Consider the following 55631-nt stretch of genomic DNA (forward strand, 5'->3'; position numbering starts at 1 on the left):
CCTTACATATATAGAATAAAAGCCCCCACTACTCAACAGCTCAGAAAGCCAAATATAAAAACCGCAAACATGCGGTTTTTATAGATTCATCAAGAACAGACCAAGCTCCGCCCATCAAAAATTCGCCGGCGTATTCGCACTAATAATCTCCGCCTCATCCGCCCCGATATTCCGGAATTTATGCGGCAGCGTCGTCGGAAAATAATACCCGTCCCCCGCACTCAACACGCTCACCTGCCCGTCCACCGTTAATTCCACGGTGCCGCGCGTCACCAACCCACACTCTTCGCCTTCTGCGTGAACGATCGGCTCTTCCCCGGAACTCGCACCCGGCGCGTATTGCTCGCGCAGCAAGCGCATCTGGCGGCTGGGGACCGAGGCGCCGATGAGCAGCAGGCGCAGGCCGTGGCGGCCGAGGTCGGGCTGTTCGTTGGCGCGGAAGACGTATTGGTGTTCGCGGGGCGGCTGGTCGAAGGTGAAGAAGTCGGCCAGGGACATCGGGATGCCTTCGAGCAGCTTTTTCAGTGAGCTGACGGAAGGACTGACACGATTCTGTTCGATCAGGGAGATGGTGGCATTGGTCACGCCGCTACGCCGGGCCAGCTCGCGCTGGGAGAGTTTGTAGCTTTCGCGTACTAGTTTGAGTCGAGAACCCGTATCCATGACAGCCTTATGTGAGAACGACTTAAGGGTAATGGGGGTGGGTGGCGGGTGCCGCGCAAGGCGCGCGGATCACGTTGCTCCCGTGTCCCGGAACCGTGAAAGGCGGCTATTAAATCACGTTTGTCGGTGTTGCTCAGCAGGTTCGATGGACGGCACATGAAAAAGCCGGCAGCGCCCTTTTCGGGGCCACCGCCGGGGAGGTAAATCAGATGCCGAAACGGTCGCGCAGCGAGTAATACACTGCACCAAGGGCAGTTAGTGGCGCAGAGAAGGTACGGCCACCGATCATCGGCATGTGTGGCAGCGAGGCGAAAGCGTCGAAGCGTTCGGCGTCGCCACGGATCATTTCCGAGATCAGTTTGCCGGCCAGGTGCGAGCAGGTGACGCCGTGGCCGCTGTAGCCCTGCATGTAGTAGGCGTTTTTCTCGATGCGACCGAATTGCGGCATGCGCGACATGGTCAGCAGGAAGTTGCCGGTCCAGCGGTAGTCGATTTTCACGTCCTTGAGTTGCGGGAAGGTTTTGAGGATCTTCGGGCGGATCAGGGTTTCGATGTCGTCCGGTTCACGGGCGCCGTAGACCACGCCGCCGCCGTAGAGCAGACGGTTGTCGGCGGTGAGGCGGTAGTAGTCGAGCAGGTAGTTGCAGTCTTCGACGCAGTAGTTGTTGGTGATCAGGCTGCGGGCCTGTTTTTCGGTCAACGGTTCGGTGACGCAGATCTGCGAGCCGCACGGCATGCTTTTGGCCGTCACGCGGTTGTCGAGGCCTTGCGGCAGGTAGGCGTTGCCGGCGATCAGCAGGTACTTGGCGCGGACCTGACCTTTGGCGGTGCGCACGACGTTGGGCTCGCCGTACTTGATTTCCACCGCTGCGGATTGCTCGTAGATCTTGCCACCCAGACGCACGATGGCCGCGGCTTCACCGAGGGCCAGGTTCAGCGGGTGAATGTGGCCGCCCTGCATGTCCAGCAGGCCGCCGACGTAGGCGTCGGAGCCGACTTCGCGGCGGATGTCCGCAGCGTCGAGCATCTTCAGGTTTTTATTGCCGTAACGTTCCCAGCTGCGTTTCTGTTCGGCGAGCCCCTTGAGCTGCTTGTTGTTCATCGCCGCGAAAATGCCGCCCGGGCGGTAGTCGCACTTGATGTCGTATTCCTTGATGCGCGAACGGATGATGTCGGCGCCTTCGAAGATCATGCTGCCGAGGATTTCCGCGGTCTTGTCGCCGTAGCGCTCTTCGATCACGTCGACGTCGCGGCTGTAGGAGTTGACCAGTTGACCGCCGTTGCGACCGCTGGCGCCGTAGCCGACTTTCGCCGCTTCCAGCACCGTCACCTTGTAGCCGGCTTCACTCAGGAACAGCGCCGAAGACAGGCCGGTGTAGCCGGCGCCGATGATGCAGACTTCGCACTCCACCGACTCTTCGAGGACCGGAAAATCGATCACTTCGTTGCGGGTGGCGGCGTAGTAGCTGTTCACGTGTTGTTGTTTCATTTTTTTATTCTCCGAGGGTCGCCGGTTGCAGGCGACCACCGCTGTAAAAGAGTCAGAGCTTGATCCAGGTCGCTTTCAGCTCGGTGTACTTGTCGAACGCGTGCAGCGATTTGTCGCGACCGTTGCCCGACTGCTTGAAGCCACCGAACGGTGCGGTCATGTCGCCGCCGTCGTACTGGTTGACCCACACGCTGCCGGCGCGCAGGCCACGGGCGAAGGTGTGGGCCTTGCTCAGGTTGCTGGTCCAGACCCCGGCGGCGAGGCCGAAGATGCTGTCGTTGGCAATCTGCAGCGCTTCTTCAACGGTGTCGAAGGTGATCAGCGACAGCACCGGGCCGAAGATTTCTTCCTTGGCGATGGTCATCGCGTTGGTCACGCCGTCGAAAATCGTCGGCTCGATGTAGGTGCCGCCGGTTTCTTCGAGGGTGCGGCGGCCGCCGGCGATCAGCTCGGCGCCCTGCTCCCGGCCGATGCTGATGTAGCGCAGCACGTTGTCCAGTTGACGCTGATCGACCACGGCGCCGACGGTGGTGGCCGGATCCAGGGCGTGACCCGGTTTCCACGCTTGCAGCGCTTCCACCAGCAGCGGGATGAATTGCTCACGGATCGAACGCTCCACCAGCAGGCGCGAGCCGGCGGTGCAGACTTCGCCCTGGTTGAATGCAATGGCGCCGGCCGCCGCTTGTGCTGCCGCGCGCAAGTCCGGTGCGTCGGCAAACACCACGTTCGGGCTCTTGCCCCCTGCTTCGAGCCAGACGCGTTTCATGTTGCTTTGGCCGGCATAAATCATCAGTTGCTTGGCAATCGCCGTGGAGCCGGTGAAGGCCAGCACGTCGACGTCCATGTGCAGCGCCAGCGCCTTGCCGACGGTGTGGCCGAAGCCTGGCAGGACGTTGAACACGCCTTTCGGAATACCCGCATCCAGCGCCAGTTGGGCGATGCGGATCGCGGTCAGCGGGGATTTTTCCGAAGGCTTGAGGATGAACGAGTTACCCGCCGCCAGCGCCGGGGCGAATTTCCAGCTGGCCATGATCAGCGGGAAGTTCCACGGCACGATGGCTGCGACTACGCCCGCTGGCTCGCGAGTGACCAGACCCAGTTGATCGTGCGGAGTGGCGGCGACTTCGTCGTAGATCTTGTCGATGGCCTCGGCGCTCCAGCGGATCGCGTTGGCGGTCGCCGGGATATCGATGCTCATCGAATCGCTGATCGGTTTGCCCATGTCGAGGGTTTCGAGCAGCGCCAGTTCTTCCTGGTGCTGCAGGATCAGGTCGGCGAAGCGAATCAGAATGCGCTTGCGCTCGGCCGGGGCTTTGTTCGCCCACACGCCGGAGTTGAAGGATTGGCGCGCGACTTCGACGGCGAGGTTGGCGTCGGCTTCATCGGTGCTGGCGACGGAGGCCAGGAAACGGCCGTCGACGGGGCTCAGGCATTCAAAGGTGTCGCCGCTGATGGCCGGGCGGTATTCGCCGTTGATGAAGGCACGGGATTCGAGGGTCAGGGACTGGAAGCGTTGTTCCCAGTCGTTGCGGGTCGTTGTCATGGTGGTGGCTCGACGCGGGGGAATTTGGGGGTGTCTGGGTCTGTGTTTGGCTTGAGATGGCTGCCCTCACCCTAGCCCTCTCCCGGGGGGAGAGGGGACCGACCGAAGTGCCTCGGGAGATGCACCGACCTGAACGACCGAGTCGAATATGGATTCGGTAAAAATCGTTCAGGTCGGAGGATTTCCCGAGCATCCCCGGATCAGTCCCCTCTCCCCCCGGGAGAGGGTTAGGGTGAGGGGCTTTTCAGAATCACACCGTATGCAGATACCAGTTGTACTCAAGGTCAGAGATCGAGTTTTCGAACTCGGCCAGCTCGCTTTCCTTGCACGCGACGAACACGTCGATGTACATCGGGTCGATGTAGCGGGCCATGACTTCGCTGTCGTCCAGCTCACGCAGGGCGTCGCGCAGGTTGTTCGGCAGGCTCTGTTCGTTCTGCTCGTAGCTGTTGCCTTCGACCGGGGCGCCCGGCTCGATCTGGTTGGTCAGGCCGTGGTGAATACCGGCCAGCACCGAAGCCATCAGCAGATACGGGTTAGCGTCGGCACCGGCGACACGGTGCTCGATGCGCACGGCGTCGGCCGAACCGGTCGGCACACGGACGGCCACGGTGCGGTTGTCGATGCCCCAGCTCGGCGAGTTCGGCACGTAGAACTGCGCGCCGAAGCGGCGGTACGAGTTGACGTTCGGGCACAGGAAAGCCATTTGCGCAGGCAGGGTCTCCAGCACACCGCCGATCGCGTGGCGCAGCGCGGCGTTCTGCTCGGGATCCTCGCTGGCGAAGATGTTGTTGCCTTCTTTGTCCAGAATCGAAATGTGTACGTGCAGACCGTTGCCCGCCTGGCCCGGATACGGCTTGGCCATGAAGGTGGTGTCCATCTCGTGGTCGTAGGCGATGTTTTTCACCAGACGCTTGAGCAGGACGGCGTAGTCGCACGCTTTAACAGGATCGGAAACATGGTGCAGGTTGACTTCGAACTGCGCCGGGGCGCTTTCCTTGACGATGGCGTCGGCCGGGATGCCCTGCTCTTTCGCGCCTTCGAGGATGTCTTGCAGGCAGTCGACGTATTCGTCGAGATCGTCGATCAGGTAAACCTGAGTCGATACCGGACGCTTGCCCGATACCGGCGAACGCGGCGATTGCGGACGGCCGTTCACGTTGTCCTGGTCGATCAGGTAGAACTCGAGTTCGAACGCGGCGCAGATGGTCAGGCCCAGTTCGTCGAATTTGCGTACCACGTTGGCCAGCACTTCACGCGGGTCGGCGAAGAACGGCTCGCCTTCCAGCTCGTGCATGGTCATCAGCAGTTGAGCGGTCGGACGCTTCTGCCAAGGTTCGATGCTCAGGGTACCCGGGATCGGGTAGCAGATACGGTCGGCGTCGCCGATGTCCAGGCCCAGGCCGGTGCTTTCCACCGTGGAGCCATTGATGTCGAGGGCGAAAAGCGAGGCCGGCAGGTTGATGCCTTTTTCGTACACCTTATGAAGACTGGTGCGCTCGATGCGCTTGCCGCGCACCACACCGTTCATGTCTGCAATCAGAAGGTCGACGTACAAAACCTCAGGATGTTTCTTAAGGAATGCGTTTGCTTCGTTGAGTTGAACGGCACGCAGAGGGACCGACATGATGCACCTATTTAGCTGTTAATTATTATGTTCACTGCTGTTTCGCGGAGCCAGTCAACCCGAACGACAAAGTGAAGTCAATAGCGAACACATCGCCGTTCAGCGTTTATTTTTCGGGCTTTTTTTAACACTCTCGTGCCAACGCAGGCGCCAGAGCCCCGGTCTTGATGACGATTTGATGAACGGCGTTTAGAATTTTTTACATGGGAGTTGTTAATTAAAATCAACGAGGCTAAGCTCCGGAAAAGCTCGTTCAAGTGTCAAACTTCGAGGTGAATAAAAATGGCATTCAAGCCATTGATCGGCGTTACTGCGTGCGTCAAACAGATTGGCCTGCACCCCTATCACATCAGCGGCGACAAGTACGTTCGCGCTGTCAGCGTTGCGGCGCTGGGGTTGCCCGTCGTCATTCCTTCCCTTGGCAAACTGACTGAAATCGAAGACCTGCTGGGTCAACTCGACGGTCTGTTGCTGACCGGCTCGCCGTCCAATGTGGAACCCTTCCACTATCAGGGCCCGGACAGCGCTCCCGGCACGGATCACGATCCGGCGCGGGATGCCACTACCCTTCCTTTATTGCGTGCAGCCATCGCGGCGGGCGTTCCGGTACTCGGCATTTGCCGGGGTTTCCAGGAAATGAACGTGGCGTTCGGCGGCAGCCTGCACCAGAAGGTGCATGAGCTGCCGGGCATGCTCGATCACCGCGAAGCCGACAGCCCGGATGTCGCCGTGCAGTACGCCCCGGCCCACGCCGTGACGGTGCTGGCCGGTGGCGTGTTCGAAGCGCTGGAGCTGCCGGGTGAATTCCAGGTCAACTCGATTCACAGTCAGGGCATCGACCGCCTCGCTCCCGGCCTCCGTGCCGAAGCCGTGGCGCCGGACGGCCTGATCGAGGCGGTCTCGGTGGAGCACAGCCCGACCTTTGCCCTCGGCGTCCAATGGCACCCTGAATGGCAGGTGCTGGACAACCCGAACTACCTGCGGATTTTCCAGGCGTTCGGCGAGGCCTGCCGCCAGCGTGCGGCGCGACGCAACCAGCGCTGACACAACCCAACGATTGCAAAACCATTTACTGCCCCCGCGGGGTCGGCGGCTGCGCGCTTGCGCATCCGTCATCCGCGATCAGCAACACACCGCGAAAACAAAAAGCACCACCCGGCAGCCAGGACGGCGGCGCCGAACAACCCGCACGGTGCGGGTCTGCAATCCACTCTTAAGCCAGGCCGCGTTGGCCCGGCGACTGAAACCTGTTGGGAGTTTCACATGGCAAACGCCTCCAGCACTTACAGGAAGGCTCTTGAAGGTCATCAGCAACCGAAAAAGGTTCTGGTGAAAGTCGATCGAGTCACCAAGAAGTTCGACGAAACCACTGCGGTGGACGATGTGTCCCTGGAGATCCATCAGGGCGAAATCTTCGCCCTGCTCGGCGGCTCCGGCTCGGGCAAATCGACCCTGCTGCGCATGCTCGCCGGTTTCGAGCGGCCGACTGAAGGACGCATTCTGCTCGACGGTGTCGACATCACCGACATGCCGCCGTACGAGCGGCCGATCAACATGATGTTCCAGTCCTACGCCCTGTTCCCGCACATGACTGTTGCGCAGAACATCGCCTTCGGCCTCAAGCAGGACCGTTTGCCGGCCAGCGAAATCGACGCCCGTGTTGAAGAAATGCTGCGCCTCGTCCACATGACCCAATACGCCAAGCGCCGCCCGCATCAACTGTCCGGCGGCCAGCGTCAGCGCGTGGCCCTCGCCCGCTCCCTGGCCAAGCGGCCGAAGCTGTTGCTGCTCGACGAACCGATGGGCGCACTGGATAAAAAGCTGCGCTCGCAAATGCAGCTTGAGCTGGTGGAAATCATCGAACGCGTCGGCGTGACCTGCGTGATGGTGACCCACGACCAGGAAGAGGCCATGACCATGGCCGAACGCATCGCGATCATGCACCTGGGCTGGATCGCCCAGATCGGCAGCCCGGTCGACATCTATGAAGCACCGGTCAGCCGCATGGTCTGCGAATTCATCGGCAACGTGAACGCCTTCGACGGCACCGTGGTCGAGGACCTCGAAGGTCACGCGATCATTCACAGCCCGGACTTGCAGCAAAAGATCTACGTCGGTCATGGCGTCAGCACTTCAGTGCAGGACAAGTCGATCACCTACGCGATCCGCCCGGAAAAAATGCTGGTCAGCACGATCAAGCCGGAGACCCGCTACAACTGGTCCGAAGGCAAGGTGCATGACATCGCCTACCTCGGCGGCCATTCGGTGTTCTACGTTGAATTGCCGAGCGGCAAGATCGTCCAGTCGTTCATGGCCAACGCCGAACGCCGTGGCGCGCGGCCGACCTGGGACGACAAAGTCTACGTCTGGTGGGAAGACGACAGCGGCGTGGTACTGCGCTCATGAGAACCTTCAATCAGCAATTCCTGCGCCTGGTGCCCAGCGGGCGAAAGTTCGTCATCGGCATCCCGTTCATCTGGCTGTTCCTGTTCTTCATGCTGCCGTTCTTTCTGGTGATGAAGATCAGCTTCTCGGAAGCCGCGCTGTCGATCCCGCCGTACTCGGAGATCTACACCTACGCCGAACAGAAATTCCAGCTGTTCCTGAACATCGGCAACTACACCATGCTCGGCGAAGACGAGCTGTACCTCTCGGCCTACCTCGGTTCGCTGAAAGTCGCGGCACTGAGCACGATGATGTGCCTGGTGATCGGTTTCCCGATGGCCTACGCGATCACCAAGGCCAGCAAGGAAGCGCAAAACGTCCTGCTGCTGTTGATCATGATGCCGACCTGGACCGCGATCCTGATCCGCGTTTACGCGTGGATGGGCATCCTCAGCAACAACGGTCTGCTCAACGCATTTTTGATGTGGACCGGGCTCACCGATCACCCGATCGAGATCCTCAACACCAACACGGCCGTGTATATCGGCGTGGTTTACGCCTATCTGCCATTCATGGTGCTGCCGCTCTACGCCAACCTGGTGAAGCACGATGGCAGCTTGCTGGAAGCCGCGCAGGATCTGGGCTCGAGCAACTTCAACAACTTCTGGAAAATCACCGTGCCGCTGGCCAAGAACGGCATCATCGCCGGCTGCATGCTGGTGTTCATTCCGGTGGTGGGCGAGTTCGTGATTCCGGAACTGCTGGGTGGCCCGGAGACCCTGATGATCGGTCGTGTGCTGTGGCAAGAGTTCTTCAATAACCGCGACTGGCCAGTGGCGTCTGCTCTGGCGGTGGTGATGCTGTTGATCCTGATTGTGCCGATCCTGCTGTTCAACCGCAGCCAGGCCAAAGAGATGGAGGGACGGGGATGAAACGCTTCGGATTTTCAAAGTTCATGCTGATCTTCGGCCTGATGTTCATCTATCTGCCGATGCTGATTCTGGTGATCTACTCGTTCAACGCCTCGAAACTGGTGACGGTCTGGGGCGGCTGGTCGGTGAAGTGGTATGTCGGCCTGCTCGACAACACGCAACTGATGGGCTCGGTGGTGCGCTCGCTGGAAATCGCCTGCTACACCGCTGTCGCGGCGGTAGCGCTGGGCACACTCGCCGCGTTCGTGCTGACCCGCGTGACGCGCTTCAAGGGCCGTACGCTGTTCGGTGGTCTGGTGACCGCGCCGCTGGTAATGCCTGAGGTGATCACCGGTCTGTCGCTGTTGCTGCTGTTCGTGGCGATGGCGCAACTGATCGGCTGGCCGCAAGAGCGTGGCATCGTCACGATCTGGATCGCCCACACCACGTTTTGTGCCGCTTATGTGGCGGTGGTAGTCTCCGCCCGCTTGCGTGAGCTGGATCTGTCGATCGAAGAAGCAGCGATGGATCTGGGCGCGAAACCGTTCAAGGTGTTTTTCCTGATCACCATCCCGATGATCGCGCCGTCGCTGGCAGCGGGCGGCATGATGTCGTTCGCCCTGTCGCTGGATGACCTGGTGCTGGCGAGCTTCGTGTCGGGGCCGGGTTCCACCACCCTGCCGATGGAAGTGTTCTCGGCCGTGCGTCTGGGTGTGAAGCCCGAGATCAACGCCGTGGCCAGTCTGATTCTGCTGGCGGTGTCACTGGTGACCTTCCTCGTCTGGTACTTCGGCCGCAAGGCAGAAGCCAACCGCAAGCGGGCGATTCAGGAAGCGATGGATCAGACCGCCAACGAATCGTGGCAGCAGCCGCAACCTCAACGAGTGGCAGCGACAGCCTGAGTACCGGGTGGCGAGGGAGGCTCTCCCCCGCCACCGATTCACTGAAATTCCGCTTTGTGTTTTTGAATAAAGCTTTTGAATAAAAAGAATGGAGTTGTACCGATGAAAATGTTTGGCAGGACTCTGCTGACACTGTCCTTATTGGGCGCAATCGCCACGGGCGCCCAGGCCAACGACAAGGTGCTGCGCGTTTACAACTGGTCGGACTACATCGCCCCGGACACCGTCAAGAAGTTCGAAGACGAGACCGGCATCCGCGTGACCTACGATGTGTTCGACAGCAATGAAACCCTCGAAGCGCGTCTGCTCGCGGGCAAGTCCGGCTACGACATCGTGGTGCCGTCCAACAGTTTCCTGGCCAAGCAGATCAAGGCCGGGGTCTATCAGACCCTGGACAAATCGAAGCTGCCGAACTGGAAGAATCTCAACCCGGTGCTGCTAAAAAACGCCTCCGCCAGTGATCCGGGCAACGCTCACGCGTTCCCGTACATGTGGGGCTCGATCGGCATCGGTTTCAACCCGGCCAAGGTCAAGGAAGTGCTCGGCAAGAATGCGCCGACCAACTCCTGGGACCTGCTGTTCAAACCGGAGAACGCCGAGAAGCTCAAGGCTTGCGGCATCAGTTTCCTCGACTCGCCGACCGAAATGATCCCGGCGGCCCTGCACTATCTGGGCTATCCGGTGAACGACAAGGACACCGCGCACATCAAGGAAGCCGAGGCGCTGTTCATGAAGATTCGCCCGAACGTGGCGTACTTCCACTCGTCGAAATACATCTCGGACCTGGCCAACGGCAACATCTGCGTGGCGGTCGGTTACTCCGGTGACGTGCTGCAGGCCAAGGCCCGCGCGGTGGAGTCGGGCAACAACGTGGTGATCGACTACAGCATTCCGAAGGAAGGTGCCGGCAGCTTCTACGACATGGTCGCCATCCCGCGCGATGCGGCGAATGTCGAGAACGCTTACCTGTTCATGGACTTCCTGATGCGTCCGGACATCATCGCCGAGATCACCAACAGCAACGGCTACAGCAACGCCAACGCCGCCGCCACGCCACTGGTGGACGAAGCGATCCGCAACGACCCGGGCTCGTACCCGTCGCAGGAAGTGATGGCCACGCTGTATGCGGTGCCAGATCAGCCGATTGCCACGCAACGGATCATGACCCGGGGCTGGACTCGCGTAAAACTCGGCAAGTAATTGAAGTTCTGTGGGAGCGAGCCTGCTCGCGATAGCGGAGTTTCAGGCGACATTGGTTTTGAATCCGCCAACGTCATCGCGAGCAGGCTCGCTCCCACAGGGGCTGTGTTTCTAACTCAAGAATCAATCGATTTCCGTTCACGCAGCGCCTTACCACCGCTGCACCCTCGCTCTGAACGGCCTCACCTGGCCTCCCTCGGTTCAGGTGAATTCAGGCGCCCTCGGGCGCCTTTTTTTGTGGGCTCAGGTCAACGGCCAATCCTGAACAATTCGATAACGACCCTTGTGGGATTCGAACAACGCAAAGCGTTCAGCCCTCAGGAAGAACTCTGGCGGCGTGGCGGATTCCGGCTCCGGAGCGCGATAGTCCCGGGCCAGCGTCAGGTGCGGGCGATACTCACGCGTCGCCTCTTCAAATCCGAACGGCAGCATCGCCTGCTCCAGTCCGTAAACCAGCCGCAATAAACCCGCTGGTGCCTGCTCCGGTGCCAGCGACAACACCCCGGCGCGATGCCAGACCTGCAACCGGTCCAGCGAAATCCTCATCGCCTCGCCCGGTGTCCGCACCTTGGACGCCGCCTCACAGACCTCGCCGATCTGCGCCAACGGCACCGCACCGAGAAACAGCAACGTCAGATGAAAGTTGTCCGCCGGCACCGGTTTGCCGGTACGCAAGCCCAGTTCGCTGCGCCACTGGGCAATCGCCTTGCGCTGCGTCGGCGGGCAGTCCAGGGCAAAGAACAGCCGCTTGAACGGTTGATCCCCGCGCGTTTCGTCCGTCATGGCCACGCTCCTTCGTTCGTCGAGATCCCTGGATTCTACACGCCCGTTTCTGGCGACTCTCGGCCTGGGGTTTATAGTTCAACGATTGCCATCAACCGGAGGACGTCATGCGCGAGATCCTCAGCAAAGAACCCTGGTGGGCTCGGCCACCGAATCCCGGACAGGATGAAAACGAGCTGGAATGGGGCTGGCTGGTGCATTACAGCGAGGGAGAACCGCGTTTCGAATTCGTGCGCGAGCGGCCGACGGATGAGGGAATCCGTCAGCGCAAAAGTTGCCGGATCACTCCATCAGCAGAGTGAACACAAACCTGTGGGAGCCAGCCTGCTGGCGATAGCGGTAGGCCAGTCATTACAGACTTACCGGTACAGCCACCATCGCCAGCAGGCTGGCTCCCACATGGGATTTGCTTTGAATTCAAGACTCGAGAATGTTCTTGAAGCCGCCGAAAATCATCCGCATTCCATCGAACGGCATCGGATTGACGTCCGGCTGCATGCGCGGGTCTTCCATCATTTTGCCCATGCCGGCGTCGCGGGTGGCCTTGTCCGGCCAGACCAGCCAGCCGGCCGACACGGTTTCGCCTTCCTTGAGTTTCACCGCCATCGGAAACGAGGTGACCTTGCCGTCCGGCACGTCATCACCCCAGCCTTGAACCACCTCCAGGGCGCCGTATTCCCTGAACAACTTCTCGGCGATTTCGCAGTGTTTTTTGTACTGTTCGCGATTGGCGTTCGGAACGGGTGCGACAAAAACATCGATGTAAGCCATGGTCGTGCTCCTGCGGGTTTAGGGATCGATCTGCTGAGTAGTCGAGTCAGGCGGGCGCCATTCGACAGGTGTGGCGCCCAATCCGACCGACGGTTCCTCTCCTCCCCCGAGATTACCCTCGACCTGCGCCGCCATGTGCAGCGTACCGGCCATCACGCCGGTCGTCGGGTTCTGCACCAGTTTCAGCCAGGCCTTGTCGAACGTGTTGCCCAGGCTGCTGCGGATCAGCGCTTCGCTGTCCGGGCGATCATTGGCCTGAAGGATGGCGCGGATGCCCGCCACGCCGACCGAGATCACCCCACCAACAAGTTTGCCGGCCGCCGCCGCCACCGCACTGGCCGCGCCCCGGGGTGCCATCTCTGCCTCCATGCGCTGGCTGGCGCGTTTGGCCACCGGGGCCATGCCGGCATCGGTCGAGGCGATGCCCTTGGCCCCGCCTTCGGTGTGGATCTTGTCGATCAACGCGGCATAGGCCGGCAAGGTGTTCAGCGGCTCGGTGCTGACAACCTGATACAGCGAGGCATCCCGGGCCGGCGGCGGCCCGAGGGCGATGGCGGGAATTTTCTGCAAGTGCCCGTTGAGCTGGGCGACGGGCACGCCGTAGCGCTGGGCGATGACCGGCATCTGCTGCGCCATCAGTTGCGCGTAGAACGCGGTGGACTGGGCGAGGATCGCGTCCGGGTCGATCTCCTGAGCCACCGGCACCAGCACCCGCTCCTGATATTGCTCCAGTAAATACGCGGCCAGGCGCTTGGACGAAGCATCCTGCTCGCCCCCGGCACTGAGGGTGTACCAGCTGACTTTCATCGACAGCCATTCCTGGGTCCAGTAGCTGCTGAACCACGGGATGAATTTTTCTTCAGTTTGCTCATAGACCCGAATGCGCCAATGTTCCATCGAACCGCGGGCAAAAGCCTTGACCTGTTCGGTGGACTGTCGGGAAGCCACAACGATATCCCGGTCGATCTGCTGCCAGGTGGCCGGCGAAACCACCACCGCCGGCGCGCTCGCCGGGCCCCGCGCCGAACTTGCGCAACCGGCCAGCAACATCAGTGCGGCGACGATCAGCGCACGCAGGTTCACGGTGGCGGTGTCCTTTGGTGGGTCAGATCTGGAGGTAACGACTTGAGTATAGGTGCGGGTTTCAGCCGTTTGTCCGGTTGTATCGATCCTCGATCCGGGCGCGGGATTTCAGCTTTTGTTCCAACCATCACTGACGTCGATGATCACCATTACGACGATTGCCTTCCGCATCAGACGCGTCCGGCGCAGGATTCACCCATCCGAGACACACACCACGAGGAGTTCACATCATGAGTCATACCGTCACCCTCGCCGTGAGCTTCCCGGTCTTCGGCAACAACTATTACGACCAGCACCCGGTGTCGCTGAAGACACAGCCGCTGGTGTTCAACGAAGATTTCGAAGATCTGCTGATGCCCGCCGCGAGCAATCACTTCAGCAATGAAGTGGTGGGCCTCAACGATCAGTTCCGTTTTCTGAGCGACATACTCGCCACCCATTTGCTGGACATCGAGGCCTCCGTGCCTGCCCGATCCAGCGTCCGGGCGAACGCTCATTTTTAATGCCAAGGGGCGTTCCCGTGAGGGAACGCCCCTTTTTTTGCTCATTACTGGTCGTCGTTATCGCCGCGATGATAGCGACGCCCGTCGCGACGGTCATAGTCGCGATCATCCCAACGCCGGTCATGGTCGTAATAACGGCCATGGTCACGGTCGTAATGCCGGCCATGGCGGTAGTCATCATCAAAGTCCGCCACACAACCGCCCAGCAATACGGCGGCAGAAACTGTCAGCAACAGGCTTGTTGCACGCATCATTCAGATTTTCCCTAAAACCAAGGTCTTGACGACGGAAGTGGTCAGCGCAGTGCGCGCAGCCACTGATACGACCGGGGAAAAGAACGATGATTCACTGAACACCGACGACCGTTCATCGTCCGGTCTGTCCCGTAAGAACCACTGCAAATGACCTGGAGACGGCTAACTCACCAAGGCAATCAACTGCTGCCGCTGCGCATCCGTCAGCATCGGCCCGAACCCGGCGCCGGCATTGTCGGCCATGTAACGTGGATTGCCGGTGCCGGGGATTACGCAAGTCACCGCCGTGTTCGAGAGCAAAAACTTCAGCGCCAGTTGCGGCCAGCTATTGACCTGCACGTCCGATACCCAGCCCGGCAGGGGTTTGCCCTTGAGCCGGGTCAGCAACCCGCCACCGCCAAACGGCCGATTGCAGATCACCGCCACCCCACGTTCGCGGCACAACGGCAGGATGCGTTTTTCCACGCCACGGTCATCGAGGGCGTAATTGATTTGCAGGAAGTCGAGCGGTTCGGCCTTCAACACGGCTTCCACTTCGTCGTAGGCCGAGGGCGTGTAATGGGTGATGCCGATGTAGCGGATGCGGCCCTGCTCCTTCCATTCGCGCAAGGTCGGCAGATGAGTTTGCCAGTCCAGCAGGTTATGGATCTGCATCAGGTCGATGCGATCGGTGCGCAGCAGGCGAAAGGAGTTTTCCATCTGCGCGATGCCCTCCTCGCGCCCGCGGGTCCACACCTTGGTGGCCAGAAACGCCGGTGAACGGGGTTCGTGAATCGACAACAGCTCGCCGGTGGTTTCTTCGGCGCGGCCATACATCGGTGAACTGTCGATCAGCGTGCCGCCCTTTCTGAACAGCTCGTCGAGCACCGCCGGCAATTGTTTATAAGCCGGTTCGCCGGGCGCGACGTCGAAGCCGCGATAGGTGCCCAGCCCTACCAACGGCAGCAGCTCGGAGCTGGAAGGAATGGCGCGGGTCTGCATGGTCTGGCCTCCTGGGGCACTCGACGACGTGGCGGCAGCCAACGCCCGGTCAAACGTGAAAACGGTCGTTATCCCCGCTGCCAGCTCGAGCAGACGGCGGCGGGAATAGCCCTCAGTGTGGCTCATGCTGGCTTCTCTGTCGGGTGGATCTGTTGCACCTTGTGTGCGGCGGCGGTCACCGGGGAAGGCTCAACTACACTGCATTGGCGAACCCTCACGCCCCGTTAAAGTTAGTCGAATGTCCAGAATCCTGATGTCACTCGTCGCTTTGCTGCTGGCCCTGTACCTGATCCTGTGTGCAGCGCTGTTCGTGTTTCAGCGCTCGCTGATCTATTTTCCGCAGGCGGGCTCAGTGGATTCGGCGGAATCGCGGATGACCCTGACCATGCCCGATGCGGACATTCGCGTCAGTGTCCGCGAGCATTCCGGAGCGCGGGCGTTGATCTATTTTGGCGGCAATGCCGAAGACGTCTCGCGCAATCTGCCGGCGTTTGCCGAGGCCTTCCCCGACTACGCGATCTACCTGCTGCACTATCGCGGTTTTGGCGGCAGCGGCGGTTCGCCGTCCGAAGAGGCAATTGCCCGGGACGCCCTGGGGTTGTTCGATCAGGTGTTTTCCAGGCATCCGCAGATTGCCCTGATCGGGCGCAGCCTCGGTTCCGGCGTCGCGGTGCGGCTGGCCAGTCAGCGGCCGGTGACCCGGCTGATTCTGGTCACGCCCTTCAACAGCCTTCAGGAGCTCGCCGTCCGGCATTACCCGTGGGTGCCGGTGAAATGGCTGCTCAAGGAGCGTTACGAATCGGGCAAATACGCCGAGCATATCCGCGCGCCGACCCTGCTGCTGGCGGCGAGCGATGACGAGGTGGTGCCTCGGGGCAGCAGCGAACGTCTGCTGCGCAATTTCCCGGACGGCGTGGCGACCCTTAAAGTGGTGCCGGAGGCGACGCACAATTCGATTTCCGAACGCCCGCAATACCTGCAATGGATGAAGGAAGTGTTGAACCGGTGAGCGGCCACTGCGCAGTTCGTCGGCCTCCGGACAAAGCCATGGGCGCCCCGTGAACCAAGTGCAGAAAGGCCAGTCCTACTCGCGCCGCATTCGCGGTTAACTCCCTGTCAGCGCTGTCTTTTTTCAGAGTCCTGCGTCCCATGCGCCACGCCGTTCGTTCGTCTCGCTTCGTATCGCTGTGCCTGTTGATCCTCTCTCCACTGCTTGCCCCCTCTGCCCATGCCGGCGCGGAACGGCAACTGGCGGCCGCCATCAATGACCTGCGCGCCCATCCGCAACGCTGTGACCGGCGTGCAGCACAACGCCTGGCGCCGCTGGCGCTCAAGCAGAACATTGCGTTGCCCATCGGTTATGGCTATGGCGGCGGGTTGCGCGAGCAGTTGAAGTCTTCCGGTTATGCGGCGGTGGCCGTGCGCAGCATCCGCATTGTCGGGGCCGAGGATGCCGAAGAGGCGTTCGATCAATTGCAGGACGAACATTGCAGCGCACTGATCGACGCGCAGTACGCCGACATCGGCATCAGCCGTGCCCGCAGTGAATGGCAAGTGGTGTTGGCGCGGCCGGTGATCGACAGTCGCATGGGCGACAACCGCAGCGTCGGCAAGGCCCTGCTGGCGCAAGTCAACGCTGCCCGCGCCCGGCCCCGGATGTGCGGGCGTCAACGCTTTGCCGCCGCCCGCCCCTTGAGCTGGAACCCGTCCCTCGGCGCCGCCGCCCAGGGCCACAGCAAGGCCATGGCTTACGGCAACTACTTCGCTCACCAGGACCCGGACGGCGACATGCCGGCCGACCGTGCCCACGCCGCCGGCTACCGCGGACGGCAAATCGGCGAGAACATCGCCGCCGGGCAAAGTTCTCCCGGCAGCGCGATGGCCGGCTGGCTCGCCAGCCCCGGGCACTGCGCCAACCTGATGAACCCGATGTTCACTCAGGTCGGCGCCGGTTTTGCCAGTGATGCCCGCAGTGACAACGGTGTGTACTGGACGATGCTGTTCGGCGCGCCCTGACTCACTTCGGCCGGCGCACCGCCCGTACGCTGCTGGTATCCCCGCCGCCACAGTAGAAGCGTTCACCGCCATCGGCCTCCAGTCCCGAGACGCCGATGCCGCTGGGCAACGCGAGGCTTTCCAACACCTCGCCGTTGCCCGGATCGACACGCCGGATCTCGCTTTCATCGCCCTCCCACGTCCCATGCCACAGCGCCCCGTCAACCCAGGTCACGCCGGTGACAAAACGGTTTGACTCCAGCGTGCGGAGGATCTTGCCGGTTTCCGGGTCGATCTGATGGATCTTGCGCTCGCGATACTGGCCGACCCACAGCGTGCCCTCGGCCCAGGCCATGCCCGAGTCGCCACCGCCGCCGGGAGCTGCGATGGTTTGGAGCACTTTGCCGGTGGCCGGATCGATCTTGTGGATACGCCGGTCGGCAATCTGATACAGATGCTTGCCGTCGAATGCCGTGCCGCCATCGGCCCCGATCTTGATCGTGCGCACGGTTTCGCCGCTGGCCGGGTCCAGCGCATTGAGCTGGCCGTCGCTGGCGAACCAGACCTGCTGGCCGTCGAAGGTCACACCATGGACGCCGTGGATGCCTTCGAACGGGCCGTATTCACGAAGGATTTCTGCGTTTGCCTGTTTCATTTCGGTTGCCTCGTTGAGTGGTGAGTCCAGCCTAGCCATTGCGCAACGACACCGGGAGTAACAAGATCGTCGCGAAACCCGGCACCGGCGGAGTCAGCCAGCGTCGCGCACGGCCGACACCGAATGCCTGGGCCTTGCCTTGCGCGGCCAGGGTTTCCAGCGCCCGTTGTATCTGGCGCTGACTGCTGCCCAGCGCAAGCGCCAGTGCCGAACTCGACCACGCCTCGCCGTCGGCAAGCAGGGCCAGCAGTGCCGCGTGCTTGTCTTCGAGGGGTAACGTCAGGAGCGCCACCTCTTGCGCGACCAGCGCATAGCCACGGGAAGTCGCAGTGATTCCGGCCAACGGCTTCAGTGCGGCGCGCAGCCGGCCGATCTCGACCCGCAATCGGACGCGGTGGGATTCATCATCGAGTTTCAAACGAAAGGCCCTGGCGATCAGCGTCTCTCGGGGAACATCCCCGGGCCAGGCTTCTGCGAGCAGTTGTAGCAGATTGAACAACACCGGTCGGGTTGCCAGTGCCACCGTCATGCCGGCACCGCGCATGCTGTAGCGACAGGCATCCACCACCAGCGTCGCAGACGCAAACAAGGCTTCGACCTGTGCGAGCGTCACCGTTTTCACGTCACCGGCAATGCGCAAACGGGCGGCGGGAGCGTCGAGGGTTTGCCGGGTGTGCTCGATCTCCGCCAGCAGCGCCGGAATGCTGGCCAGCCGCGCCGCCCGTTGCGCACGCTCCAGCGCCGATTGCGCCTTGTGCGCCTGCACTCGCCGCAGCGCGATCCCGGCTGACATCAGTTCATGGGCGGCGCGCAAGGCCGGGGGTAACGGTGCTGGGTCCTGTTCATCGAGCAGCGCGTCAGCCTCATTCAACTGCCCGATCAACAACAACCGACGAATCTGCAGATAACGCGCGTGCGCTGCATTGAGCCGGTCACCGTGATCCTGCAAGACCTGCCGCGCCGCCTCCAGCGCCTTCACCGGCCAGCCCAGATCCCGCGCCGCCAGCGCCACTTCCGCCTCGGCCACCACGCAGCGCGCCCGGGACAAGGGCTCGTTGGCGCCGAACGCTTTTACCGCGCGTTGCAGCAATGCCTTGGCCCGCACCATGTCACCGAGCTGGGCCATGGCGATTCCGCGCAAGGCCAGGGCCGGTGGATCTTCACGCAGAGCCACGAAATTCAGCGCCGCCAACGGGTCACCCGCCGCCAGGGCGCGGCCGGCGGCGTTGATCAGCGAGTCCATGGTGAGTCCGACATGGCAAGGCGTTCCGGTATCCGATCCTGGGTGGAGTCTAATACCGAATGCGCTTTTGTCTGGAGGATGGTGTTCCGGCGTCTACCTCAACCGAGGATGCCGGCGCCCTTGAGCAATGCCTGCAAACCGACGGGCACCAGCGGTGACTGATCGGTGAAGCTTGAGGCGTCCTGCCAGCTCGCGGTAAACGGCGAACCGTCGCTTTCGTGACCGACAATCTGCGATTGCTCGTAGACCTGCGCGTCGTCAAAGCGGGCGTCATACACCTGAACCATTTCATGCCCCGGTTTGCCGTTGTAGACGAAGAGGCTTTCAAGTGTCCCGAGCAGGCGCAGATCTTTCATGGAAAGACCCAGTTCCTCCTGCACCTCGCGCACGATTGCCTCGCGACTGGTTTCACCAAACTCGATGCCACCGCCGATGGGCCGGTAGAAGGTTTGGTCTGCCACGGGATCGCGAAACCGGTTAACCAGAATCTTGCCGTTGTGCTGAAAGACACACAGTGCAAGTGCGCGAATACGCTGTTCGGCCATGGGGTGAAATCCGTTTGCTGGATGAAAGGCCCGGCATTAGATCACACGCCCCATGGAGGATGTGTCAGGTACGCGTCAGACCGGAGAGATCGTGGCCAGAACGCCGATCATGATGGTCAACACGAGAAAGCCGCCGAGGAAAAACGCCATCTTAGCCATGAAGGCCTCCTGAATACTGAATGTCCGGCGCACCGGGCGCTTCGGAATGAAGCGCGTCGCGTATGGCCGAACGGCAAGGGTATTTTGGGCCTATGGCTGAGACGGTTACAGATGCAGATTCAACCGGAAAAAGCGGATCAGATGGATTCGGCCCGCGCATGTGTCGATATTCAGAGCGGTACAGAGGGTTTCCATTGCCCCGCTTTGATCTAGAGTCATGGGCGCCGCGCAAAGAACAACAAAAAATAAAGGAGTGAAACCATGTCCGAACTGACCCTGCACCCCAACGCCGCCGAGTCCCTTAACCGCTGGCACGACATGATCCGTACCGGCGACCTGAAGGCCCTGCCCGACCTGCTCGATCCCAAAGCCGTGTTCCGCTCGCCGATGGCCCACACGCCTTACCCCGGCGCAGCGGTGGTCTCGATGATCCTCAACACCGTGTTCAACGTGTTCGAAGACTTCAAATACCACCGCGAACTGGCGACGGCGGATGGCTTGAACGTGGTGCTGGAATTCAGCGCGAAGGTCGGGGCGAAAGAGTTGAAAGGTATCGACATGATCCGCTTCGATGAACAGGGGAAGATTGTTGAATTTGAGGTGATGGTGCGACCGTTGAGCGGGTTGCAGGCACTGGGCGAGGAAATGGGCCGGCGGCTTGGGGCTTATCTGGCCAACGCCAAAGCCTGAAGTCCGGGCACAAAAAAGCCCACTGACCGTCACCGGTTCAGTGGGCTTCGTGTGTCAGGCGTCTGAATTACAGAGCCATGTCACGTGCAGCGCTTTCTTTCGGAGCCTGTGGCTTTTCAGCCGAAGCAGGTGCCGCCGCAGGTGCAGCCTGGCCAATCGCCGGAGGCGTTGGCAGTTGCAGGATCTTGGCGGTGTAAGCCCACTCTTCGGCCACTTTGGCCGGATCGTTGTTCAGCTGGGTGCCGTAGCTTGGAACGATCTGGTGCAGCTTGGCTTGCCACTCAGGGGTAGCGACCTTGTCCTTGAAGACTTTCTGCAGCACGCTCAGCATGATCGGTGCAGCGGTCGATGCGCCTGGGGATGCGCCCAGCAGACCGGCGATTGAGCCGTCTTTCGAAGCAACGATTTCGGTGCCCAGTTTCAGCACGCCGCCAGCGGCTTCATCACGCTTGATGATCTGCACGCGCTGGCCGGCTTGCCACAGGCGCCAGTCTTCGGCTTTCGCGTTCGGGAAGTATTCCTTCAGCGCGTTCATGCGGTCTTCATCCGACAGCATCAGTTGACCGGCCAGGTACTCGACCAGCGGGTATTCCTTGATGCCGACCTTGGTCATAGGCCAGATGTTGTGGGTGGTGGTGCTGGTGAGCAGGTCCAGGTACGAACCTTCCTTCAGGAACTTGGTGCTGAAGGTTGCGAACGGGCCAAACAGGATGACGCGCTTGCCGTCCAGGACACGGGTGTCCAGGTGCGGAACGGACATCGGCGGCGCGCCAACCGACGCTTTACCGTAGGCCTTGGCCAGGTGCTGCTCGGCGATGGCCGGGTTATCGGTCACCAGGAACGAGCCGCCTACCGGGAAGCCAGCGTATTCCTTGGCTTCTTCGATACCGGACTTCTGCAGCAGATGCAGGGCACCGCCGCCGGCGCCGATGAACACGAACTTGGCGTCGGTTTCAGTCTTGGTGCCGTCTTTCAGGTTCTTGTAGCTGACGCGCCAGGTGCCGTCGGCGTTCTTGGTGATGTCCTGTACTTCGCTCGACAGTTTCAGATCGAAGTTAGGCTTGGTCTGCAGGTAACCGGCGAACTGGCGGGTGATTTCGCCGAAGTTCATGTCGGTACCCAGCGGGCTCCAGGTGGCCGCGATTTTCTGGTTCGGGTCACGCCCTTCCATCATCAGCGGAACCCACTTCTTAATGACAGCCGGGTCTTCGGAGTACTGCATGCCGGCGAACAGCGGGCTCGCCTGCAGGGCTTCGTAGCGTTTTTTCAGGAACTTGATGTTGTCATCGCCCCACACGAAGCTCATGTGCGGAGTGGTGTTGATGAACGAGCGAGGGTTCTTCAGAACGCCTTGCTGAACCTGCCAGGCCCAGAACTGACGGGAAACCTGGAACGCTTCGTTGATCTCGACGGCTTTCGGGATCGTTACGTTGCCTTTGTCGTCTTCCGGGGTGTAGTTCAGCTCGGCCAGGGCGGAGTGACCGGTACCGGCGTTGTTCCAGCCGTTGGAGCTTTCCAGGGCGACGCCGTCGAGGCGCTCGACCATTTCCATCGACCAGCTCGGTTCCAGCTCATTGATCCACACACCCAGGGTGGTGCTCATGATGCCGCCGCCGATCAGCAGGACGTCGACTTTCTTTGCTTCTGCGGCATTGGCGGAAGACATCCCCATCGCCAAAGCCAGCCCCAGCAAGGCTGTGTTCACTTTTTTAAACATCTGTTGCACCTATGATAAAACGCCTTCCGCCCGCCGCTGTTGTGCGTATGCGTTCCCCTTTTTTCGCGACACTCAGGCCAGCGTCGCGGGTTCCGGCACACTTCAATTTTGACGGGTGGGCACACAAGGCCGACAGGCTGCGTCGACCTCAGTTATATGTCCCTTCTGAACTGACTTTTTATCATTATTGGCTTCAGCTACTTGAGCGACAGGGGTTCGGTCGGCCCGCCAAAAAGCGCGCCAGACTGAATTAGGTCAAACCAAGTGGCGCGAAGAATATCACGTCAGGGCAAACCCGCGCGTCTGTTCCCGACTTGATGGTCTTTATCCGCCCAGAGACTTATCGGCGGCCAATCGCCGAACATGACCCCGGCAATGCCTCTGGCTGAAGCCTTTCAGCGATTTGACTGCCCTTTCCCCGCTCGCCTGCGGCCTTGCACTTGTTACAAATGAGGTAGACGGCGCCCGCCTTACAACCGGAATCGATCCACCGACTGCGCCAGCCGCCCCGCCAGACTCGACAACTCGTCAGTCGTATTCGCCGTCTCGCCGATCACCTTGCTGTTGCCTTCCGACATGCCGGCGATCATTTCCACCTGATGGGCGATTTCGTTGCTGGCCTGGCTCTGTTCGCCGATGGTGCGGGTGATGTCGTTGACCAGTTGCGTGGTGTTCAGTGTGGCGTCGAGGATTTCGCGAATGGCGCGTTCGACATCGGCGGTGACGGCCATGCCCTTGTCGACCTGGGCCACGCCCGCCTCCATGCTGCTGACCGCTTCGCGGGTGCTGTTCTGGATGCGCGCGACCATCGCGGCGATTTCCTGGGTCGAGGCGCTGGTGCGGGCAGCCAGGCTGCGCACTTCATCGGCAACCACCGCAAACCCTCTGCCCTGTTCACCGGCCCGGGCCGCTTCGATGGCCGCATTGAGCGCCAGCAGATTGGTCTGGTCGGCGATGCTCTTGATCACCTGGATGATATTGAAGATGCCTTCGGACTCATGATCCAGGGTGCGGATCACCTGCGCCGACTGCTGGGCGGAGCGGGCGATGTCGTCCATATCGCTGACTACTTGATGAATCACCTGACCGCCGTTCTTGGCCAGTGACTCGGCCTGATTCGCCATGCTCAGGGCCCGCTCGGCATGGCGGGTGATTTCCTCGATGCTGGCGGTCATCTGGCTCGCGGCAGCGGCCATGGTGCCGGCAGCGGTGCTTTGTTGCTGGCTGCTGTCGGCCACCCGATGGCAGCCGTGGCTCAGTTGTTCGCTCATGCCGCTGACACCATGGGCATTGCGCCGCACCACGTCGATCATGTCCCGCAGATCCCGCTGCATGGTCGCCAGGGTGCGGATCAGCGTGCTGGCCTCGTCTTTTCCGGAAGGTTCGGCGATCGGTTCGCCGAGGTTGCCATGAGCGATGCTTTCGGCAATGCGACTGGCGGTTTTCAGCGGGCCGGTGATGCTCAGGATCACCCAGCGCCCCTGTACCAACAGCAGCAACAGACTGGCGATCAGCACGATGCCGAGGGCGACGTTGGCATTGCGGATCGCGGCTTCGGTGCCTTGGCTGGTCTGTCGGGTGTTGGTTTCAATCAACTCGCTCAGGGACGCCATCTGCTCTTCGAGCTGGCTGAACGCAGTGCTGAAGGTGCCAAGCTCCCGTTGCGCCGTGTCGGGATTGTCCAGCGCCAGCCCGACAATCCGTTCGCCCGCGTTGATGTAAGTGTCGAGACTTGGCTTGATCTGCTCCAGTGCAGACCGGATTGTGGTGTCGAGCGGCAGTTTCAGGTTCTCGCCCAGCACCTCGCGAAAATGCCCGGCGTGCTCTTCGACAGAACTGCGCACCTCGTCCGCCGTGCCGGTGCTTTTGCCCAGCCCCACCAACATGGCCGAGTAGACATCGGCGCGCAGGGCGTCGTGCATCATGTCGGCTTCCATGTGATTGCGCAGCGCGCTCATGCTCACCGCGTTGGCACTGACTGCCGACGCCATGCGCTGATTGCCGACATAACTGACCAGGCTCACGATCAGCGCCGTCAGCAGGCTGGTCGCGATCAGCAGCACCAAACGCAGTTTGATCGACACGGTGATTTCCTCCCTGGTCGCGCCGCACAGCGCTTTCAACGCTTCAGTTAAGCCTATTTCCGCGAACCCGCCGGGTTAGAGCGTCTCAAGGTATGTCGTCACATCCAGTAAAGAAGAATTCTGTGCGGCAGTTATCGGTTTGCAGCCCCGAGAACTTGTTCCGGCGCATGGAACTCCCGAGCCACGCCGCACCTCTCACATTATGTGGTACTTCCTTTTCGCTTTACGCTGCTGGAGGAACACCGTCATGCGTCGTTTATTACTCGTTTCGTCTCTTGTGCTCTGCCTGCCTTTTGGTTCGGCCTTCGCCCGCGTGGATGCGGGGGATGTCGCCACTTCGGCCGGTGTTTCCGCGTCGCTGTATTCCACCTTCAAGGATCACAAAATGGTGATTCCGGCCCGTGACGACCTGTCCGCATTCGTTGCCAGCGGCGGTGCCATCCGTGGCGCGTATCTGGAATCGGCGCTGCAACAGGTTCGTCAGGAAAACCCGGGCTTGAACGCCAGCGATGAAGAGCTGGCCAATGCGATCCTGGTCCACTACGAAGGCCTGTCGCAATAACAGCCGCACGCTCGACGACGGTGGCTGACGGATTTGCCACCTCTGCGTTCTGCCGATGGACGGCAGCCGGGCGACCATGGGCAAAACCGTCGAACGGCCTCTATGATGGAGGCCATGACGATTGCCGCCCCGCTTCGCTCCCCCTGCCCGCCCGGCGCCTGCATCTGCGGGCGCGATCCGTTGCTGGAAATGCCCGGTGCGGATCTGCGCATTCTCTTGCTCACGCGGCAGGAGGAAAAGCGCCTGCTCGAACGCCTGGAAAACCTGCACAGCCTGGCTGACCTCGAACGCCTGCAAAAGCGGATGTTCGAACAGTTGGGGATTCGCATGGCCATCGCGCCGGGCTTCAACGAAGTGCGGACCATGCGTGGCATTGCCATCGAAATCGATGAACTGCCGGGGATGTGTCGCAAGACTCGTCAGGCGATCCCGGCCGCCATTCGCCGCGGGCTGGAAAAACACCCGGAAATCGCCTTCGAACTGCTCAACGCCCACGACTTGCTGCGCGACGCCTGATCACGTATTCAATCCGACCCGTTTGCGCATCTCGGCGGTAATGCTCTGGCGGGTTTTCTTCATGTCCGCCCAGGGTTCATCGCCGACATCCGCCAGACGTTCGTGGACGTTACGAATATTCCACTGATTGCCGCCCTTGATCGCCTTCACTTCATCGGCAAACAACGGCACCGACACCGGCAGCCCTTCCCGAGTCCGCGCGGCGTAAGCACAAATCGTGGTGGCGCCGAGCCCGTTGCGCAGGTAATCGATGAAGATCCGCCCCACGCGATTCTTCGGTCCGGACACCGCGGAGAACCGCTCCGGCAACTGTTTGGCCATGTGACTGACGATCGCATGGCTGAAATCCTTGACCTCGTCCCAACTGTGCTTGCGAATCAGCGGCACCACCAGATGAATGCCCTTGCCGCCGCTGGTCTTGAGGAATGCCCGCAAACCGAGTTCATCCAGCACGGTCAGGGTCAGGGCGGTGGCTTCGACCATGCTTTTCCAGGGCAGCGCCGGATCCGGGTCGAGGTCGAGAACGAAGCGGTCGGGTTTTTCCAGATCCACCGTGGTGGCATTCCAGGTGTGCAGTTCGACGGTGCTCATCTGCACCGCACCGATCAGCGACTCGGCGTTGTTGATCAGCATCATCGGTTGGCCGGTCAGTTCTTTGTCCAGCGTGCGGATGCCGGGAATCGCCAGGTGTTCGGCGTTTTTCTGGAAGAACAATTCGCCAGCGATACCATCCGGGGCCCGCACCAGCGCCACGGGGCGATCCTTGAGCTGCGGCAGGATCCATTCGGCGACGCTGGCGTAATACTCGGCCAGTTGCCTCTTGGTGGTGCCGCTGCTGGCGTCGATCACCCGGTCCGGGTGAGTGATGCGCACCTTGCCGTCGGCCAGGCCGGCTTGGGACGGCGCGGTAGCTTGAGCCTTTAAAGTCTTCATGGGTTTGGCGCGCTCCTCGGTGATGTCCTTGGCCGGTTTGTCATCGCGCAGACCATGGAACACGGCATGGCGCACCGAACCTTCCCGGGTCATTTCGGCAAACGCCACCTCCGCCAGCAGGTTCGGTTTGAGCCAGTGCACACCCTTGGCCTCGAAACCACTGGGCGGGTTGGCCAGCGCAGTCTTTTTCGCCCGCAACGGTTTCAGCCGGGCAAGCACTGTTTTCAGGGTGGCCTCGTTGAAGCCCGTGCCGACCTTGCCGGCATAACGCAACTCGCCGCTGTCGCGATCGTGCAGACCCAGCAACAAAGCACCAAAGGCACTGCGTGATCCCTTCGGATCGGTGTAACCGACGATCACGAATTCCTGGCGATGCTTGCACTTGAGCTTGATCCAGTCGCTGCTGCGCCGCGACACGTAGGGCGAGCCGAGACGTTTGCCGATCAAGCCTTCCATTTGCATCTGGCAGGCGCTGTTGAGCAAGGCCTCCGGGGTTTCGTCGAAGGCTTCGGAGAATCGCAGCAACGGACTCTTGTGCGCCTTCAATATCGTGGACAGCGCCACGCGCCGCTCTTCCACCGAGACTTCGCGCAGGTCGACACCGTTGAGGTAAGGCAGGTCGAACAGGTAATAAAGGATGTCGCTGCTGCGGCTGTCGTCGAAGGCGTTCTGCAGCGCCTGAAAGTCCGGAATGCCGTTTTCGTTGGCGACCACCATTTCACCGTCAAGCCACGCCGACTCCAGCCCCAGCGCTGCAAGTGCCTGGGCCTGCTCCGGCAGTTTGTGCGTCCAGTCATGGCCGTTACGGGTGAATAACTGCACGTCGTCATGATCGATGCGCGCCATGATCCGGTAGCCATCGAACTTGATTTCGTAGCTCCAGTCACCGGCCGGAGCACTGTCCAACAACGTGGCCAATTGCGGTTTCAACTGTGCGGGGATTCGCGCCTTGTGCGCACCGACAAGCTTGCCCGAGGCGGGTTTGCGCGCGGGCTGTTTCAGCGGTTTGACCTGTCTGGCGTCGAGCTTCGGTTTGTCGACGAGGGTGCGCTCGCTGAGCACGCTGTCCGGCTCGGCGACCAGCACGTCGTAATCGGTTTGCGGCCGGGCGGCGCTGTCCTGATGCTTGATCAGAAACCATTGTTCCTGTTTGCCCGGCATGTGGGTGCGCACCAGATTCCACACCCCGCTTAGCTTCTCGCCCTGCAGCTCGAACTTGAGCTTGCCTTTGGCATAGGCCTTCTGCGGATCCTCCAGCGGAATCCACACGCCGCGATCCCAGACGATGACATCTCCTGCGCCGTAATGCCCCTCGGGTATATGGCCTTCGAAGGTCGCGTAATCCAGCGGATGGTCCTCGACATGTACTGCCAGGCGCTTGACCTTGGGATCCAGCGACGGCCCCTTGGGCACCGCCCAGCTCTTGAGCGCGCCGTCCAGCTCCAGGCGAAAGTCGTAATGCAGGTGCGAGGCGTCATGCTTCTGGATGCAGAACTGCAGCGCGTGATCGGTGCCAGCCTTTTTGCCCCGACGCTTGACCGCTGCCGGTTCCGAGGTCGCCGAGAAGTCGCGCATGCGGTTGTAGTCGTCGAGGTTCCTGTTCATGGCGGCTCCGGCTGCAGTCTGGTGCTGTTATGCAGAAGAGCGACGCCTGCCCGGAAAAATTCAATCGACATAAAAAAGCCCCGGACGGATGGAAACGTCCGGGGCCCGGGTGTTGAGGTGTTTCAAGCGGTGCCTTTGGCCTGTTGTTCCAGATGCACCTGCAATTCGGGATCGATCTGCAAGGCCGCCGCCAGTTCATCGAGGTAATTGCGTTCGGCATCCTGTTGGTCGTCCACCAGCATCACACTGGCGATGTACATTTCGGCGGCTACCGCCGGATCGTTGTTCGCCGCTTGCGCGACTTCGCGGGCATCGAGGGGTTTGGCGACTTCGGCGTCCAGCCATTGCTGCAGGTTGGGGTCGTCGGTGTGGCGGCCGATTTCGCTGCCGATCAGCTGTTTCTCCGACTCGTCGATCCGCCCGTCGGCCTTGGCCGCCGCGATCAGTGCGCGCAATACCGCGTGGCTGTGCTCCTCGACCTGCGGGCCGGCCAGCAGATCCGCCGTCTGTGGTGTCTGTTGCGGCGCGGCCGACGCCTGACTGCGTTGCCAGGCCTGATAGGCCTGGAACGCCATCATCCCCAGCGAGGCCAGGGCTGCGTAGTTGGTCCCGCCGGAACGACTTTGCGTTCCACCGCCAAGCGCCCCGCCACCCAAACCGCCGCCACCGAGCAACCCTCCGAGCAGCCCGCCCAGACCACCGAGTCCGCCGGCAGGCGCACCGCCGCCGCTGGTGCCACCGCCACCGAGCAGGCCTCCCAGCAAACCGCCGAGCCCGCCCAGGCCATCGCCGGCCGAGGCGCCACTTTGTTGTCCCGCCGAGGCCTGGCCTCGCAGCAGTTGTTCGAGCAGATCACTGGTGTTCATGACGTCATCCTCAGGCAAAGGCGTTACTGCGTCAGGCAACGATAGACCTGCGCACGGGTTGTGCCAGCACCGTTTGGCTGACGCTGCTGCGGGGAAGCGATTTCGGCGTCGAAAAATTTTCCCGGCCAGCTAAGATTCATGAAGGATGAACCTTATCCCGGCCCGACCGGTCGATAGCTGCAAACCCGACCCGGTTGGCCGCCACCCTTGTTGCTCAAGTGTGATTCCCGGCTTGCTTCACTTTCTGGAGAACGCCCCTGTGATATCGACCGTCCACATTGCCAGGCTCAAGGCCTGGGGCGCCCATGGTTTCACCGCGACCGGCGTGGTCACCGCCTTCCTCGCCACCCTCGCCCTGCTGGAAAACCAGCCGACCCACTGCCTGATGTGGCTAGGCGTGGCGCTGATCGTCGACGGCCTCGACGGAGCGCTGGCGCGCAAGGTCAACGTGCAGTCGGTGCTGCCGAGTTTCGACGGATCGATCCTCGATCTGGTGATCGATTACCTGACCTACGTGTTCATTCCGGCGCTGTTCATCTATCGCTACATTCCCCTGCCCGACTACACCCTGCTGCTGACGGTGTCGCTGATTCTGGTGTCGTCGCTGTTCTGCTTCTGCAACGTCAACATGAAGAGCAAGGACAACTACTTCGTCGGTTTCCCCGCCGCGTGGAACGTGGTCGCGCTGTGCCTGTACATCATCGCCCCGGGGCCGTGGATCACCTTCCTGACCGTGATCGGTCTCGCGCTGCTGACCATCACCCGGATGAAATTCCTGCACCCGTTCCGCGTGCGCCGGTTCATGCCGATCAATATTGCGGTGACGGCGATCTGGCTGTTGTGCAGCCTGTCGCTGGTGCTCAACCACCCGGTCATTAACCCGCTGGTGATGGGTTTGTGGTTGCTGGCGTCGGCGTATTTCCTCGGCATCTGCATCTGGCGCACGGCGCTGGAGTGGTTTGACAGTGCCCATCTGAAGTAGAAGAACCTGTGGGAGCGAGCTTGCTCGCGAATGCTGTGTGTCAGTCAACAAACATGTTGAATGTCAGTCTGCATTCGCGAGCAAGATCACTCCCACATGGGTTTGCGCTCAACGCTTGGTTATTACCACCTCCAGATACTCGCTCGGCACCACCATCGAATCCGGCCCAGCCCGGTTCAGCCCGTCGATCAGTTGCGTCAGATCCCCTTCCAATGCCTGCCCGCTCTCCGGCGGCAGCGCCGCGAACGCCTTGTGCACCGGCCCGTACCAGTGGCGAAAGATGTCGATGAAGTGTGCCGCCGAGCGATAACGGAAATTGAAGTGGCGGCGAGTCACTTGCATCAGGAACTGACGCTCATCGAAGTGCGAATGCAGCCAGGCTTCCGCGCCCCAGTTCGATTGCGGCTGTGCGCCGGCCGGCGGTGGCAAATGGCGACCGAGGGTCTTGAACATCTGGCCGACGAAGCCTTCCGGTGTCCAGTTGGCCAGGCCGATCCGCCCGCCACGGCGGCAGACCCGGGCCAGTTCCTGCGCAGCCTTGGCCTGATCCGGGGCGAACATCACCCCGAAAGTCGACAGCACCGCATCAAAACTGGCGTCGGCAAACGGCAGCGCTTCGGCATCGGCCACTTGAAAAGTCACGTCCAGATGTTCGGCCCGCGCCCGGTCCTGGCCACGCTCCAGCAACGCCGCGACATAATCGGTGGACAACACCCGACAACCTCGACGCGCCGCCGCCAGCGTGGCATTGCCATTGCCGGCAGCGACGTCCAGCACTTCTTCATCGCAACGTAAATCGCAGGCTTCGGCGAGATTCTCCCCGACGATCTGCAAGGTGGTGCCAATCACGGCATAGTCGCCGCTGGCCCACGCGACTTTCTGGCGTTCCTTGAGGGCATTGAGATCGATGGGGGTGCTCATCAACAGGTGCTCCAAGACAGGCTGGATCGGGCGTCACTCGGCGGTGGTCGGGTCGATGACACTCATCACCCGGGACACGCTGTTGGCCGGGAACCCACCCAGCCGCGCATGCTCGCGCACCAGTTCCTCATCAGGGGCGATGTACACGCAGTAGATCTTGTCGGCGGTGACGTAACTCTGCAGCCACTGCACCTGCGGCCCGAGTTCGCGCAACACTTGGCAGGATGTTTGCGATACCGCCTTGAGTTCTTGCTCCGACAGGTTTCCGGCCCCTGGAATCTCGCGTTCAATCACGAATTTCGGCATGGCAACCTCGCTTTCTTTTTATCAGTGACAGGGCGGATACAACCCTGCTCTTTCACTATCGTCCCGAGACTGTGCGCCGTCCCTGCCAATCGTCTGGAGAGCCCCGTAAACCGGGACTTCGCCGATGAGTGGCGGGATTTTGTAAAGCGCTCGAAACAGATTCCGTGCAAACGAAAACGACCCGGAGCATTCACCTCCGGGCCGTCGTCGATCAGGCTCATGCGGAAGGCGCTTTCGCCTCCTTGAGCAACTGCTGAATCATCTGCTCCTGAGCTTCGTAGCGGCCCTCACCAAAGTGGGTGTAACGCACCTGGCCCTTGGCATCGATCAGGTAATGCGCCGGCCAGTACTGATTGTCGAAGTTGCGCCAGATCGCGTAGTTGTTGTCGATGGCCACCGGGTAGGTGATGCCGAGTTTCTTCACCTGATCCTTGACGTTGTCGATGATCCGCTCGTAGCCGTATTCCGGGGTGTGCACGCCGATCACCACGAGGCCATCCTTGCCGTACTTCTTCTCCCACTCTTTCACGTACGGCAGCGTGTGCTGGCAGTTGATGCAGTCATAGGTCCAGAAGTCCACCAGCACCACTTTGCCGCGCAGGGATTCAGCGTTCAGCTCCGGTGAGTTCAGCCATTGCACCGCGCCGGCCAGCGACGGCATCGCGCCTTTGCCTTGCTCGTCCGAGGTCGAATCCGCCCGCACTTTGCTGATGAAGTAGTCGATCACTTTCGGCGCGTTTTCCAACACGTTTTTCTCGACACTGGCGACGCCCTCGGACGATGTACCGGCCAGCAGGGTTCGATCGGCACCGGTGGAAATCACCACCGCCGCCGCCAGCACGGCGACACCTGCGCCACGACGGAACCAGCCCGTGAACGGGATCGACGGTTTCAGCCGGTTGACCAGGCCGCGACCAGCGAAAATCAGTGTTCCCAGCGACAGCGCACTGCCCGCACCGTAGGCCAGCAGCAACAGGCTGGTCTGGGCACTGGCACCTTGCAGCATCGCACCGGTAAGGATCACACCAAGGATCGGACCGGCACACGGTGCCCACAACAGACCGGTGGCCACCCCGATCATCACCGACCCCATGGGGCCAGCCTTCTTGCGGGTGTCCGGATCCAGGCGATTGCCGAGTAACACGAACGGCCGCGCCAGCCAGTCACCGATGCGGGCAGAAATCAGCGACAGCGCAAACAGCACCATCACGATGAGCGCGATGTGTCGACCGGTGTTGTTGGCCTGGATCACCCACTCGCTGCTGACCACCGCAAGGCTGGAGATCAGGGCGAACGTCAGGGCCATGCCGCCGAGGGTCAGCAGGATCGAAGAGCGCGTGCGGTCGGCGCCGGCAAACAGAAACGGCACCACCGGCAGGATGCAGGGGCTGAGGACAGTCAACAGACCGCCCAGGAAAGCGATAAGGAACATGAGGTTCACCTCTTGAAGGATGGGCGGTCTGCCGATAAAAGAGGTGTCTGCCGTTCACCGGCAGACACGCACGGAGGCTCAGGCGTTCTGGCTGTCCAGCCATTGGCTTTGTGGTGTGCGACTGGCGCCGTTTTCGGCGACCATCTGTCCCTGCGGCGTATGGCTGGAGCCGTCTGCCGCGACCATCTGCCCTTGCGGCGTGTGGCTGGCGCCGTCGGCGGCGATCAAGGCATCACTGCCCTGTTTCGCTACCGGGCTCAGCTGGAAGCAGGTGCTGCCGGCGCAGCTGCTCTGCTCCACGGCGCTGTTGGCGTGAGCCGCGACACCGGCAAAAGAGAAGGCAATGGCGGTCAAGAAACGCGATACGTTGTTCATGGCAATCTTCCTTTTAGTCAGCGGGTGGCGGATCAGTTCTGGTTGTCGCAGCCGTCGGCGAATTTGCTGTAGTCGAGCACGCGGGTCTGACCGGCCGAATCGAGGTAGGTCATGCGGGCGTCGACGATGCCGCAGGTCATCGATTTGTCTTCTTTCATCGAGATCACTTTCTGGATATCCAGATGGGTGCCGTAGGTGTAGGTTTGCGGGGCAACGGCTTCGGCGCGGGCCGACAGGGTGCAGATGTTCAGGGCAGCGAACAGGCAAGCGGCGATTACGGATTTGTTAGTCATGGCGTTTTCCTCAGGGCTTCAATGGGTAGATCGGTTGATTGAGCCGAGGCGCTGTGGTGTGCCTCGATGGAGCTCATTTAAAGCTCGCGAGGTATCCCGTCTGTGTCGGAAAACGGCCGGTATAAATCGCTACGTATCTCGCCCGCCGGGGGATACACAGCGATACAAAACCCTGAAAAAATCCTGATTTTGCGTCCACATGTATCCGTCGTTGCGGCAGATACACTGCAATACAAAGGCAGGCAGGCGAGCCCGCGCGGGCTCTATAGACTGCGAGACATTCCCCCACTTGATAGAGGTTTGGCTCCATGGATCATGTCGATCACATTCTCATCGTCGATGACGACCGCGAGATTCGCGAACTGGTTGGCAATTACCTGAAAAAGAACGGCCTGCGCACCACGGTGGTCGCCGATGGCCGGCAGATGCGCAGTTTTCTGGAAGCCAACACCGTCGACCTGATCGTGCTCGACATCATGATGCCCGGCGATGACGGCCTGCTGCTGTGCCGCGAATTGCGCGCCGGCAAACACAAGGCCACGCCGGTCTTGATGCTCACCGCGCGCAACGATGAGACCGACCGCATCATCGGCCTTGAAATGGGCGCCGACGACTACCTGACCAAGCCTTTCGCCGCCCGCGAGCTGCTGGCGCGAATCAACGCCGTGCTGCGTCGCACGCGCATGCTGCCGCCCAATCTGGTGGTGACTGAAAGCGGTCGCTTGCTGGCCTTCGGTCGCTGGCAGCTCGATACTTCGGCCCGGCATCTGCTGGACACCGACGGCACCATGGTTGCCTTGAGCGGCGCGGAGTACCGCTTGCTGCGAGTGTTCCTCGATCATCCGCAACGGGTGCTGAGCCGCGATCAACTGCTCAACCTGACCCAGGGCCGTGACGCCGACCTGTTCGACCGCTCCATCGACCTGCTGGTCAGTCGTCTGCGCCAGCGTCTGCTCGACGACGCCCGCGAACCGGCCTACATCAAGACCGTGCGTAGCGAGGGTTATGTGTTCTCGCTGCCGGTGGAAATCCTCGGAGCCCCGGCATGAAGGTTGCACTGCACTGGCCGCGCACCCTCGCCTCGCGGTTGTCGCTGATTTTTCTGATCGGCCTGATCCTCGCTCAAGCCCTGTCGTTCGGCGCGCAGTATTACGAGCGCTACGAAAGCGCGAAGAACACCATGCTCGGCAACCTGGAAACCGACGTTTCGACCTCGATTGCGATCCTCGACCGCCTGCCGGCCGACGAACGTGCGCAGTGGCTCGAACGTCTGGCCCGGCCCAACTACGGCTACCTGCTCAGCGAGGGCGAACCGGGTACACCAATCGGTGCCGGCGAAGTACCGATCGCGGTCACCTCGATCACCGACGCCATCGGCGAAGCCTATCCGCTGACCTTCACCGACATTCCGGGGCCGAAAAAGCACTTTCAGGGCCACTTGCGCCTGAGCGACGGCAGCCCGGTGACCATTGACGTGCGCCCGTCGATGGTGCCGCTGTCGCCTTGGCTGCCGGTGGTGCTGCTGGGGCAACTGGCGTTGATGATTGCCTGCACCTGGCTGGCGGTGCGCATCGCCATCCGTCCCCTCACCCGTCTGGCCAACGCGGTGGAAACCCTTGATCCCAACGCCCACCCGATCAATCTGGATGAACAGGGTCCGAACGAAGTGGCCTACGCCGCCCGTGCGTTCAACACCATGCAGGCGCGGATCGCCGCGTATCTGAAAGAACGCATGCAGTTGCTGGCAGCGATTTCCCACGATCTGCAAACCCCGATCACCCGGATGAAACTGCGGGCGGAGTTCATGGACGATTCGGCGGAAAAGGACAAGCTGTGGAACGACCTCGGCGAGATGGAGCATCTGGTGCGTGAAGGCGTGGCCTATGCGCGCAGCATCCACGGTTCGACCGAAGAAAGCCGGCGCACCAACCTCGATTCGTTCCTCGACAGCCTGGTGTTTGACTACCAGGACATGGGCAAGGAGGTGCAATTGAGCGGCAAGAGTGAAGCGGTCATCGACACCCGCCCCCATGCCCTGCGCCGGGTGCTGGTCAACCTGACCGATAACGCACTGAAGTTTGCCGGCGCTGCCGAGCTGTTGATTCAACGGGACAAGACCGGCCTGTCGATCAAGGTGATGGATCGCGGACCGGGCATCGCCGAAGAAGAATTGGCACAGGTAATGGAGCCGTTCTACCGCGTGGAAAACTCGCGCAACCGCAGCACCGGCGGCACAGGCCTCGGTCTGGCGATTGCCCAGCAACTGGCGATGGCACTGGGTGGTTCGCTGAATCTGAGCAACCGTGAAGGTGGCGGATTGTGTGCTGAACTCAAGTTGCCGCTTCAGGCCTGAGACAAACAAAAAGCCCCGGGGAGCCATCGTGCTCCCCGGGGCTTTTTTGTTGGTGGGATCAGTTGATTCCGATCACACCGTCCTCATGCATCTGCTGCAACAACGCCAACCCGCTGTCCATGAACGACGCAGTTCCCGGCAACCCAGCCTCCATCGCCAGCCCTTCCAGTTGTTCACGACCGTTCAGCAACGGAAACTCCCCAACCCGCTGCAGCAACCGCCACGCCAACGGACTCAGCTCGGAAAACTTCACACTGAAATCCGCCGCACGCCGCACCAGCAACAGGGTTGGCTGGGCGGGTAGCGTTGACGGCTGATATTCAGGGCTGAGGATCTGCACCGGCCACGCATACGCCAATGGCCACGCCAGCGCCGAAACCTGCAGTGGCCGCTCCAGCAGCAATGCGGGATCACTTGCCGGCAGCGGTTCGGCGTCGGACTGCTGCAACACCATTTCCACCCACTCGTAATGCGCCAGCTCCACCAGAAACGCCGGCCACTCTCCCGTGCTCAACACGGCGGGCTCCGAGGCGAGGTAACCGACGAACTCTTCGGCAATCTCACCGAATTTCGGCGTCTGCGCGCGGTAGTCCCGCAGAAAGCCGCGAATCAATGTGCGCCAGCGCTCCTGACCGATGATCCGGATCAGCACCGGAAAGGTCCCGCCCAGCAGTTGCGAGACATTGTTGAACACCAGGTCGCGATAGACATTGACCCGTGCCGCATTCATGTTGGCCGGGGGCGTCTGGTTCTCGGGGTCGCGCAGATAGCGCGTCAGCGCCAGTTGTTGCTGCTCAAGGTTATCCACGCTGGCCTCCCTGGTTCTGCAAGCGGCGAATGGTCTGCAACTCCGCCACCAACTCGGAGAACGCCGGGAAGTTGAAGTCACGTTCGAGCAAGGTCGGCTGTGCGCCAAAGCGTGCGTAGGCCTCTGCCAGCAGCGACCAGACCACCGGTTTCACCGAAGCGCCGTGGGTGTCGATTTTCAGCGTGTCGGACTCATCGAAGTGCCCCGCCACATGCATCCCTACCACCCGGCCCGGCTCGATCCGGGCCAGAAACGTCTGCGGGTCGAAACCGTGGTTGATCGAGTTGACGTAGACGTTGTTGACGTCCAGCAGCAGGTCGCAATCGGCCTCGCGCAGTACGGCGTTGGTGAAGGTCACCTCGTGCATGTCCTGCCGGGGAGCGGCGTAATAGGAAACGTTTTCCACTGCCAGGCGCCGGCCGAGAATGTCCTGGGCCTGACGGATCCGCTCGGCGACGTGGTGCACCGCCTCTTCGGTGAACGGCAGCGGCAGCAGGTCATAGAGGTGACCGTCGTCGCTGCAATAGCTCAAGTGTTCGCTGTACAGCGGCACGTTGTAATGATCGAGAAACACCCGGACTTCCCGAAGGAAATCGACGTCCAGCGGCGCCGACCCGCCGAGCGACAACGACAGGCCATGGCAGGACAACGGATAGCGCTCGGCCAGTTCGCGCAGTGCGGCACCGTGGGCACCGCCGACGCCGATCCAGTTTTCCGGGGCAACTTCGAGAAAGTCGAAATCGCCGGTGCGGGCGGCTTGAAGATCTTTCATCAGGCCGCGACGCAGGCCAAGCCCGACGCTGGCCTGTAAGGTGGGGTGGGGAATCTGCATGGGCAAGACCTCTGCAAAGGAGCCGCCGACAGTGGCGGCCGAGAGGTCCAGTTAAACCGGAGGGTGTATCGCTGCTGTGTGGGCGCTGCGCGGGAAATGGCGGTTTTTGTATCGGCGACGAGCCTGTACACAATGGGATACAGAGCCGCTGCCGCTGCCCTCTTCCTGAACGGCATGCCTACTACCGAACAGGCGACGTTCGAAGCTCGCCCCGGTTCCTGACAGGCCGAAGAGTTCAGAGCTTCCGGATGACACCTACAGATGCCGACGAAATTGCCTACCTTCGCAAGAGAATCAGCTGATTGAATTATTATTTTTGACAGATTAGAGAAACCAAAAAAAAGCCCGCATCAGCCAAAACTGACACGGGCTTTTCCCCACATCAACGACCGTTACTTCAGGTCGTCAAAGTGGTCTCGCAGGAACTCGTAAAAGCGAAACGCTTTCAACAATCTCCATACGAGGCTCAACGTACGCAACAAAAGCTTCATACGTTTTGGCCTCCAAGGTTGGGGGCCAAACCTCCAGCGCACTTACCGGATCACGCGTGCCTTCGGAAGAACACGCCAGTACTTCCGGTGAGGCGGCCGGTTGAAATCCCTCCGAACCATCATTCCGGCACGGATGCAAAACCGTGTCAGAGGGCGTGAAACCGTTAGGCCACCAGCCGAACCCTACCGCTGCACCTGGGTGTGAGCGCGAGCATGTTAACCTGTAATCGCAGGTCGTAAGTTTCGGCCCAGTGATTCTCAAATGAAAAAAGCGCATCTTTTGTAAAGCGTTATTTCTGTCAGCATTGCTCTCCGACATCAGGTACTGAAATCACTGCCGAGTGATCTCTAATACACCTACTCATGGCGGGTAAAAATTACATTGCAAGGATAGGAAAAGCTCAATAACATGCCCCCACGCCAGTGCTTCCGGTGAGACGCACTAAGCCTCAGCCGCAATCTGAGGCTTGCTAAAAAACCGCCCGCAAGGCGGTTTTTTTTCACCCGTCGTTTGCTCCTGGCGGGCATGGGCCGGTGCTCTGTCCTGGCTCAAAAAGCGAAATCGCCCTGAGTTGCATTGTTTCGCACCGGACAGGAACCGTCGGCGGAAAATGCGGGAGCCCACGCTAAAGTGGGAGAACGCACCATCGCGATACAAGGCTCGAAAATCACGCAGCCCACTCCCGCCAGCACCAACACCGACTAGACTCAATCATTACCCAGTCGAGGGGGACGCAGGACAGCAGTGTCGCCCTGCCCGTTTCCACGACCACCGCCCGGTGGTGAATGCCTCGACCCCCATCACCACCGGACTGTGATCCTTGACAGGAGCACATGACATGGACGAGGCCAGACTCAACGAGTTCATGGGCAAACTGGTCAACGACATGGGCGGCGCGGCGATGCTGGCCAATGTCATCGTCGGCGAAGAACTTGGCTTGTATAAGGCCATGGCCGACAGCCAGCCGATCTCCCCGGAAACCCTCGCCGAAAAAACCGCCTGCAACACCCGACTGGTGCGCGAATGGCTCAGCGCCCACGCGGCGTCCGGCTACATGGAACACCTGGACGGCAAATTCCGCCTGCCGGAAGAACAGGCCATGGCTCTGGCCAAGGAAGATTCGCCGGTCTATGTGGCCGGCGGGCTGGGCGTGGTGGCGTCGTTTTTCCACGACAAGGACAAGCTGGTCAAAGCCATGCGCGGCAATGGCGCCCTGCCCTGGGGTGATCACCATCCGTGCATGTTCACTGGCACCGAGCGGTTCTTCCGCCCTGGTTACAAAGGGCATCTGATCGCCGAATGGCTGCCGGCGCTGGACGGCGTGGTGGCCAAACTCGAAGAAGGAGCCAAGGTTGCCGATGTCGGATGCGGTCATGGCGCCTCCACGGTGATCATGGCCCAGGCCTATCCCAACTCGCGTTTCGTCGGATTCGACTACCACGCACCTTCGGTCACTGTTGCCACCCAGCGGGCTGAAGAAGGCGGCGTCAGCAGCCGCGCGAAGTTTTTCCAGGGCACGGCGAAAAGCTTTCCCGGCGACGACTACGACCTGATCTGCTACTTCGACTGCCTGCACGACATGGGCGATCCGGTCGGTGCGGCCCGGCATGCCTACGATTGCCTGAAGGACGACGGCACGGTGCTGTTGGTCGAACCCTTTGCCAACGACACGCTGGACGACAACATCAACCCGGTCGGACGGCTGTTCTATGCTGCGTCGACGTTCATCTGCACGCCGAACTCACTGTCCCAGGAAGTGGGCCTGGGGCTTGGCGCGCAAGCCGGCGAGATGCGTTTGCGCAAAGTGTTCAGTGAAGCCGGATTCAAGCAGTTCCGGCGGGCAACGCAGACGCCGTTCAACCTGATTCTGGAGGCACGCAAGTAAACGTTGTTACCGGGCGCCTCCATAAGAGGCGCCCGGCAGTGCTAACCTGCAAGGCACTCACAGCCTGCGGAGCGCTGACCATGCTCGACCGCCCCCTCCACGAACACCTCGATTATCTGCAACAGGCCATGGCCGACGGCGATTTCGTGGTGCTGACCGGCGCCGGCATCAGCACGCCGTCCGGCATCCCCGACTACCGCGACACCAACGGCGTACGCCGTGGCCGGCAGCCGATGATGTATCAGGAATTTCTGTCGGCGCCCGAGTCGCGCCGTCGCTACTGGGCCCGGGCGATGCTCGGCTGGCCACGCGTACGCCAGGCGCAGCCGAATGCAGCTCACGAGGCACTGGCCAGCCTGCAAAGCCACGGCCGGATCGGTGGCCTGATCACCCAAAATGTCGATACCTTGCACGATCAGGCCGGCAGCCACGACGTCATCGAACTGCACGGCAGTCTGCATCGGGTGCTGTGTCTGGATTGCGGTTTGCGCAGCGAGCGGGATTCGATTCAGCAACTGATGGAGACGCAGAATCCATATCTGGCAGGTGTCGATGCGGTGCAGGCGCCGGACGGCGATACCCTGCTCGACCCGGCTTTCGAGGCGCGTTTTCAGGTGCCGCATTGTCCGCATTGCGAAGGCGAACGGATGAAACCGGACGTGGTGTTTTTTGGCGAGAACGTGGCGCAACCGACGGCAGCTCGGGCTATGGAGCTGGCGGAAAATGCCGCCGGGATGCTGGTGGTTGGTTCGTCGTTGATGGCGTATTCGGCGTTTCGCCTGTGCCGAGTGATTGCGGATCGGGGCAAGCCGCTGATTGCGATCAATCTGGGGAAGACCCGGGCGGATGAGTTGCTGGATTTGAAGATCGAGGCGTCTTGTGAGGCGTTGTTGCCGCTGTTGGCTCAGGCGATGAATGATTGATGCTGTGCGGGAGAGAGATGTCTGGCTTGAGATCCAACCCCCTCACCCTAGCCCTCTCCCAAGGGAGAGGGGACCGACCGCGTCGCACTTTCGAGGTACATCGACCTGAGTTACCGAGTCGAACTCAAGAGTTGATGAACCTGAATCCATAATCGACTCGGTCGTGCAGGTCGATGTACTAAGCAGCACAACTCGGTCGGCTCCCTCTCCCTCCGGGCGGTCCGACGTTTCGGGAGGGCCGGGCGGGCGGCGTTCCGATGAGGGGGATGGATTTCAGAGATGCCCCAAATCCTCAGCCTTGAGAATGTCAAAAAGCGCCTGCGCCGCCGCCGACAATTCATTCCCGGAGTCAGTCAATACGCCAATCGCCCGCTCCACCACCGGCTCATGCAGGGTCAGACACCGCGCCCCCAGTTCGCGCATCTGCTCGGCGCACAATGCCGGCACTGCACTGACGCCCAGTCCGCTGGCAACCATCCGCCCGACCGTCGCCAGTTGATGGCTTTCGAATTCCACCGGCAGCTTCATGCCCCGGGCCTGCAGGTGTTCCTCAAGCATCACCCGCACCGTGGATGGGCGTTGCAGGGTGATGAACGGTTCCTGCAGCAAGGTCTGCCAATCGATGTCGGTGCGCCGGGCAAGCGGCGAATCCTGTGGCACTACCGCGACGAAGCGGTCCTTATAAAGAGGTGTGAAGGTCAGCGAAGTGTTCTGCATCGGCTCGAACGCCACGCCAAGTTCGACCTGACGATCGCGGACCATTTCCAGTACTTGCTCGTTGATAACGTCGTTGACCGTCACGTTGACGTTCGGATAACGCGCGCGGAAGGTCTTGAGAATCGGCGGCAGCAGGTTGCCGGCAAACGACGGCATCGCCGCCAGCGTCACCCGACCGCGTTGCAGGCTGAAGCGCTGGCGCATTTCGTCTTCGGCATTGTCCCAGTCGGCGATCAGGCGCCGGGCCAGCGGCAGCAGCGATTCGCCTTCCGGGGTCAGTGCCACGTTGCGCGTGTTACGGCTGAACAGGCGCCCGCCCAGTCCCTCTTCCAGCGCCTTGATGGTCAGGCTCAGCGCAGACTGCGACAGGTGCAGGCGCTCGCAGGCCACGGCGAAACTCAGGCTCTGGGCCACGGCGAGAAAGGCGCGGATCTGCTTGATGGTCATGAACGCTATGCTTCCGTATCAGAATCTTGATCGCTCCCACGTCGAGGCGTCGAACCGTCTGCGTGGTAACGCAGCCCGTGACGCTCCGCGTCACTGGGACGCGGAGCGTCCCCGGAGGCATTCCCACGCGGAGCATGGGAACGATCAACGAGGCCAACTATTGAGCTTTATCAATCAATCAACCTTAAAAATCAACTTAACAAATATATCCACCAGCGAGACACTCCAGTCATTCGGCTAGCCAGCCGCCCGACAAACAATAAAAGAGGTGCATATGGCAGGTTTCGACAAGCGCGTGTATTCCTACGAGGAAGCCATGGCGGGCCTTGAAAACGGCATGACCGTGATCGCCGGTGGCTTCGGCCTGTGCGGCATTCCGGAAAACCTGATCGCCGAGATCAAGCGCAAGGGCACCCGCGACCTCACCGTCGTCTCCAACAACTGCGGCGTCGATGGTTTCGGCCTCGGCGTGCTGCTGACCGACCGCCAGATCCGCAAAGTGGTCGCCTCCTACGTCGGCGAAAACAAACTGTTCGAAGAGCAACTGCTCAAGGGCGACATCGAGGTCGTCCTGACCCCGCAAGGCACCCTCGCCGAAAAAATGCGCGCAGGCGGTGCCGGCATTCCGGCGTTCTTCACCGCCACCGGCGTCGGTACCCCGGTCGCCGAAGGCAAGGAAGTGCGTGAATTCCACGGTCGCAGGTACCTGATGGAAGAATCCATCACCGGCGACTTCGCCATCGTCAAAGGCTGGAAAGCCGACCACTTCGGCAACGTCATCTACCGCCACACCGCCCAGAACTTCAACCCGCTGGCCGCCACCGCCGGCAAGATCACCGTGGTCGAAGTCGAAGAAATCGTCGAACCCGGCGAACTGGATCCGTCGCAGATCCACACCCCCGGCATCTACGTCGACCGGGTCATTTGCGGCACGTTCGAAAAACGCATCGAACAACGCACCATCCGCAAATAATCCAGGCTGACGGAGAACAAGAACATGGCACTTACCCGCGAACAAATGGCTCAACGCGTCGCCCGCGAAATGCAGGACGGCTTCTACGTGAACCTCGGCATCGGCATTCCGACCCTGGTTGCCAACTACATCCCCGAAGGCATGGAAGTCATGCTGCAATCGGAAAACGGCCTGCTCGGCATGGGCCCTTTCCCGACGGAAGATACCATCGATGCCGACATGATCAACGCCGGCAAACAGACCGTGACTGCGCGCATCGGCGCATCGATCTTCAACTCCGCCGAATCCTTCGCGATGATCCGTGGCGGTCACGTCGACCTGACCGTGCTCGGCGCCTTCGAAGTGGACGTGCAAGGCAACATCGCCTCGTGGATGATCCCCGGCAAACTGGTCAAGGGCATGGGCGGCGCGATGGACCTGGTGGCCGGCGCCGACAACATCATCGTCATCATGACCCACGCGTCCAAGGACGGTGAGTCCAAGTTGCTGAGCCAGTGCAGCCTGCCGCTGACCGGCGCCGGTTGCATCAAGCGTGTGCTGACTGACCTGGCGTACCTGGAAATCGAAAATGGCGCTTTTGTCCTCAAGGAACGCGCACCTGGCGTCAGCGTCGAGGAAATCGTCGCCAAAACCGCTGGTAAACTTGTCGTCCCGGATCACGTGCCGGAAATGCAGTTCGCTGCCGAGTGAGGAATTCGAAAATGCAAGACGTCGTCATTGTTGCCGCCACGCGTACCGCGATCGGCAGTTTCCAGGGATCGCTGGCCACCGTCTCCGCCGTGGATCTGGGCGCAGCGGTCATCCGCCAGTTGCTTGAGCAGACCGGTCTGGACGGTGCTCAGGTCGATGAAGTGATCATGGGCCAGGTGCTGACCGCCGGCGCCGGCCAGAACCCGGCGCGCCAGTCGGCGATCAAGGCCGGCCTGCCCCACGCCGTACCCGCCATGACCCTGAACAAGGTTTGCGGTTCGGGCCTCAAGGCCCTGCACCTCGGCGCCCAGGCGATCCGTTGCGGCGACGCGGACGTGATCATCGCCGGCGGCCAGGAAAACATGAGTCTGGCCAACTACGTCATGCCGGGCGCACGCACCGGTCTGCGCATGGGGCACGCGCAAATCGTCGACACCATGATCAGCGATGGCCTGTGGGATGCGTTCAACGATTACCACATGGGCATCACCGCCGAAAATCTGGTCGAGAAGTACGAGATCAGCCGCGAGCAGCAGGACGCCTTCGCTGCCGCGTCGCAACAGAAAGCCGCCGCCGCCATCGAGGCCGGTCGCTTTGTCGATGAAATCACCCCGATCCTGATCCCGCAGCGTAAAGGCGATCCGGTAGCGTTCAAGGTCGACGAGCAGCCACGGGGCGACACCACCGCCGAATCCCTGGCCAAACTGCGTCCGGCCTTCAAGAAGGACGGCAGCGTCACCGCCGGCAACGCTTCTTCGCTGAACGACGGCGCCGCCGCGGTCATTCTGATGAGCGCCGAAAAAGCCAAAGCCCTGGGCCTGCCGGTACTGGCGAAAATCGCCGCCTACGCCAACGCCGGCGTCGACCCGGCGATCATGGGAATCGGCCCGGTGTCGGCCACTCGTCGCTGCCTGGACAAGGCTGGCTGGAACATCGGCCAACTGGATCTGATCGAAGCCAACGAAGCCTTCGCCGCACAATCCCTGGCAGTGGCCAAGGATCTGCAATGGGATCTGGACAAGGTCAACGTCAACGGCGGCGCCATCGCCCTCGGTCACCCGATCGGTGCATCGGGCTGTCGTGTACTAGTGACCCTGCTGCACGAAATGATCAAGCGTGATGCGAAAAAGGGTCTGGCGACCCTGTGCATCGGCGGCGGTCAAGGCGTGGCCCTGGCGCTGGAACGCGCTTAAACGCAAAAGAGGTTCAACAGCGGGCGGCGGATCCACGACATCCACTGCCCGTTGGCAACAAGCCCGGTACGACTCACGTCGTACCGGGTATTTTTTTGCCTGTGCCGAAAGGTCACGCGGCCATTTGCAGAATCAGCCAGGCATTCGCCCCGCTGATCACCACAAACAATCCCCACGCGAGAACCTTGGTCGGCATTCGATTCACAAACGGCCCCATCAGCTGTTTGTCGTTGGTCATGCGAATCAACGGATACAGCGCAAACGGCAATTGCAGGCTCAACACCACCTGACTCAGCACCAGCAACTTGCCCACCGCGCCGTCGCCCATCAGCCACACGCCGATGAATGCCGGAACGAGCGCCAGCCCTCGGGTGATCAGGCGCCGCTGCCAGCAGGGAATCCGCAGGTTCAGGTAGCCTTCCATGATCACTTGGCCAGCAATGGTGCCGGTGAACGTCGAACTCTGCCCCGACGCCAGCAGCGCCACGCCGAACAGCACACTGGCCAGAGCGCCGCCCACCAGCGGATCGAGCAAGTGGTAGGCGTCCTGGATGTCCACCACATCGGAATGCCCGGTTTGATGAAAGGCTGCCGCCGCGAGAATCAGAATCGCCGCATTGACCAGCAACGCCAGCGCCAGCGAGCCGATGGTGTCGATGCGCGCCAGATTCACCGCGTCCTGCTTGCTCGCCAGGTCCTGGCCGATCAGCCGCGTTTGTACGATCGAGGTGTGCAGGTACAAGTTGTGTGGCATCACCGTGGCGCCGAGGATGCCGATGGCCAGGTACAGCGGCGCCGCATCGCTGATGGCCGACAGAGACGGTTTGAAGCCTTGGGCGACGTCCGGCCAGTACGGTTTGATCAACAGCAGTTCAACGAAAAAGCACACGCCGATGGTGCCCACCAGCACCAGCATGATCGCTTCCAGCCGCCGGAAACCGCGATTCTGCAGGGCCAGCACCAACAATGTATCGAACGCCGTGAGGGCGATGCCAAACGTCAGAGAGCAACCCAGCAACAGGTGAAACGCCAGCGCGCAGCCGAGCACTTCCGCAAGGTCAGTGGCGATGATCGAAATTTCCGCCAGCACCCATTGCAACCGCGCCGTCGGGGTGCTGTAGCGTTCGCGGGACAACTGCGCCAGATCACGCCCGGTGGCGATGCCCAACCGAGAACACAGGCATTGCACGACCATGCCCGCCAGACTCGCCAGCAACACCACGAACAACAGGCTGTAGCCGAAGCGCGAACCGGCCTCGATGGCGGTGGCCCAGTTGCCCGGGTCCATGTAGCCGATCGACACCAGCAAACCGGGGCCGGCAAAACGCAGCACGCGTTTGAAGAACGAGGCATTCGGATCCACCGGGACGCTGCCGGCCACTTCCGGCGGGCAGAACGGCGCGGTGGCGATTTTGGGCAAGCTGAATTTCACGCACACATCCAGAAACAAGTCGAAAGGCGCAGCTTAGACGTTTCAGTCGACGCGCCCAAGAGCAGACGTACTGCGCTCAGGGTTTGGCAGTGCCCAGCAATTGCTGACGCAGTTCGGGATTGCGCGTGCGTGGATCCAGCCAGATGTTGAAAAATGCCCGGGCGAACAGCGGGTCGTCGATCTCGTGCTGCAACTGTTGGCCGACAAAGAACCGCGCCCCCTGCCCCGGCAGATACACCCCGGTAATCCGCGTGCCGGCCTGTACGTCGACGAACGATTGCTGCATCTGCGCTTGCCACACCGCCAATTGCGCCGGGCTGATGGAAGAACCGGCCAGGCGTTTGATCTCGTCGACACTGGCCTTGACCAGATCGTCGCGGGACACGTTGCGCCGGTAGATCAATTCCAGAGCGAAGGGCTGACCATCGGCCAATGGACGCGCGGCACTCCACAACCGGGCGTTATAAATGTCGAAACCGAACACGCTGAAATCCCCGGTGCCGATGATCTGCGCGCCGGGCACCGCATCCTGCCAACTGGCCCAGGTCGGCGTCAGCAACAGCGCCCACAAGCCGATTCCGCAGCATCCACGCAACACCTTCGGTGTTCTGCTCATCGCGGCATCGACTCCGGTAAACCCTGATAGTCAGAGCATAGTCGGCGATCACGCCCGGCACTTTGTATACATTTATTGCATGCATTTGCGGCAATCCATTCACGACAATGCTAACGTGGCCCTCATTGACCCGATGGAGACACCTGCGTGCTGATCCTCAAACTGCTGCTGATTCCCGGTTTCCTGCTGCTGATTTCCCTGGCCGGCAAGCGTTGGGGCCCAAGCGTCGCCGGGTGGCTGTCGGGGTTGCCGGTGGTGGTCGGGCCGATTCTGTTCTTTCTCGCCATTGAGCAAGGGCCGGCGTTTGCCGCGCAATCGGCGGTCGCGGCGCTGTCGGCCATGTTTGCGATGATCGCGTTTTGCGTCACGTACGCGCAGGTGGCGCAACGGGCGAACTGGCCGTTGGCATTGCTGGTTTCCTTATCGGTATGGGCCATGCTGGCGCTGATTCTGTCGCTGATTCCGGCGTCACTGCCGTTCTCGGTGGCTGCGGCTGCAACCGCCCTTCTTGCCGCACCGTACCTGTTTCCCAAGGTTCAACCGGTGGTCAGTGGTCCGGCGCCGAAGTCGGACAAACTGGTCTGGCGGATGATTGCCGGCGCGGCGTTGACGCTGGTGGTGACGATGCTGGCCAGCACCGTCGGCGAGCGCTGGAGCGGATTGCTCGCGGTGTTCCCGGTGCTGGGTAGTGTGATGGCGGTGTTTTCCCAGCAGACGCGGGGGCCGGCGTTTACCGCTGCATTGTTACGGGCGACAGCCACGGGGATGTATTCGTTTTCGGCGTTTTGTCTGATGTTGGCGCTGACAATACCGATGATCGAATGGTGGGGATTCGGGGTGGGGATATTGGTATCCATGGCGATGTTGCTCGTAACAAAGCGACTGGTCATGGGGAAACGCCCTTCCCGGGCCTCTGCGTAAAACTCATACACGAAATTCGATTAGAGAAATCGACAAAAAGCGCCCAGTGCCCTCGGGCGCATCCGTATCCGTCACACATAAAGCGTAGGTGATTGCGTTTCCTGAGGAGGAGGCCCTACCTTGTCACTGCAAACCACAATCTCATGAACATCCTTAGAGGGATTCTGTACCGATATCTTGTACGGATGAGGCGGCCGAGGCTCCCATGCTTCAACATCCCCCCGGCCCAGTTCAATCCATTTGTCAGCTTTCTTGTAATAGGCCACTACCTGACCGTAGCTATTGGTATGCCCCTCGATCATCAGGGTCATAGCGCCATTTGCAGTGATCACTTTCTCATCGTTAGCCATGCTTGTATCTCCTGGATGCCTGTCGGTATCTGACAGGGGTGCATTTAGTTTCCCTGAACGAAAGCCATCGACACACCTGACAGAAATGACAGTACCGACGAACGGATCCTGCCCGCCCTGACAATCCGCACTGGAGTCCACCAACCCCACCGTGGGATGATCGCCGCCCAAGCGCGACCATCCCTCGGAGATTCGAATGTCATTGCTTAGCAAGAAAGCCGTCGTCCTGTTGCTGGCGGCGGTGGCCGGTTTCGGCGCCCTCGATGCTCAGGCAGCCAAGGCCAAAGAGAAGGTTGTCACCGAGAAAGTCTCGATGCTCGACGGCAAGTTCAGTTTTGTCCTGCCCAAAGGCTTTGTCGGCGACCCGCTGCCGGCCGGCCCGACCGGTGCCAAGGGCACGATGTTCACCAACGACGCCACCAAGACGGTGGTCATCACCGCCGAAAACCAGATTCCCGATGGCAACAACGTCAAGGACAACGACAGTGCGTTCCTCGACGGCACCGTGTCCGACTTCATCGACGCCCAGCGCAAGGCGCTGCCGGACTTCAACAAGCTCAGCGAAAAGAGCCTGACCCAGAAAGGCAACGGCCTCGGCCTGCGCCAGGTGGACAGCACCGCGACCCAGGGCGGCGGCCAGACCCTCAACACCACGCTGATCGCAGGCTCCGGCACGCACATGGCGCTGGTCCAGGTGATTTCCCGGGCCAGCGACAAGAGCGGTCACGAGGCCCTGGTGAAAACCATCCTCAAGGAAAAGTGATGCTCAGGGATTGAGTTGCTGCAACCAGTCGTTCAAATCCCGAAGCTCGGCCGCGCTGATGCTGTGGCCGACGCCGGGATAGGCATGAAATTGCGGTTTGTAATCCAGCGTCTCCAACAGCTCTTTGGCGGCCGTGGCGCCACTGTAAGGCACCCGGTCATCCGCCGTGCCATGGCCGATAAAGATCGCCAGCGGCGGATGCTGTTGCGCTGACTTCAGCTCACCCTTGAGCACCGGCAACACCCGCCCGCTCAACGCGGCGATGCCACCGACCGCCGCCGGCTGCCGCAGCCCCACTTCATAGGTCATCATCGCGCCTTGGCTGAAACCGATCAGGTAAACCTTGTCCGGTTGCGCGTGATATTTCTGCGCCGCCGCAGCGATAAAGGCCCGCAGTTTCTGGCTGGCAACCTTCAGATCATCGGTCTCGCCGTTGTAGGCACCGTCGCCCTTCTTGCGAAACCACTGGAAACGCCCTTCCCCCAACGCCATCGGCGCCTGCACCGACAGGTAGTTGTACTGCTTGGGCAGCTGAAATTTCATGCCGATCAGATCGGCCTCGTTACTGCCGTAGCCATGCAGGAAAAGCACCAGCGGACGCTGTTCGGCATCCGGGTGAACCTGGGCCAGGTAGTTGAGCGGCAGATCGGTTTGCAGCGAGGTTTGAGCATGGACGGCGCTGGACGCCAGCAGGGTCAACAGAGCAAACACCTTCAACATAAGCCTTCCTTCACACAGTGCAGGGTTCGGGGCAGAGCCTAACACTGTGATCCGGAAGATGGGGTCATCAGTCGTTGATCAACTTGCCCGCGCGAATCGGCTCGCGCCCCGCCACTTTCGCCTGCCAGGTGCCAGGCTGGGTGTAGCGTCCACGGTCGATGGCAAACAGCACGCCACTGGTGCCGGCACGCACGGTGGTCACGCGGTCCTTCAGCGGATCGACCACTTCGAACAGCGCATCACCGCGCTCCACCCATTCACCGGCACCGCGCAGGAAACTCACCACGCCGTGGTGCGGGGCGAACAGGTATTCGGTGCCTTCGAACGGCATGCCTTCGCAGCATTCGTCCGGCGCCTTCGGCCATTCGCCGCTGATGAAGCCCTGCTCGGCGAGGAAACCCAGAATCGCCTCACAATTGGCCTGGGCCTGATCGACCCGGGTGTCGCCCATGCTGCCCAGCTCCAGGGTGGTGGCGAGGTTGGCCGGTGGAATCGCCGCCTCCGGGAACATCCGCGCCAGACGCAACCACGGCGTGGAACACGACTCATCGAACGAACTGCCGCCGGAGTCTTCACACAACAACGCCACGCCAGCTTTCAGGCGTGCGGCCAGGGATTGCCACTGCGGCCAGTGTTGCGGCAGCGCGTAGATGTGAATCGCGGCGTCGAAATCGCAATGCAGATCCAGCGTGACGTCGGCATCGCAAGCGTGGCGCAGCAACAGGCGATGCAGCGCTTCCAGTTGCGAAGCCGGGGCCGGCAGTTCGTCGAGTACTTCGCCCATGGTCTGACGGATCAGGCGGATGTTGGCCTCGGCATCGTTGCCCAACTGATCGCCGACACGCGCGGCCACCGGGGCGCTGAGTTCGACGAAGGAGCGGTTGAAGTTCTTGCCGCTCGCCAGTTCGAAACGGCCCATGTGACTGCCTTGCAGGTGTTGATCGAGACCGATCGGGTTGGCCACCGGCACCAGTTCGATCACGCCTTGCAACTGACCGTTGCTTTCCAGCTCGGCCAGGCGTTTTTTCAGTTCCCACGCGGTGCGCATCCCCGGCAACTCATCGGCGTGCAGGCTGGCCTGGATGTAGACCTTGCGCGGGCCGGCGCCGTAACGGAAGACGCTGAGGGAACGTTCGCTGCCCAGGTGGCTCCAGGGCAGAACATGATCGATGCGTTGCATGGGGGAACTCCGGAAATTCTGTAGTCGCTGCCAGACAGCGACTGCATTGAAAATGTGCTGACAGGATAAATCACGGGCGAAAAAAAAGTGGCCACCGCGTCAACGGGGCCACTTTTTTCTACGGCGTATTAATGGCCGTACACGTCAAAGTCGAAGTACTTGTCCTGCACTTGCTTGTACTTGCCGTTGGCGCGGATTTCATTGATGGCGGTGTTGAATTTCTCTGCCAGCTCGGTATCGCCTTTACGCACGGCAATACCGGCGCCGCCGCCGAAGTATTTGGCGTCTTCGTAGGTCGGGCCGACGAATTCGAAGCCTTTGCCGGCGTCGGTTTTCAGGAAACCGTCGCTCAGGTTGACCGAGTCGGCCAGCATCGCGTCGATACGACCGGACACCATGTCCAGGTTGGCTTCCTGCTGCGAGCCGTAACGCACCAGTTCGATCCCGGCCGGTACCAGCACTTCGGTGGCGTAGCGGTCGTGGGTACTGGCACGCAGCACGCCGACTTTCTTGCCTTTGAGCTCGACCAGCGGGTCTTTCACGCCGGAGCCTGCCTTCATCACGAAGCGCGCCGGGGTGTGGTAGTACTTGATGGTGAAATCGACGTTTTTCTTGCGGTCGTCAGTGATGGTCATCGAGGACAGAATCGCGTCGATCTTCTTCACTTTCAGCGCCGGGATCAGGCCGTCGAACTCTTGCTCGACCCAGGTGCATTTGACTTTCATCTGCTCACACAGCGCATCGCCGATGTCCACGTCGAAACCGGCCAGTTTGCCGTCAGGGGTTTTCATCGAGAATGGCGGGTAACCGGCTTCGATACCGATACGGATCGGCTTGGCGTCTTCGGCCACGGCGGTCAGGGACAACATCGACAGTGCCAGGGCACCGAACATAACCAGCTTTTTCATTTATTACTCCCGTGTGCGGAGGCTTTTATTGGCAGCTTTCGATTGTCAGGTTCGGCCTTGGGCTATGGAGCGCAAAGAAACCGAAGTGGCCGGCAGTCTATGGCGGCGCGCACGGGGCAAATTGTGTTTAAGCGACAAATACTTACAGAAAATCGGCGAGTGCCATCATGTCGGAAAAGTGTGCGCCAGAGCGGTGCAAGCCTTGTAGGACAAAGCCATTAAAAGTTGCCGCCGAGGGCGGCAACTCACTGAATATCAGCAATCGCAGGCAATCAGATGGGTCGCGGCTTGCGGTGCCGCAACACTCAATTCGAAGCCTTCATCGAGCCACCCGGTTACCCCGCCGATCATCTCCTTGACCGGGTAACCCAGCGCCGCCAGCTTCACTGCAGCCTTGTTGGCGCCGTTGCAGTGCGGCCCGGCGCAATAAACCACGAACAGCATGGAGCTCGGATAATCCGCCAGCGCTTCGGCCGTCATCAGGCGCCCCGGAATATTGATCGCCCCTGGCACATGGCCGCGCTCGAAGGCCAGCGGCCCGCGCACATCTACCAGCACGAAATCGACCTCGCCGGCCTCCTGACTGTTGAAGACGTCGGAACAATCGGTTTCGAAGGTCAGACGATTGCTGAAGTGCATCAGGGCAATGGCCGAAGGGGCGGCAGGAATTTCGCGAACCAGGCTGGGCATGTTGTGTTGCTCCTACGTCTGTGAAGGGATGAACAGACTTTATCGAGCCGCCGCTTGCCGCTACAGTGGCGCACAAGACACTCACCGGGAATTTTCCGCCAAATGCCTGATTCACCTGGACTGGTCGCGATTCTGGCCTACGACGGCCTCTGTACCTTCGAGTTCGGCATCGCCGTGGAGATCTTCGGCCTCGCCCGGCCGGAATTCGAATTCCCGTGGTACGAGCACTGCATCGCCGCCGTCGATCAAGGTCCGATGCGCGCCATGGGCGGGATTCAGGTGCTGGCCGACGGCGGTCTGGAGCTGTTGGCGCAGGCGCGCACCATCATCATTCCCGGCTGGCGCGACCGAAATGCGCCGGTGCCCGAGGCATTGCTCGAAGCATTGCGTGATGCACACTCGCGCGGCGCCCGGTTGCTGTCGATCTGCTCGGGGGTCTTTGTTTTGGCCGCCAGCGGGCTGCTCGACGGGCATGGCGCGACTACCCACTGGCGCTACACATCGGAGCTGGCCGAGCGCTTCCCGGCTATCGATGTCGACCCGGACGTGCTTTACGTCGATTCCGGTCAGTTGATCACTTCGGCCGGCAGCGCGGCGGGGATCGATGCCTGCCTGCATCTGGTGGCGCGGGACTTCGGTACTCAGGTGGCCAACTCGGTGGCGCGGCGGCTGGTGATGTCGCCGCAACGCACCGGCGGTCAGGCGCAATTCATTCCGACACCGGTGAGTCCGACGCCACGCAGTGATTTGTCGCGCGTGATGCAGTGGGCCCGCGAGCGCCTGCACGAACCGCTGGAAGTGCGCGATCTGGCCAGCGAAGCGGCGATGAGCGAACGCACCTTCCTGCGCAAATTCACCGAAGCCAGCGGCCAGTCACCCAAGGCATGGCTGCAACACGAGCGTCTGGCCCGGGCCCGGGAGCTGCTGGAAAGCACACCGCAGAACACCGAGCAGATCGCCCAGCGCTGCGGTTATCGCTCGGTGGAAAGCTTTCGCGTGGCGTTTCGCAGCGTGGTCGGGGTGCCACCGTCGGTGTATCGCGAGCGCTTTGGGCGTGAGATCAAGGTTTGCGCAACAGATAGGTGTCCATGATCCAGCCATGCTCGGCCCGCGCCGCCTTGCGCACCCGTTCGATCTCATCAGCAACATCACTGAGCTTGCCGCTGATGAGGATTTCATCCGGCGTGCCGAGGTAGGCACCCCAGTAAATCTCTGTCTCCTGATCCGCCACCCGATGGTAGGAATCTTCCGCGTCGAGCATCACCACCAGGCTGTCGGTATCACTCACCTGCCCCGCCGCCAGGCGTCGGCCGGTGGTGATTTCAATCGAGTGGCCGATGGTGTTCAGCGGTACCTTGTGCTGCGCCGCCAGGGCCTGAACGCTGGTGATGCCGGGGATCACGTCGAATTCAAACGCGCATCGCCCTAAGGCCAGGATTGCCTGAAGGATGCGAATCGTACTGTCGTACAACGCCGGATCGCCCCATACCAGAAAACCGCCGCACTGCCCGTCAGCCAATTCGTCATTGATCAGGCGTTCGAAGGTTTGCTGCCTGGCGCGGTTCAGATCATTGACGCTGGCGCTGTAGTCCACATCGCCGCGCTCGCGCTCCGGGCTGTGGGCTTCGGCGAAACGGTAGGTACGATCGGTGATGTAGCGCTCGCAGATTTCGCGACGCAGGTCGATCAGCTTGTCCTTGCTCTGGCCCTTGTCCATCAGGAAGAACACGTCCACCTGATTCAGCGCCTTCACCGCCTGCATCGTGATGTAGTCGGGGTTGCCGGCGCCAATGCCGATGACCAGCAGTCGCTTCATGAACGGTCTCCTTCAAAGTCGATGCCGGACAAGCGTAGCCGCCAGCGCCCGAAGAAACTCAACTCGACCACCGCCAACGGCTCGACATCGATGCTGTGGAAGGCCTGACCCTGCATGACCTGCATCAGCGCCGCCCGAATAATGAACGGATGCGTGACGGCCACCACATGACCCGGCGTGGTTTGCAGGGTGGCCAGCCATGCGGCCACCCGTTCACCGAGTTGTGCCACCGATTCCCCGCCATGGGGCGCGGCGTCGGGATCTTCGAGCCAGGCTTGCAGGGCTTTGGGCTCATCGCGCTGCAGGTCCTTGATCGATAGCCCCTGCCAACGTCCCCAGTCGCAATCGCGCAGCGCTTCGTCCACCGTTGCATCGTGACCGAACCATTTGGCGGTCTGACGCGTGCGCATTTCCGGGCCACAAATCAAACGGCGTGACATCTCGAACCGAGCGGCCAACGAGTCAGACGCTACAGCGCTTTCTTCAACAGCTTCGTTCGTAGGAAAACGCGCCAATTTTTGTGAGACGGTTCTGGCGTGGCAAATCAAGGTCAAACGGGTGGCTTGCACAATGAGTCACTCGGTCAGAAGGTAAAAAACACCCGGCGAAGTGCCGACAAGGCAGCAATTGTGCCGTAAACCGGAGGGTTCAGGGCAACACCATTAAATTGACCACCCTCAACATAGCGGCAATGTCTGACACGGCTATGGGCAATGGACTACAAGATCGATCGACAGACGTGTAGCCCTTGCTACACGGGCATCTCGCCCCATTTTGGGGCTTCACGGACGCTGCGGAAAATTCACTAGACATGTAACGTCAGTTACATAAATACTGTTTTAACGGATTGTGAAGCGAATTCAACACACCCATCCAGCAGGAGCCCGGATGCCCCCTCTCAGAGACCTGATTACTGATCCCGGCCTGGACCTTACGCCCTCAGAGCGCAAAGTCGTCCGCGCCTTGCTCGATCAGTACCCGCGCAATGGGCTCGGCCCGATGGCGCGGCTGGCCGAACACGCCGGCGTCAGCGATCCGACCATCGTGCGTCTGGTAAAAAAACTCGGTTTTGGCGGTTACGCCGAATTCCAGGACGCCCTGCTCAGCGACATGGACCATCGCCTGAGCTCGCCGCGCACGCTGTTGCAACCCCGTTCGAACCTGAATCAGGACGATGCCTGGAGCCATTATCTGGCCCACAGCCACAACCTGCTGGCGGAAACCCAGGCCCTGACCCAACCCGAAGACGTGCGGATTCTCGCGCAATGGCTGCTCGATACGCGCCATCAGGTCTACTGCTTCGGCGGGCGTTTCAGCAGCCTGATGGCCACCTACCTGCTCAATCATTTGCGTCTGCTGCGCCCCGGCTGTTTTGCGCTGGAGGACAACGCGCAACTGCCGGATCGTCTGTTCGACCTGCAACGCCAGGACGTGGTGCTGGTGTTCGACTATCGCCGCTACCAGACCCAGGCCCTGCGCGTGGCCACTGCGGCCAAGAACAACAATGCGCGCGTCGTGCTGTTCACCGACATCTACGCCTCGCCGCTGCGCGAGCTGGCCGACATGATCATCAGCGCCCCGGTGGAGTCGGCTTCGCCGTTCGACACCATGGTCCCGGCGCTGGCCCAGGTCGAAGCGCTGATCGCTTGCCTGACCCTGCGCAGCCCGGATCTGGCCGATCGCCTGGAAGGCATCGATGCCCTGCGCAACGACTTCGACACCCACTTGCTAGAGGATAAATAAGGATGTTCAGCCTTCCCCACCGCTCGCCGCGGGACCTGCCGTTTGTCACCGACCACACCGCGCTGTTGCTGGTAGACATGCAGCGTGCCTGGCTCGAACCGCAGTTCGACCCGCACCTCGAAGGCCCGGACGCCGCGTACTTCCTCAATCGCACACGCTCGCAAGTGGTGCCGAATCAGGTGCGTCTGCTCAACGCCTTCCGCGA

Annotated in this window: 58 protein-coding genes (1 of these 58 cut by a window edge); 25 read left to right on the forward strand and 33 right to left on the reverse strand. The window is 61.2% G+C overall.

All coding sequences use genetic code 11. The features are described from left to right. Nucleotides 1-114: 114 nt before the first annotated feature. From OQ248_RS28630 to OQ248_RS28645, 4 genes are all read right to left on the reverse strand, one after another. Complete coding sequence (locus tag OQ248_RS28630) at nt 115-663, reverse strand: cupin domain-containing protein (RefSeq protein ID WP_011333561.1); 549 nt, start codon at nt 661-663, stop codon at nt 115-117. A 205-nt stretch (nt 664-868) separates the two neighbouring features. Beyond that, nucleotides 869-2152, reverse strand: a complete 1284-nt coding sequence (locus OQ248_RS28635; protein ID WP_265814985.1) for an FAD-binding oxidoreductase — start codon at nt 2150-2152, stop codon at nt 869-871. A gap of 52 nt (nt 2153-2204) precedes the next feature. Continuing rightward, complete coding sequence (locus tag OQ248_RS28640) at nt 2205-3695, reverse strand: aldehyde dehydrogenase (RefSeq protein WP_134827304.1); 1491 nt, start codon at nt 3693-3695, stop codon at nt 2205-2207. 250 nt (nt 3696-3945) lie between these two features. Next, a complete protein-coding gene (locus tag OQ248_RS28645) occupies nt 3946-5322 on the reverse strand; it encodes a glutamine synthetase family protein (protein ID WP_085708652.1) in 1377 nt (458 codons plus the stop codon). A 282-nt stretch (nt 5323-5604) separates the two neighbouring features. Between OQ248_RS28645 and OQ248_RS28650 the strand changes: the two genes are divergently transcribed. The 5 genes from OQ248_RS28650 (at nt 5605) to OQ248_RS28670 (ending at nt 10720) form a co-directional block, all read left to right on the forward strand. Then, nucleotides 5605-6366 (forward strand): gamma-glutamyl-gamma-aminobutyrate hydrolase family protein, encoded by a 762-nt coding sequence (locus OQ248_RS28650; RefSeq protein ID WP_007957108.1) that lies wholly within the window; start codon nt 5605-5607, stop codon nt 6364-6366. A 219-nt stretch (nt 6367-6585) separates the two neighbouring features. After that, complete coding sequence (potA, locus tag OQ248_RS28655; RefSeq protein WP_007957110.1) at nt 6586-7728, forward strand: polyamine ABC transporter ATP-binding protein; 1143 nt, start codon at nt 6586-6588, stop codon at nt 7726-7728. After that, complete coding sequence (locus OQ248_RS28660; RefSeq protein WP_085708654.1) at nt 7725-8639, forward strand: ABC transporter permease subunit; 915 nt, start codon at nt 7725-7727, stop codon at nt 8637-8639. Before potA ends, OQ248_RS28660 begins: the two co-directional genes overlap by 4 nt. Then, nucleotides 8636-9520 carry an ABC transporter permease subunit gene (locus tag OQ248_RS28665; protein ID WP_085708655.1) on the forward strand — a complete coding sequence of 295 codons (885 nt, stop codon included), beginning with the start codon at nt 8636-8638 and terminating at the stop codon, nt 9518-9520. Before OQ248_RS28660 ends, OQ248_RS28665 begins: the two co-directional genes overlap by 4 nt. A gap of 102 nt (nt 9521-9622) precedes the next feature. Then, the gene (locus OQ248_RS28670; protein ID WP_085708656.1) at nt 9623-10720 is read left to right on the forward strand and encodes a polyamine ABC transporter substrate-binding protein; all 1098 of its coding nucleotides are present in this window, start codon (nt 9623-9625) and stop codon (nt 10718-10720) included. Nucleotides 10721-10963: 243 nt separating this feature from the next. Here OQ248_RS28670 and thpR read toward each other — a convergent pair whose 3' ends face one another. Beyond that, complete coding sequence (gene thpR, locus OQ248_RS28675; protein ID WP_265814987.1) at nt 10964-11503, reverse strand: RNA 2',3'-cyclic phosphodiesterase; 540 nt, start codon at nt 11501-11503, stop codon at nt 10964-10966. A 107-nt stretch (nt 11504-11610) separates the two neighbouring features. On the opposite strand from thpR, the gene OQ248_RS28680 reads away from it, so the two are divergent. Further along, entirely contained in the window at nt 11611-11805 is a 195-nt protein-coding gene (locus OQ248_RS28680; RefSeq protein ID WP_265814988.1) for a hypothetical protein, read from the forward strand. Between the two features lie 115 nt (nt 11806-11920). Here OQ248_RS28680 and OQ248_RS28685 read toward each other — a convergent pair whose 3' ends face one another. Together OQ248_RS28685 and OQ248_RS28690 are read right to left on the reverse strand one after the other, a co-directional pair. Continuing rightward, complete coding sequence (locus tag OQ248_RS28685; RefSeq protein ID WP_265814989.1) at nt 11921-12274, reverse strand: DUF1428 domain-containing protein; 354 nt, start codon at nt 12272-12274, stop codon at nt 11921-11923. 18 nt (nt 12275-12292) lie between these two features. Beyond that, complete coding sequence (locus OQ248_RS28690) at nt 12293-13357, reverse strand: hypothetical protein (RefSeq protein WP_265814991.1); 1065 nt, start codon at nt 13355-13357, stop codon at nt 12293-12295. A gap of 230 nt (nt 13358-13587) precedes the next feature. On the opposite strand from OQ248_RS28690, the gene OQ248_RS28695 reads away from it, so the two are divergent. Further along, on the forward strand, nt 13588-13860 hold the full coding sequence (locus OQ248_RS28695) for a hypothetical protein (protein WP_114882235.1): 273 nt from the start codon (nt 13588-13590) through the stop codon (nt 13858-13860). A gap of 44 nt (nt 13861-13904) precedes the next feature. On the opposite strand, the gene OQ248_RS28700 is transcribed toward OQ248_RS28695, so the two are convergent. Continuing rightward, a complete protein-coding gene (locus OQ248_RS28700) occupies nt 13905-14114 on the reverse strand; it encodes a hypothetical protein (RefSeq protein ID WP_085708661.1) in 210 nt (69 codons plus the stop codon). 162 nt (nt 14115-14276) lie between these two features. Beyond that, nucleotides 14277-15221: an aldo/keto reductase gene (locus OQ248_RS28705; protein WP_265814993.1), complete on the reverse strand. Its 945-nt coding sequence runs from the start codon at nt 15219-15221 to the stop codon at nt 14277-14279. A 112-nt stretch (nt 15222-15333) separates the two neighbouring features. On the opposite strand from OQ248_RS28705, the gene OQ248_RS28710 reads away from it, so the two are divergent. Both OQ248_RS28710 and OQ248_RS28715 read left to right on the forward strand, forming a co-directional pair. Then, on the forward strand, nt 15334-16104 hold the full coding sequence (locus tag OQ248_RS28710; protein ID WP_265814995.1) for an alpha/beta fold hydrolase: 771 nt from the start codon (nt 15334-15336) through the stop codon (nt 16102-16104). A 140-nt stretch (nt 16105-16244) separates the two neighbouring features. Next, entirely contained in the window at nt 16245-17111 is an 867-nt protein-coding gene (locus OQ248_RS28715; protein WP_265814996.1) for a CAP domain-containing protein, read from the forward strand. Nucleotide 17112: 1 nt separating this feature from the next. Here the strand turns inward: OQ248_RS28715 and OQ248_RS28720 are convergent, their stop codons facing one another. The 3 genes from OQ248_RS28720 to OQ248_RS28730 all read right to left on the reverse strand — a co-directional run bounded on the left by OQ248_RS28720 (nt 17113) and on the right by OQ248_RS28730 (nt 19533). Beyond that, entirely contained in the window at nt 17113-17745 is a 633-nt protein-coding gene (locus tag OQ248_RS28720; protein ID WP_265814997.1) for a PQQ-binding-like beta-propeller repeat protein, read from the reverse strand. A gap of 31 nt (nt 17746-17776) precedes the next feature. After that, on the reverse strand, nt 17777-18988 hold the full coding sequence (locus tag OQ248_RS28725; protein WP_265814998.1) for a helix-turn-helix domain-containing protein: 1212 nt from the start codon (nt 18986-18988) through the stop codon (nt 17777-17779). A 98-nt stretch (nt 18989-19086) separates the two neighbouring features. Then, nucleotides 19087-19533: an NUDIX hydrolase gene (locus OQ248_RS28730; protein ID WP_265814999.1), complete on the reverse strand. Its 447-nt coding sequence runs from the start codon at nt 19531-19533 to the stop codon at nt 19087-19089. A 420-nt stretch (nt 19534-19953) separates the two neighbouring features. Here OQ248_RS28730 and OQ248_RS28735 point away from each other — a divergent pair, with 420 nt between their 5' ends. Beyond that, nucleotides 19954-20382: a nuclear transport factor 2 family protein gene (locus OQ248_RS28735; protein WP_265815000.1), complete on the forward strand. Its 429-nt coding sequence runs from the start codon at nt 19954-19956 to the stop codon at nt 20380-20382. Nucleotides 20383-20449: 67 nt separating this feature from the next. On the opposite strand, the gene mqo is transcribed toward OQ248_RS28735, so the two are convergent. Together mqo and OQ248_RS28745 are read right to left on the reverse strand one after the other, a co-directional pair. Continuing rightward, nucleotides 20450-22099 carry a malate dehydrogenase (quinone) gene (gene mqo, locus OQ248_RS28740; RefSeq protein WP_085708677.1) on the reverse strand — a complete coding sequence of 550 codons (1650 nt, stop codon included), beginning with the start codon at nt 22097-22099 and terminating at the stop codon, nt 20450-20452. Nucleotides 22100-22569: 470 nt separating this feature from the next. Further along, nucleotides 22570-24183 (reverse strand): methyl-accepting chemotaxis protein, encoded by a 1614-nt coding sequence (locus tag OQ248_RS28745; RefSeq protein WP_265815002.1) that lies wholly within the window; start codon nt 24181-24183, stop codon nt 22570-22572. Nucleotides 24184-24430: 247 nt separating this feature from the next. On the opposite strand from OQ248_RS28745, the gene OQ248_RS28750 reads away from it, so the two are divergent. Both OQ248_RS28750 and OQ248_RS28755 read left to right on the forward strand, forming a co-directional pair. Then, complete coding sequence (locus tag OQ248_RS28750) at nt 24431-24745, forward strand: DUF2388 domain-containing protein (protein ID WP_114882220.1); 315 nt, start codon at nt 24431-24433, stop codon at nt 24743-24745. A gap of 114 nt (nt 24746-24859) precedes the next feature. Beyond that, nucleotides 24860-25261, forward strand: coding sequence for a hypothetical protein (locus OQ248_RS28755; protein ID WP_265815003.1), 402 nt, complete (start codon nt 24860-24862; stop codon nt 25259-25261). On the opposite strand, the gene ligD is transcribed toward OQ248_RS28755, so the two are convergent. Beyond that, nucleotides 25262-27799 (reverse strand): DNA ligase D, encoded by a 2538-nt coding sequence (gene ligD / locus OQ248_RS28760; RefSeq protein WP_265815004.1) that lies wholly within the window; start codon nt 27797-27799, stop codon nt 25262-25264. A gap of 122 nt (nt 27800-27921) precedes the next feature. Then, entirely contained in the window at nt 27922-28665 is a 744-nt protein-coding gene (locus OQ248_RS28765; protein ID WP_265815005.1) for a tellurite resistance TerB family protein, read from the reverse strand. Between the two features lie 259 nt (nt 28666-28924). On the opposite strand from OQ248_RS28765, the gene pcsA reads away from it, so the two are divergent. Beyond that, the gene (gene pcsA / locus OQ248_RS28770; protein WP_085708683.1) at nt 28925-29647 is read left to right on the forward strand and encodes a phosphatidylcholine synthase; all 723 of its coding nucleotides are present in this window, start codon (nt 28925-28927) and stop codon (nt 29645-29647) included. A 108-nt stretch (nt 29648-29755) separates the two neighbouring features. On the opposite strand, the gene OQ248_RS28775 is transcribed toward pcsA, so the two are convergent. The 5 genes from OQ248_RS28775 to OQ248_RS28795 all read right to left on the reverse strand — a co-directional run bounded on the left by OQ248_RS28775 (nt 29756) and on the right by OQ248_RS28795 (nt 32974). Further along, nucleotides 29756-30568 carry a class I SAM-dependent methyltransferase gene (locus tag OQ248_RS28775; protein WP_265815006.1) on the reverse strand — a complete coding sequence of 271 codons (813 nt, stop codon included), beginning with the start codon at nt 30566-30568 and terminating at the stop codon, nt 29756-29758. Nucleotides 30569-30601: 33 nt separating this feature from the next. Then, nucleotides 30602-30874 carry a DUF4242 domain-containing protein gene (locus OQ248_RS28780; protein ID WP_085708685.1) on the reverse strand — a complete coding sequence of 91 codons (273 nt, stop codon included), beginning with the start codon at nt 30872-30874 and terminating at the stop codon, nt 30602-30604. A 217-nt stretch (nt 30875-31091) separates the two neighbouring features. Continuing rightward, on the reverse strand, nt 31092-32306 hold the full coding sequence (locus OQ248_RS28785; protein WP_265815007.1) for a cytochrome c biogenesis protein DipZ: 1215 nt from the start codon (nt 32304-32306) through the stop codon (nt 31092-31094). 78 nt (nt 32307-32384) lie between these two features. Beyond that, the gene (locus tag OQ248_RS28790) at nt 32385-32681 is read right to left on the reverse strand and encodes a hypothetical protein (RefSeq protein WP_085708688.1); all 297 of its coding nucleotides are present in this window, start codon (nt 32679-32681) and stop codon (nt 32385-32387) included. 32 nt (nt 32682-32713) lie between these two features. After that, complete coding sequence (locus OQ248_RS28795) at nt 32714-32974, reverse strand: DUF2790 domain-containing protein (protein ID WP_085708689.1); 261 nt, start codon at nt 32972-32974, stop codon at nt 32714-32716. A 308-nt stretch (nt 32975-33282) separates the two neighbouring features. Here OQ248_RS28795 and OQ248_RS28800 point away from each other — a divergent pair, with 308 nt between their 5' ends. Beyond that, nucleotides 33283-34023, forward strand: a complete 741-nt coding sequence (locus OQ248_RS28800; RefSeq protein WP_085708690.1) for a response regulator — start codon at nt 33283-33285, stop codon at nt 34021-34023. Continuing rightward, nucleotides 34020-35327, forward strand: coding sequence for a HAMP domain-containing sensor histidine kinase (locus OQ248_RS28805; RefSeq protein WP_265815008.1), 1308 nt, complete (start codon nt 34020-34022; stop codon nt 35325-35327). Before OQ248_RS28800 ends, OQ248_RS28805 begins: the two co-directional genes overlap by 4 nt. Nucleotides 35328-35385: 58 nt before the next feature. Here OQ248_RS28805 and OQ248_RS28810 read toward each other — a convergent pair whose 3' ends face one another. Together OQ248_RS28810 and OQ248_RS28815 are read right to left on the reverse strand one after the other, a co-directional pair. After that, complete coding sequence (locus OQ248_RS28810; protein ID WP_265815009.1) at nt 35386-36135, reverse strand: putative DNA-binding domain-containing protein; 750 nt, start codon at nt 36133-36135, stop codon at nt 35386-35388. Beyond that, nucleotides 36128-36967, reverse strand: coding sequence for a DUF692 domain-containing protein (locus OQ248_RS28815; protein ID WP_265815010.1), 840 nt, complete (start codon nt 36965-36967; stop codon nt 36128-36130). The genes OQ248_RS28810 and OQ248_RS28815 overlap by 8 nt, the downstream gene beginning before the upstream one ends. A 1330-nt stretch (nt 36968-38297) precedes the next feature. Between OQ248_RS28815 and OQ248_RS28820 the strand changes: the two genes are divergently transcribed. Together OQ248_RS28820 and OQ248_RS28825 are read left to right on the forward strand one after the other, a co-directional pair. Then, nucleotides 38298-39344, forward strand: coding sequence for a class I SAM-dependent methyltransferase (locus tag OQ248_RS28820; RefSeq protein ID WP_265815011.1), 1047 nt, complete (start codon nt 38298-38300; stop codon nt 39342-39344). 80 nt (nt 39345-39424) lie between these two features. After that, entirely contained in the window at nt 39425-40267 is an 843-nt protein-coding gene (locus tag OQ248_RS28825; protein ID WP_265815012.1) for an NAD-dependent protein deacetylase, read from the forward strand. A gap of 273 nt (nt 40268-40540) precedes the next feature. Here OQ248_RS28825 and OQ248_RS28830 read toward each other — a convergent pair whose 3' ends face one another. Continuing rightward, nucleotides 40541-41431, reverse strand: a complete 891-nt coding sequence (locus OQ248_RS28830) for a LysR family transcriptional regulator (RefSeq protein WP_265815013.1) — start codon at nt 41429-41431, stop codon at nt 40541-40543. A gap of 274 nt (nt 41432-41705) precedes the next feature. On the opposite strand from OQ248_RS28830, the gene OQ248_RS28835 reads away from it, so the two are divergent. The 3 genes from OQ248_RS28835 to OQ248_RS28845 are packed head-to-tail and all read left to right on the forward strand — an operon-like array spanning nt 41706 to nt 44287. Continuing rightward, complete coding sequence (locus OQ248_RS28835) at nt 41706-42404, forward strand: CoA transferase subunit A (RefSeq protein ID WP_265815014.1); 699 nt, start codon at nt 41706-41708, stop codon at nt 42402-42404. A 24-nt stretch (nt 42405-42428) separates the two neighbouring features. Continuing rightward, nucleotides 42429-43094, forward strand: a complete 666-nt coding sequence (locus OQ248_RS28840) for a CoA transferase subunit B (protein WP_065260381.1) — start codon at nt 42429-42431, stop codon at nt 43092-43094. 11 nt (nt 43095-43105) lie between these two features. Further along, on the forward strand, nt 43106-44287 hold the full coding sequence (locus tag OQ248_RS28845) for an acetyl-CoA C-acetyltransferase (protein WP_085733159.1): 1182 nt from the start codon (nt 43106-43108) through the stop codon (nt 44285-44287). Nucleotides 44288-44399: 112 nt separating this feature from the next. Here OQ248_RS28845 and OQ248_RS28850 read toward each other — a convergent pair whose 3' ends face one another. Continuing rightward, nucleotides 44400-45719, reverse strand: a complete 1320-nt coding sequence (locus tag OQ248_RS28850) for an Nramp family divalent metal transporter (RefSeq protein WP_265815015.1) — start codon at nt 45717-45719, stop codon at nt 44400-44402. Between the two features lie 76 nt (nt 45720-45795). Continuing rightward, entirely contained in the window at nt 45796-46335 is a 540-nt protein-coding gene (locus OQ248_RS28855) for a chalcone isomerase family protein (RefSeq protein WP_265815016.1), read from the reverse strand. A gap of 147 nt (nt 46336-46482) precedes the next feature. Between OQ248_RS28855 and OQ248_RS28860 the strand changes: the two genes are divergently transcribed. Beyond that, the gene (locus OQ248_RS28860) at nt 46483-47256 is read left to right on the forward strand and encodes a hypothetical protein (protein WP_265815017.1); all 774 of its coding nucleotides are present in this window, start codon (nt 46483-46485) and stop codon (nt 47254-47256) included. A 71-nt stretch (nt 47257-47327) separates the two neighbouring features. Here OQ248_RS28860 and OQ248_RS28865 read toward each other — a convergent pair whose 3' ends face one another. After that, nucleotides 47328-47606 (reverse strand): hypothetical protein, encoded by a 279-nt coding sequence (locus tag OQ248_RS28865; protein WP_265815018.1) that lies wholly within the window; start codon nt 47604-47606, stop codon nt 47328-47330. 196 nt (nt 47607-47802) lie between these two features. Here OQ248_RS28865 and OQ248_RS28870 point away from each other — a divergent pair, with 196 nt between their 5' ends. Next, nucleotides 47803-48369, forward strand: coding sequence for a hypothetical protein (locus OQ248_RS28870; RefSeq protein WP_265815019.1), 567 nt, complete (start codon nt 47803-47805; stop codon nt 48367-48369). A gap of 3 nt (nt 48370-48372) precedes the next feature. Here the strand turns inward: OQ248_RS28870 and OQ248_RS28875 are convergent, their stop codons facing one another. The 4 genes from OQ248_RS28875 to OQ248_RS28890 all read right to left on the reverse strand — a co-directional run bounded on the left by OQ248_RS28875 (nt 48373) and on the right by OQ248_RS28890 (nt 51867). Continuing rightward, nucleotides 48373-49089 carry a prolyl oligopeptidase family serine peptidase gene (locus OQ248_RS28875; protein ID WP_265815020.1) on the reverse strand — a complete coding sequence of 239 codons (717 nt, stop codon included), beginning with the start codon at nt 49087-49089 and terminating at the stop codon, nt 48373-48375. Nucleotides 49090-49156: 67 nt separating this feature from the next. Continuing rightward, nucleotides 49157-50269 carry a succinylglutamate desuccinylase/aspartoacylase family protein gene (locus OQ248_RS28880; RefSeq protein ID WP_265815021.1) on the reverse strand — a complete coding sequence of 371 codons (1113 nt, stop codon included), beginning with the start codon at nt 50267-50269 and terminating at the stop codon, nt 49157-49159. Between the two features lie 128 nt (nt 50270-50397). Continuing rightward, nucleotides 50398-51177, reverse strand: a complete 780-nt coding sequence (locus tag OQ248_RS28885) for an ABC transporter substrate-binding protein (RefSeq protein WP_007956251.1) — start codon at nt 51175-51177, stop codon at nt 50398-50400. 255 nt (nt 51178-51432) lie between these two features. Then, nucleotides 51433-51867 (reverse strand): rhodanese-like domain-containing protein, encoded by a 435-nt coding sequence (locus OQ248_RS28890; RefSeq protein ID WP_265815023.1) that lies wholly within the window; start codon nt 51865-51867, stop codon nt 51433-51435. A gap of 102 nt (nt 51868-51969) precedes the next feature. Here OQ248_RS28890 and ftrA point away from each other — a divergent pair, with 102 nt between their 5' ends. After that, on the forward strand, nt 51970-52959 hold the full coding sequence (gene ftrA / locus OQ248_RS28895) for a transcriptional regulator FtrA (RefSeq protein ID WP_265815025.1): 990 nt from the start codon (nt 51970-51972) through the stop codon (nt 52957-52959). Here the strand turns inward: ftrA and cobF are convergent. Continuing rightward, nucleotides 52928-53683 (reverse strand): precorrin-6A synthase (deacetylating), encoded by a 756-nt coding sequence (gene cobF / locus OQ248_RS28900; protein WP_265815026.1) that lies wholly within the window; start codon nt 53681-53683, stop codon nt 52928-52930. The genes ftrA and cobF overlap by 32 nt on opposite strands. Then, nucleotides 53680-54252: a histidine phosphatase family protein gene (locus tag OQ248_RS28905; protein WP_265815028.1), complete on the reverse strand. Its 573-nt coding sequence runs from the start codon at nt 54250-54252 to the stop codon at nt 53680-53682. The genes cobF and OQ248_RS28905 overlap by 4 nt, the downstream gene beginning before the upstream one ends. Before the next feature lie 319 nt (nt 54253-54571). Between OQ248_RS28905 and OQ248_RS28910 the strand changes: the two genes are divergently transcribed. Then, the gene (locus OQ248_RS28910; RefSeq protein WP_085708712.1) at nt 54572-55426 is read left to right on the forward strand and encodes a MurR/RpiR family transcriptional regulator; all 855 of its coding nucleotides are present in this window, start codon (nt 54572-54574) and stop codon (nt 55424-55426) included. A gap of 2 nt (nt 55427-55428) precedes the next feature. After that, nucleotides 55429-55631: the 5' portion of an isochorismatase family cysteine hydrolase gene (locus OQ248_RS28915; RefSeq protein WP_265815029.1), read on the forward strand. Its footprint extends 442 nt past the window's final position; only the first 203 of its 645 coding nucleotides appear in the window; its start codon is at nt 55429-55431; its stop codon lies off the right edge, out of view.

It is taken from the genome of Pseudomonas sp. COW5 (genome assembly GCF_026240005.1).
Lineage (GTDB): Bacteria > Pseudomonadota > Gammaproteobacteria > Pseudomonadales > Pseudomonadaceae > Aquipseudomonas > Aquipseudomonas kribbensis.

Bases quoted from the DNA above. Each gene is read 5' to 3' on its own strand.
- OQ248_RS28630 (WP_011333561.1), bottom strand. From the start codon at position 663: ATGGATACGGGTTCTCGACTCAAACTAGTACGCGAAAGCTACAAACTC.
- OQ248_RS28635 (WP_265814985.1), bottom strand. From the start codon at position 2,152: ATGAAACAACAACACGTGAACAGCTACTACGCCGCCACCCGCAACGAA.
- OQ248_RS28640 (WP_134827304.1), bottom strand. From the start codon at position 3,695: ATGACAACGACCCGCAACGACTGGGAACAACGCTTCCAGTCCCTGACC.
- OQ248_RS28645 (WP_085708652.1), bottom strand. From the start codon at position 5,322: ATGTCGGTCCCTCTGCGTGCCGTTCAACTCAACGAAGCAAACGCATTC.
- OQ248_RS28650 (WP_007957108.1), top strand. From the start codon at position 5,605: ATGGCATTCAAGCCATTGATCGGCGTTACTGCGTGCGTCAAACAGATT.
- potA (WP_007957110.1), top strand. From the start codon at position 6,586: ATGGCAAACGCCTCCAGCACTTACAGGAAGGCTCTTGAAGGTCATCAG.
- OQ248_RS28660 (WP_085708654.1), top strand. From the start codon at position 7,725: ATGAGAACCTTCAATCAGCAATTCCTGCGCCTGGTGCCCAGCGGGCGA.
- OQ248_RS28665 (WP_085708655.1), top strand. From the start codon at position 8,636: ATGAAACGCTTCGGATTTTCAAAGTTCATGCTGATCTTCGGCCTGATG.
- OQ248_RS28670 (WP_085708656.1), top strand. From the start codon at position 9,623: ATGAAAATGTTTGGCAGGACTCTGCTGACACTGTCCTTATTGGGCGCA.
- thpR (WP_265814987.1), bottom strand. From the start codon at position 11,503: ATGACGGACGAAACGCGCGGGGATCAACCGTTCAAGCGGCTGTTCTTT.
- OQ248_RS28680 (WP_265814988.1), top strand. From the start codon at position 11,611: ATGCGCGAGATCCTCAGCAAAGAACCCTGGTGGGCTCGGCCACCGAAT.
- OQ248_RS28685 (WP_265814989.1), bottom strand. From the start codon at position 12,274: ATGGCTTACATCGATGTTTTTGTCGCACCCGTTCCGAACGCCAATCGC.
- OQ248_RS28695 (WP_114882235.1), top strand. From the start codon at position 13,588: ATGAGTCATACCGTCACCCTCGCCGTGAGCTTCCCGGTCTTCGGCAAC.
- OQ248_RS28700 (WP_085708661.1), bottom strand. From the start codon at position 14,114: ATGATGCGTGCAACAAGCCTGTTGCTGACAGTTTCTGCCGCCGTATTG.
- OQ248_RS28705 (WP_265814993.1), bottom strand. From the start codon at position 15,221: ATGAGCCACACTGAGGGCTATTCCCGCCGCCGTCTGCTCGAGCTGGCA.
- OQ248_RS28710 (WP_265814995.1), top strand. From the start codon at position 15,334: ATGTCCAGAATCCTGATGTCACTCGTCGCTTTGCTGCTGGCCCTGTAC.
- OQ248_RS28715 (WP_265814996.1), top strand. From the start codon at position 16,245: ATGCGCCACGCCGTTCGTTCGTCTCGCTTCGTATCGCTGTGCCTGTTG.
- OQ248_RS28720 (WP_265814997.1), bottom strand. From the start codon at position 17,745: ATGAAACAGGCAAACGCAGAAATCCTTCGTGAATACGGCCCGTTCGAA.
- OQ248_RS28725 (WP_265814998.1), bottom strand. From the start codon at position 18,988: ATGGACTCGCTGATCAACGCCGCCGGCCGCGCCCTGGCGGCGGGTGAC.
- OQ248_RS28730 (WP_265814999.1), bottom strand. From the start codon at position 19,533: ATGGCCGAACAGCGTATTCGCGCACTTGCACTGTGTGTCTTTCAGCAC.
- OQ248_RS28735 (WP_265815000.1), top strand. From the start codon at position 19,954: ATGTCCGAACTGACCCTGCACCCCAACGCCGCCGAGTCCCTTAACCGC.
- mqo (WP_085708677.1), bottom strand. From the start codon at position 22,099: ATGTTTAAAAAAGTGAACACAGCCTTGCTGGGGCTGGCTTTGGCGATG.
- OQ248_RS28750 (WP_114882220.1), top strand. From the start codon at position 24,431: ATGCGTCGTTTATTACTCGTTTCGTCTCTTGTGCTCTGCCTGCCTTTT.
- OQ248_RS28755 (WP_265815003.1), top strand. From the start codon at position 24,860: ATGACGATTGCCGCCCCGCTTCGCTCCCCCTGCCCGCCCGGCGCCTGC.
- ligD (WP_265815004.1), bottom strand. From the start codon at position 27,799: ATGAACAGGAACCTCGACGACTACAACCGCATGCGCGACTTCTCGGCG.
- OQ248_RS28765 (WP_265815005.1), bottom strand. From the start codon at position 28,665: ATGAACACCAGTGATCTGCTCGAACAACTGCTGCGAGGCCAGGCCTCG.
- OQ248_RS28775 (WP_265815006.1), bottom strand. From the start codon at position 30,568: ATGAGCACCCCCATCGATCTCAATGCCCTCAAGGAACGCCAGAAAGTC.
- OQ248_RS28780 (WP_085708685.1), bottom strand. From the start codon at position 30,874: ATGCCGAAATTCGTGATTGAACGCGAGATTCCAGGGGCCGGAAACCTG.
- OQ248_RS28785 (WP_265815007.1), bottom strand. From the start codon at position 32,306: ATGTTCCTTATCGCTTTCCTGGGCGGTCTGTTGACTGTCCTCAGCCCC.
- OQ248_RS28790 (WP_085708688.1), bottom strand. From the start codon at position 32,681: ATGAACAACGTATCGCGTTTCTTGACCGCCATTGCCTTCTCTTTTGCC.
- OQ248_RS28795 (WP_085708689.1), bottom strand. From the start codon at position 32,974: ATGACTAACAAATCCGTAATCGCCGCTTGCCTGTTCGCTGCCCTGAAC.
- OQ248_RS28800 (WP_085708690.1), top strand. From the start codon at position 33,283: ATGGATCATGTCGATCACATTCTCATCGTCGATGACGACCGCGAGATT.
- OQ248_RS28805 (WP_265815008.1), top strand. From the start codon at position 34,020: ATGAAGGTTGCACTGCACTGGCCGCGCACCCTCGCCTCGCGGTTGTCG.
- OQ248_RS28815 (WP_265815010.1), bottom strand. From the start codon at position 36,967: ATGCAGATTCCCCACCCCACCTTACAGGCCAGCGTCGGGCTTGGCCTG.
- OQ248_RS28820 (WP_265815011.1), top strand. From the start codon at position 38,298: ATGGACGAGGCCAGACTCAACGAGTTCATGGGCAAACTGGTCAACGAC.
- OQ248_RS28825 (WP_265815012.1), top strand. From the start codon at position 39,425: ATGCTCGACCGCCCCCTCCACGAACACCTCGATTATCTGCAACAGGCC.
- OQ248_RS28830 (WP_265815013.1), bottom strand. From the start codon at position 41,431: ATGACCATCAAGCAGATCCGCGCCTTTCTCGCCGTGGCCCAGAGCCTG.
- OQ248_RS28835 (WP_265815014.1), top strand. From the start codon at position 41,706: ATGGCAGGTTTCGACAAGCGCGTGTATTCCTACGAGGAAGCCATGGCG.
- OQ248_RS28840 (WP_065260381.1), top strand. From the start codon at position 42,429: ATGGCACTTACCCGCGAACAAATGGCTCAACGCGTCGCCCGCGAAATG.
- OQ248_RS28845 (WP_085733159.1), top strand. From the start codon at position 43,106: ATGCAAGACGTCGTCATTGTTGCCGCCACGCGTACCGCGATCGGCAGT.
- OQ248_RS28855 (WP_265815016.1), bottom strand. From the start codon at position 46,335: ATGAGCAGAACACCGAAGGTGTTGCGTGGATGCTGCGGAATCGGCTTG.
- OQ248_RS28865 (WP_265815018.1), bottom strand. From the start codon at position 47,606: ATGGCTAACGATGAGAAAGTGATCACTGCAAATGGCGCTATGACCCTG.
- OQ248_RS28870 (WP_265815019.1), top strand. From the start codon at position 47,803: ATGTCATTGCTTAGCAAGAAAGCCGTCGTCCTGTTGCTGGCGGCGGTG.
- OQ248_RS28875 (WP_265815020.1), bottom strand. From the start codon at position 49,089: ATGTTGAAGGTGTTTGCTCTGTTGACCCTGCTGGCGTCCAGCGCCGTC.
- OQ248_RS28880 (WP_265815021.1), bottom strand. From the start codon at position 50,269: ATGCAACGCATCGATCATGTTCTGCCCTGGAGCCACCTGGGCAGCGAA.
- OQ248_RS28885 (WP_007956251.1), bottom strand. From the start codon at position 51,177: ATGAAAAAGCTGGTTATGTTCGGTGCCCTGGCACTGTCGATGTTGTCC.
- OQ248_RS28890 (WP_265815023.1), bottom strand. From the start codon at position 51,867: ATGCCCAGCCTGGTTCGCGAAATTCCTGCCGCCCCTTCGGCCATTGCC.
- ftrA (WP_265815025.1), top strand. From the start codon at position 51,970: ATGCCTGATTCACCTGGACTGGTCGCGATTCTGGCCTACGACGGCCTC.
- cobF (WP_265815026.1), bottom strand. From the start codon at position 53,683: ATGAAGCGACTGCTGGTCATCGGCATTGGCGCCGGCAACCCCGACTAC.
- OQ248_RS28910 (WP_085708712.1), top strand. From the start codon at position 54,572: ATGCCCCCTCTCAGAGACCTGATTACTGATCCCGGCCTGGACCTTACG.